This is a genomic window from Vibrio rumoiensis 1S-45 (assembly GCF_000286955.2).
GTDB lineage: Bacteria > Pseudomonadota > Gammaproteobacteria > Enterobacterales > Vibrionaceae > Vibrio > Vibrio rumoiensis_A.
The window spans coordinates 115,343-173,013 of the sequence record NZ_AJYK02000082.1; the positions used below are offsets into that span (position 1 = coordinate 115,343).

Sequence of the window (57,671 nt, forward strand, 5' to 3'; positions counted from 1 at the left end):
CGGTAGGGTAAGAATCAATAAGCACATAGTGCAATTACAAAAGCATAAATCTACACCAATTTAGGTGAAAGGAATAAATGGTTATAAGATATGGACAAAAGGTTATCAGCACAAAAAGAAATGCGCCTTATTTCAAACAAAGCGCACTCAGGTTAGTGGTAAGTTTAATTAATGTTGGCTGTTAATTGAGAGACTTATATCGGTCAACCCACATTGCTGTTGCGCCACAAACCGCCACCGGCATGATAAATAGATTCACCACAGGAATCATCGTACATAGAGCGACCGTACCACCAAAGCTGTAAGCTGTCATTTTATCTGCTTTTAAATCATTTCTCATTTTAGGGAATGTGACTTTGTGGTTGTCAAATGGGTAATCGCAATATTGAATTGCCATCATCCATGCTGAAAAAATAAACCACAGAATCGGCCCTAGAGTTTGTCCTAATGCCGGAATGAGTAATAAGATGAATAAACCAATCGCCTTTGGCAGGTAATACTTTAATTTTATCCATTCACGATGCAAGATCCTTGGTGTGTCTTTTATTAATGAGAATAAAGACATATCATCTGGCCCTTGACCGGTCAGTTGTATTTCTAATTTTTCAGCAAGTAGCCCATTAAAAGGGGCGGCGATCCAATTTGCAACAGTACTAAAAAAGTAACTGAATGTTGCGATGATCGTTAAGCCTAATAAAGGTAGTAAAAGATACGAAAGCCACGAAAACATATCTGGGATGGTACCAAGCCAGCTTTCAAGCCAAGCACTCATGTTGCTGTATAGGTAATAAAGCGAACCACCAAATAGTATGATATTGGTCAATAATGGCAAAATGACAAAACGGCGTATACCTGGCTGAAAGCACAATTGTGCGCCATAGATAAAATAGCCAAAGCCACTTTTTGGCGGCGGCGTGGAAGATGAATAAGCAGGGGATGACATGATCACTCCGTTATTTTAAGGTTAAGCTTGTTAACTATTTTACTGTGATGGGGTCAGAAGAAAAGCGTGCAACCTATCACATCGTGTCAAATTGACGTCAATCAAGCATAAATCTTGGCTAAAAACTGGTTTATGATTGAAAGATATCTTGAATACTGACATTAATTGGTTCAAAAGACATAGAAAGTTTTGGTAAAGTATCTCACTGTCTTATATAACCATGTTTATTACATTATTTTATGTAGACCAAAATTTGGATAGCATTCAGACCCAAGTTATTGTTGGGGGATGGTTTTAAATAATTTCATTAATAGTTGAGAGTGACCAATGCAGGAATTGCGACTAGTACTCATTATTGTAGGCGGATTGGCAGTTGCGGGTTTGCTAGTACATGGAATCTGGACAAGCAAAAAGGATGGAAAAGGTAGGTTTGCTGATAAGCCTTTAAATAAAATGGAGCCAGAATTAAATCCTTTAATGGATGAAAGTGAGGAAACGGTAAGCACTCCAAAGGTAATTAAGACTGAACGAAAAGAACCGGGCTTTAGTATTGATGATCCAGAAGAGGATAATGATCCTTTGTTTGGTAGCTCGGACATCCCATTCTCTAATAAGAATAAGTTTTCAGCAGCAGTTGATCCATTGGAAGACGCGTCTTTTAATACTGAATCGGTAAAGGAAGATGCCCAAACTTCAAGTTCGATAGAATCTGACTTTTCAAGGGCATCGGAAACAGCGCAAGACTCGATGCCTGAGCCACAACCGATGTCGATACAAAAAACAGCGCCAGCACAACATTTCACATCAGAATTCGACAGTACAGATCCTGAACCAATAGAAACGGATACGGTTCTTGAACAAAAAACGGAACCTAAATCAGAAGGTAGTGATGACTTAAGTGTTATCGTTTTCCATGTGCATGCGGCAGGTAATAGTGAATTTATGGGCACTCAGTTATTTCATAGCATGCAGCAAAATGGGCTTGTCTATGGTGCGATGGATATCTTCCATCGTCACACCGATATCTCTGGTACTGGTAAGGTGTTATTCAGTGTTGCGAATATGATGAACCCAGGAACACTTGCGCATGATGATCCTGAAACCTTTTCTACAAAAGGCATTTCATTTTTCATGACCTTACCTTGCTTCGGTGAGCCAGATCAAAACTTCAAACTCATGTTAAGAACGGCGCAACAAATAGCCGATGATTTAGGGGCAAATGTTTTGGATGATAAACGAAATTTAATGACGCCAAATCGTTTGTCTGCTTATCGTCAACAAATAAGAGATTTTGTTGCACGGGAAGCAGTTGAAGAATAATGGAAACATTTTAGTATAGGCTCCTTAATTGGAGCCTTTTTTATTAATTGGCGGCGGCTTTTCGCCAAGAGAGAAGATGATGAGCAACGATATCGAGTTAAAAATTGAGCAATTAAGAGAAGCATTACATCACCACGGTATTCGATATTACGTTGAAGATAACCCAGAAATCACCGATTCAGAATACGATCGCTTAATGCGAGAGCTAATGGCGTTGGAAAGTGAACATCCAGAGTTTGCTTCAGGCTCATCACCTAGTATGAGAGTTGGTGGGAAACCACTTGATGGCTTTACTCAAGTGAACCATGAAATCCCTATGCTGTCCTTAGATAATGCCTTTGACGATGCTGAATTGGAAAATTTCCACAAAAAAATAACAACAAGATTGAATCAAAAAGCGAGTGAAACATATTGCTGCGAGCCTAAATTAGATGGACTTGCCGTTAGCTTGCTTTATGAAAATGGTGTGTTAGTTCAAGCGGCAACTCGTGGTGATGGTTCAACAGGAGAGAACATTACTGCGAATGTCAAAACGATTAAATCTATTCCTTTGAAGTTATGTGGTGAAAATTGGCCACAACGAATTGAAGTTCGTGGTGAAGTATTTATGTTATTGGAAGGGTTTAATGCCTTTAATGAAAAAGCATTCAAAACTGGTACCAAACCTTTTGCTAACCCTCGTAATGCGGCAGCAGGAAGCTTAAGACAACTGGATTCAAAAGTGACCGCGACACGCCCTTTAAGCTTTTATGCCTACAGTGTTGGTGTGGTAGAAGGCGGGGAACTGCCAGAAAGTCATTATCAACGATTCCTTACACTGAAATCGTGGGGGCTACCAATGTGCCCTGAGACAAAAGTGGTGGATGGATTGGAGCAAGTAAAAGCGTACTATCACGATATTTTACAGCGTCGCGATCAACTTGCTTATGAAATCGATGGGGTGGTGATAAAAGTCGATGATATTAAGTTGCAAGAAGAGTTAGGTTTTGTCGCTCGTGCGCCTCGTTGGGCCATTGCTTATAAATTTCCAGCGCAAGAAGAAATGACTCAACTTAATGATGTTGAATTTCAAGTTGGGCGCACAGGTGCGATTACTCCTGTAGCAAAACTGGAGCCTGTTTATGTCGGTGGTGTCACAGTCAGTAATGCAACGTTGCATAATGCCGATGAAATAGAGCGTTTAGGTTTACACATTGGTGATACGGTTATCGTGCGCCGAGCCGGTGATGTGATTCCGAAAATTGTTGGTGTTGTGCCTGAGCGTAGGCAAGGAGGAGCTCAAGTAGTACGCTACCCTAAACAATGTCCGGTATGTCAATCTGATCTTGAACGAGTGGAAGGCGAAGCGATCACTCGCTGTACAGGGGGCTTGATTTGCCAAGCTCAGCGCACTGAAGCGTTAAAGCATTATGTATCACGTAAAGCGATGGATGTTGATGGGCTTGGAGTGAAAGTCATTGAGCAGCTTGTTGAACGAGAAATGGTCCAAACACCAGCCGACCTTTTCAAACTAACGCCTGGAATACTTACCGTACTCGATCGAATGGGACCTAAATCGGCTCAAAATATTGTTAATGCATTAGACGCGTCTAAGAAAACAACCTTACCAAGGTTTCTGTACTCACTTGGAATAAGAGAAGTGGGAGAGGCGACGGCGCAGAATCTCGCATTACACTTTAAAACATTAGAGAAAGTCCGGGTGGCAACGAAAGAGCAACTGATAGAAGTTTCGGATGTTGGTCAGATCGTTGCTGAACATATTGTGCATTTCTTTGCTCAAGAAAATAACTTAAAAGTTATTGAACAGCTTGTTTTACAAGGTATTCATTGGCCTGAGATTGAATCTTTATCGGATGATATACCATTGCCATTAAAGGGTAAAACGGTGGTCATTACCGGTACTTTCAGCCAAGTTAATCGTAATGATGCTAAAGCGGCTTTGCAGAAATTAGGGGCGAAAGTCGCTGGAAGCGTATCTAAAAAAACGGATATTTTATTTGCTGGAGAAGCAGCTGGCTCTAAGTTAACTAAAGCTCAAGAGCTAGGTATCGATATTCAAGATGAAGAACAATTACTTCGATTGCTTAACAATTAATACTTTATTTCACAAAAGAATAAAGCCACGTTAAATTGCAGGATTTAACAAAAGCACCCCTTAAGGGTGCTTTTTTGTATCTGCAATGTATCTTGTTGCTCCTGGTGTTTATTTCTAGAATCATCAGTATTCGTCTCAATTATGATTTTCAATGCATCATTCATCATATTTAGTCGGTATTTATACTTAACTGATTGTTTTTTATTGGTTTATGGTTATTTTGATATATTTGTGATATTAGTCACTAATGCTGGGGAACTTTGCACTCGCTCATATTTTTTTGTTAAAAAATTAACTTAATGTTGATGTTTTGCGCAGCGAAGTTAGTCTTGAACTCGTGGATACACATTGTGTATGCAACGATATAAAAACAAGTTTTTCGTTTAGTTAGTTTACTTAGCGAAATAATTGGAAGAAGGACCTTGTTGCTTTCGGCGGCCACTTAAAGCTTCAAGGTTTCAAAAATACAGCTATGTCCATTTTTAGGAGCTTTTCCATGGAAAAAATTTTTAAACGTACGCTATTAGGCGCTGTAGTTTCTGCAGCAGCATTCACTGGTACCGCTAACGCTGCGATTCCTCTAGCAGGCGATGCCGTTCAATTTTACGGCCAAGCAGCTGGTTACATGATTTTTGCTAACGACCAAGACGACAACAACTTTGGCGTAGATATGGAATCACGTATTGGTTTCCGTGGTACGGTTGAGTTTGAAGACTTCGCACCAAACCTTATCTGGCAAATCGAAGGCGGTAATGCAAACAACGGTGACAAATCTGGCCAGCTAGGTGCTCGTGATACTTACTTAGGTCTAGATTTTGACGGTATTGGTTCAATCAAATATGGTCGTCAGTTAGTTGCAGCTTATAACTACGTTGACTGGCCTCACTCAAATCCTGGTTTAGGTAATGTATTTGATTGGAATAACGATTTAGGTGTTGCTTATCAAGATCGTGCTGACAGCGTAGTACGTTATGATTCAGCTAACTGGGGTGGTTTTACCGTTCAAGCAACAATCAGTGGTATGGAGAATACAACAGACGCATTAGTTGCAAGTGTTGCTGCATCTTACTCAGCTGATATGTTCAATGTGCATGCTGGTTACTACCACCGTGGTGAGTTTGAATCAGCAATGGGTGAAAATCCACAGTACATCGTTGATGACAACACTGGTCAATTAATCTTAAACCCAAATTATGTTCCAGGTGGCATGGTAGTTAACTACGAAAACAGCTATGCAATCGTTGGTGGTAGCTTATTCCTAGGTGATGTTACTCTTACCGGTGCATACAAAATGATGGAATCTGATTCTGCAACTGGCTCTATCGGTCAAGACGCATGGTCAGCAACGGCTCAATACGTACTAAACAGCAAGTGGGTATTTAAAGCAGGTTACGCAGGTACTTCTGATGCAGATGAAACAACTGATACTTCAGATATGGCGTTAACAGCTCGTCTAGGTTACTTACTACCAAGTACTTACCTATACATTGACTCACGTAACTACAAAATGAATGACGCAGACGAGTGGAATAACTACGTCTTAGTTGGTGCTGAATACTATTTCTAATACCCATTGTTAGCACAATAATTTTGTTATAGTAATATCGGGTACCATAACGGTGCCCGTTTTATTAAGATTAAGGATGAAATATGAAATCATTTAAAGTTTTGTTGTTAGCAGGCTTAGTTGGAATCTCTTTCCAAGCTGCTGCAGAAGTCAAGATACACCTTAATCATGAAATTAAACCTATCATCATTAATGGTGAAGAGCTTGGGTTCAGTTTAGGGGATAAAAGTGATTTTGAATTAAAAAATGGACAAAATCAGATTGTTGTTAGAGTTGAGAAATTAGTTGATAACCGTGGAGAGTATGAAAAATTCAACTCAAAACCAATGGTTCTCACATTTACCGCATCAGATACATCACTTACGATTGCTCCTGATGGAAAAATTCTAACCACAGAAAATGCACAAGATTATAATAAAGCGCCAAAAGTTTTGGTAACGGATGCATCGAATAAAAAGGTCACAGTAAAGCAAGATCGCCTTGAAGCGTTAACGGGATTTACTCGTGATTATGAAAAAGAGTTGATGGCTTATAATCGAACGAATAAAATTACCACGGGTAGTGCGGTTACCACCGCTGGTGTTGCAGCCACGCAAACACAAGCCGTTCAAGCAAGTAAGCCACAAGAAATGGTCGAATATTGGTATGCAGAAGCCACACCAGAAGAAAAAACAGCATTCTCTAGCTGGGCATTTCAAAATCGAAAACAAGTTTCTGGTGAATTAAGTGGCAAAGGTAAGCCTTCACAAATGTTAGATTACTGGTATAAGAAAGCAACACCGGAACAACGCAGTGGAATACTGGCTTGGTTATTAAAAATTGAATAATATTTAATTGCGAATATATTTTTCAAAAAGCTGATCGTAGACTACTTCTATGATCGGCTTTTGCTTTTTTATGAGGTGAAGAAATGAATATTAGCCAAGTTGCAAAATTAACCAAGTTGTCAGCCAAGTCAATTCGCTTTTATGAATCAAAAGGTGTGATATCGCCACCATCACGTTCAGATAACGGCTATCGAACTTATGATAATAAACAAATAAACCAGCTTGAAATTGTTGCGCGAGCGAGAGCAGTTGGCTTTAATTTAGAACAATGTAAATCACTGGTTGAATTAGCGAATGATCCTGGTCGTAGCAGCTATGAAGTGAAAGAAACGGCCAAGAAGAAACTGACAGAAGTGAACGCTAAATTAGAAGAGCTGCAAGTAATACGTCAACAATTGGTTGAGTGGATTGATGAGTGTCCGGGAGATGAAGGGCCTAACTGCCCAATCATCAACGACTTGACTGGGCATTAAGTTGGCTTGTCAGTTTATCAATTAATATAATAACGAATAAAGTTGGCGGCGGTATTGTGCCGCGATGGCATTACCTTGCCCGAGTGCCGATAAAATATCCATGCATACTTTTTTTATCTCTCCATCACGCGCATTTAAGTCCTTTTTTAAAACACCCATTAATAGGCTTAATGCGTCTTCGTCTCTGTTGACCTGATGATATTGTAAAGCTAGATCGCAGATGCAAGCTAAATCATCAGGGCTTGTTTCAAGTTGAGATTCTAAAGCTTGTATTTCAGGGCTATCGGCGGCTTGTTCATGCAGCTCAAGCTTTGAAATCAACCCCTTATAATAGTTGTCTTGGTATTCTAGTGGAATGCTTGCAAGTTGCTGTTTTGCTAGCTCAAATTGCTTGCTTTCAAGTAAACAATCCGCAATGGCAAGTTTGATATCACCTCGTGTAGTGATGGATTCTGGTAAGCCTTGCAGTAAGGTTAAGGCTTCTTGATGCGATCCTTGTTCCATGGCATCAATCGCTGATTTTAATGTTAAATCATCTTGGTTTGGTAAGTGCTTGGTTAACATTGCTGTCACAGATTCAATGGTTTGTGGGCCCGCCATACCATCAATGGCTTGACCGTTGGAAAATAATGCCAGAGTCGGTAAAGATTGAACACCAAATTGAGAGGCTATCGTTGGTTCTGCTTCGCAGTTTAAAAAGGCTAAAACAAATGAACCTTGGTATTGACTGGCTAAGGCTTGTAAATCATTAATGATGGGTGTGCTTTCAGCGACAGATGGGGCCCAAAAATGGATCAATACTGGCAACTGTTGAGACTGTTCTATCGTGCTGCGAAAGTTTTGTTCGTTGAGTTCAATAATGAATTCTGGCTGCATCTCAAGATCCTTGAAATATGACGTATTTATGAATAAGGAATACCGGATTTCTCATCAGAAAGTGAGGTTCTGATGATTTTAGATGTTAACATTATAACAATGAGGTTTGTTATCGAGAATTTCAAGGTATGGTTATCAAGATACGTATAGCGGCTATACGTTTAATATTGTGATAGGGAAGCTTATAAGAATAAAAATAAGCTTAATGCGATACCAATACAGAGCCAGTTGAGTTTATTTAGTGTCATATATCTTCAATCAAAAAAAGTTACTGCAAATGTAATGGTAAAATAATGACATACTTTTATTAAGGTTTAATGACATCCCTTGAGAGTGGACTAGAGATATTCACAGAAGCAAAGGTTATTAGCTGAATGCATTTTGTTTGAAAGAAACGGCGGGGCTTATTAGTTTTCATTGTTTAGTACTTGTTTTAGCGCTGGCTCTAGATGTGAAAAGGTAAATATAAAGCCGATTTCTGTTAAATGTTTGGGTTTTGCTCGAACACTATCAAACACGAGTTCGGCTGATTCTCCCATAATGAGATTGAGCAACCAACGTGGTGTACTGAACAGGCAAGGTCGTTTTAAACATTTAGCTAAAGTTTGGCTGAAATCATGATTGGTCACTGGGTGAGGGGCTGATAAGTTGAATACGCCTTCTGCCTTGGAGCTAAATAATAGATAGGCAATTGCTCTTGCTGCATCTTGGATATGTATCCAAGGCATGTATTGATCACCACTGCCTAACTTTCCACCAACCCCAAGTTTAAAGGGCGGGAGCATAGCCTTGAGAGCACCGCCATAAGGCCCTAGAACGATCCCTGTTCTTAACAGGCAAACTTTTGTTTTATCGCTAGCTGCTTGTTTGGCAATTTCCTCCCATTGATTGCAAACTGAATATGGAAATCCTTGTGAAGCTGTTTTACTATTTTCATAGATGTGTTGATACTTTTTATCACCATAGATACCTACCGCGGAACCACTAATAAAGCAATATGGTGGCGTTGCACTTTGTTTGATTAAATCAACCAGCTGTTGAGTTACTACCCAACGACTTGAACAAATCCTTTCTTTTTGAGCTTCTGACCAACGTTTATGTGCGATGGGTTCTCCTGCAAGATTAATCACAGCATCAATATGGTTTAAGTCGGTGAAGGCTGAGAGAGTATCAATATAATCTATGTTAGAAAAATCAGCGTGACGTAACTTTTCTTTAGCATTTTTTGGGGAGCGGGTTAAGACCGTTATTTGATGGCCAGTAAGGTGTTTGATTAACTCACAGCCAATGAATCCAGTTCCTCCCGTGAGTAATATATGCATGATCTCTCCTTGGTCTACTCAATATCAGATGTGGCTTGGGGTATTTTAAATGGGTGATAGGTAATGACAGTTTAGAAGAGATCTGACTTAATTATCGAATTAATTTTTAATCTTTAATGTTCAGATTAACTTGATGAATAAAATAATAAGATAAGGCTAGAAAGGTTGTGATGAAGTGGTGGCTTATTTTGAATCTAAATGTCCCATATTACGTTCAGGTGCAATGATGTCTCTGATGCGTTGCTTAAGTACTTTTGCTTCAGGAAACCCTTGGTCTGCTTTTCTTTCCCATACTCGAGTGTCATTACAAAAAATCTCAAATCGGCCGCCAGTATCAGGATGAAGAGACACAGAATCGATATCTTCACTAAAGGTGTGTAGTAATTCTTGGCTTAACCATGTTGCACGAAGCATCCAATTGCATTGACGGCAATAATAAATGGTTATTTTTGCTTTCATCATATCTTCCTTTATCTCACTATTCATTTACTGAGAAGACAATATGGTTGAACCATGACCTAAGCTTGTGAGTAATAACGTTTTTTCATTTACAACATCCACTCGGCGACTTTGTTGTGAACTTATTTTGAATAATTTTTTCAGTTCATCGACTTGAGCTGGTGAAATCTCGGTCACAGGTTTGGTTGAAATGTCTTTAAATTGATCAGAGGTTACCACGAGATAATGATCACTTAACTCCCAACCACCGGACTCTGAAATATTGATTTCAATTGGAGCGGTTATATTTTTACTTGAAAAAACCAGAGTTGATATTTTTAAGTAAGTGTTATTAGGTAAATATTTAATCGTTGAGGTGATGACTGCTTTATCTAATGTGCTGATTTTTTGATCCCAGAAAGTCATATAAGCAATGGTTGTAGACTGCCATTCACGTGAAGTTAATAGTTGTTTGACTTTTGAATCACCGTTCCAAAATAGCCAGACACCAATGACTGTGATGATAAGGGCAATGATAGAGAGTATTTTTTGCATTTTTAGCCCTTACTGGCAAAGCGAATCGAAATTGGTCTGATCGACAAAAAGTAAAATGGTTCTGTTTTCATTGGAAAGATCTAAGCTATGGATGTAATTGAGTGAAACATGATCTCTTTGCCCACCGGTTGCAATAACTTGGATTAATGTTTCTTTATCTGGCGTTTTTGAAAGGTAAAGCTCGGTACAACGTTTAATTATTGGCACCCAATCATCCAATGGTGATTGATTGTCTGGCACTAATACAGGCACATTCTCTACTTTAGTTAATTGGGTGAATTCCGTCGATTTAGGGACGCTAAGAACCCAGCTTAAAACAGGTAAAAGTAGAATAACCAACCAAATTAGTTTAATGCCTAATGGTGTTTTTACTTTTGTTTTTGTGGGTGATGCTTCTTGCGGAGTCACGGGTATTTCTGGTTTTAGATCTACTGTCAAACTGTTGTCTTGGTTTGATATAGTATCAGGTTGTTTATCAAGCTCGCTTTCATCTTGTAAAGGTTCAGTGGCAGAGAGTGGTGACGCAACTTCAACTTGTGCTATTAATTGGTAACCACGTTTAGGCACAGTTTTGACATATTGCGGCGACTTAGTTGAATCTTGAAGCATTTTTCTGAGAGTCGAGATTGCTTGCGTGAGACTTGAATCATCCACTTGGAAACCTTGATCTCGCCAGACATATTCATGCAATTGATCTCGACTAACAACCGAGGTCGAGTTTTCAATCAAGATTAATAGAATACGGCTTTCATTACTGCCTAAACGTATAACATCGTTATCATTAGTTTGATCAATCAAAGTGTTGCTGTAGGGATCAAAGATAAGCTTTTGGGCAAGAATATATTTAGTGCCGATATTCGTCATTTAGGTATTCTCAGTAGCAAATGGAGGGTAATGCTTTGAATTACTTCAGCTCACCACATCATAAATGCGGCTTCTTTTAGATTTAATTATGTTTTTCAGATACATCATAATAAAAATTAATAAGAAAAACACGGTTTTGATGATTTTTTACCTTGAATTTACTTTTGTCAGCCCAATTTACATAAGAGGTATTAACTAACATAGTGTCAATATTGGAGTATTCATGAACGATACCATGACTAACAATAAAGAAACTCGTGGATTTCAATCAGAAGTAAAGCAGTTACTTCATCTAATGATTCATTCTTTATATTCGAATAAAGAAATTTTCTTACGTGAGTTGATTTCCAATGCCTCAGATGCCGCGGATAAATTACGTTTCAAGGCATTGTCTCAATCGGATTTGTATCAAAGTGATGCGGAGCTTAGCGTAAAGCTATCTTTTAATACAGAGACTAATACATTAACGATTTCTGATAATGGTATTGGTATGTCTCGTGATGATGTTATTGAACATCTTGGCACCATCGCTAAATCAGGCACTGCGGATTTTTTCTCTAAATTATCGGAAGATCAATCGAAAGACTCTCAATTGATTGGTCAATTTGGTGTGGGCTTTTATTCTGCCTTTATTGTGGCCGATGCTGTAACGGTGCGTACTCGTGCTGCTGGATTACCTGCTGATGAAGCGGTGCAATGGCATTCTGCAGGTGAGGGCGATTACACGGTAGAAACCATTACTAAAGAAAGTCGTGGTACAGAAATTATTCTACACATGCGTGAAGACGGCAAAGAATTTTTGTCTGAATATCGCTTGCGTGATGTGATTGGCAAATACTCCGATCATATTGGTATCCCTGTTTCTATCTGGACAGAAAAAGACGTAGAAACGGGTGAAGAAAACGAAGATGGTACTAAGGTTACGAAAAAAGAGGGTGGATGGGAGCAAATTAATAAAGCTCAAGCGCTTTGGACGCGTTCAAAATCTGATGTAACCGATGAAGAGTATGTCGAATTCTATAAGCATGTGTCTCATGACTTTGTTGATCCTTTAACTTGGAGCCATAACAAAGTTGAAGGGAAAAACGATTACACTAGCTTGCTTTATATTCCAGCTAAAGCACCGTGGGACATGATGAATCGTGATCATCAAGCCGGGTTGAAGCTGTATGTTCAACGTGTGTTTATTATGGATGATGCTGAGCAATTTATGCCTTCATATCTACGTTTTGTGAAAGGTTTAATTGACTCAAATGATCTGCCATTAAACGTATCTCGTGAAATCTTGCAAGATAATAAAATTACTCAATCACTGCGCAATGCTTGCACCAAACGTGTATTAAGCATGTTGGAAAAAACCGCATCACGCGATGAAGAAAAATACCAAGCATTTTGGAAAGAATTTGGTTTAGTGCTTAAAGAAGGCCCTGCCGAAGATTTTTCTAACAAAGAGAAAATTGCAGGTTTGATGCGCTTTGCTTCAACACATGTTGACAGTGCTGAACAGGCAGTAGCGCTGGCTTCTTATATTGAGCGCATGAAAGAAGGCCAAGATAAGATTTATTATCTAACGGCTGACAGTTACGCTGCCGCGAAAAACAGCCCGCATTTAGAGCAATTTAAATCGAAAGGGCTTGAAGTGATTTTGATGGTAGACCGTATCGATGAATGGTTAATGAATTACCTGACTGAATTTGATGGTAAGCAATTCCAATCGATCACCAAAGCAGGTCTGGATCTGTCTAAATTTGAAGATGAAGCAGAAAAAGAACAGCAGAAAGAAACCGAAGAAGAGTTCAAGTCGGTGGTTGAGCGTACCAAAGCTTATTTAGGTGATCGTGTGAAAGAAGTTCGCACGACATTTAAGTTAGCAAATACGCCATCCGTTGTTGTCACCGACGATTATGAAATGGGTACGCAAATGGCTAAGTTATTAGCCGCAGCCGGTCAAGAAGTGCCAGAAGTTAAGTACATTTTTGAACTGAACCCAAATCATGATTTAGTCAAACGCATGGCGGATGAAGCCGATGAAGATGCGTTTGGTCGTTGGGTTGAAGTGTTACTGGGACAAGCCATGCTTTCTGAACGAGGTGCAATGGAAGATCCAAGTCACTTTGTCGGTGCAATCAACGCACTTCTCACTAAGTAAAAATGAAAAGAGGCCAAGATTTGTGATAAAATCTTGGCCTCAAATAAAGAATATGGCAGTAATCTTAGTAACAACAAAGATATACTGGCAAACTCCTTATACCGAAACTTACCGTGGTGATAAGCACGACAGTGAGCTTCGGTATAAAATATTAAATAAGAGGAATATACATGCGCATCATTCTTTTAGGTGCTCCGGGTGCTGGTAAAGGCACTCAAGCTCAATTCATTATGGAAAAGTTTGGTATTCCGCAAATTTCAACCGGCGACATGTTGCGAGCAGCAATTAAAGCAGGGACTGAAATGGGCAAACAAGCTAAAGCCGTGATTGATGCGGGTCAATTAGTTTCAGATGATATCATTCTTGGTCTTATCAAAGAGCGCATTGCACAAGAAGATTGTGAAAAAGGATTTTTGTTAGACGGTTTCCCTCGTACGATACCTCAAGCTGATGGCTTGAAGGCATTAGGCGTAAATGTTGATTACGTGATTGAATTTGACGTAGCTGACGCTGTGATCGTTGAGCGTATGGCGGGTCGCCGTGCGCACCTTGCATCTGGCCGTACTTACCATAACATTTACAATCCACCTAAAGTGGAAGGTAAAGATGATATTACTGGTGAAGATCTGGTTATTCGTGATGACGATAAAGAAGAAACGGTTCGCGCGCGCTTAGGTGTATACCATGAGCAAACGTCACCGCTGATTGCTTATTACAACAAAGAAGCACAAGCGGGTAACACAACGTACTTAAAATTTGACGGTACTAAACCTGTATCTGAGGTAAGTGCTGATTTAGAAAAAGCATTAACTAAGTAAAGATACGGTTTAACGTAAGTTAACCTGTTCTGATAAATAGAATTTGTTATATTAAGCGGCTTTTATAGTCGCTTTTTTTGTATCATTTTTTCGGTACTGGGGGTTTTATGGATCATTCATCACAAGATATGCACCACACTCATGGTGTATTGCTCGTTAATTTAGGTACGCCAGATGAAGCCAGTCCGGCGGCAATAAAGCGTTTTTTAAATCAATTTTTAAGCGATAAAAGAGTCGTGAGCATCCCCAGTATTGTGTGGAAGCCTTTGCTTAATGGTGTGATATTGCCGCTTCGTTCACCCAAAGTCGCTAAAGTATACCAACAAGTTTGGATGGAAGAGGGATCGCCTTTAATGGTGTATGCCAAGCGACAAGCGGCAGAATTGAAAAAAAAGCTAAACATACCTGTTGAAATTGGAATGACTTATGGAAATCCAAGCATAGAAGCTGGATTAGAGGCTCTCAAAGCTCAAGGTTGCAATGATATTACTGTTCTTCCGTTGTACCCTCAATATTCTAGCACTACTACGGCAGCTGTCTCTGATGCGCTTAATCGTGTTTTGCAAAAAAGCTTAGTTATTCCTTCGTATCGTTTGATTCGCGAGTATTATCACCACCCTTTATTTATCAAAGCATTGGCGAGTAAAGTGAAACAACATTGGCAAGAGCATGGGCAAGGTGATTATCTATTATGTTCTTACCATGGCATTCCTAAGCGATTGGTAGATCAAGGCGATGTGTACTCAATACATTGTGAGCAAACAACAAAATTACTGCAACAAGAATTAGGGCTGACTCCAGAGCAAATGGGCATGAGTTATCAATCTCGTTTTGGCAAAGAAGAATGGCTACAGCCTTATACCGATAAAACCCTTGAAGGGTTAGCTAAGAAAAAAATGAAATCTTTAGATGTGATTTCACCTGCATTTGCTTGTGATTGCATTGAGACATTAGAAGAGATTGCGATTGAGTGTAAGGATATTTATCAACAAGCGGGCGGGCAAGAGTATCGATATATAGAGTGTCTTAATGATTCACCTGAGCATATTGAATTAATGGAAGCACTTATTAAAGGTGAATGAGCAAGGGTAAAGCGATATATGGAAGAGAAAAACCGCCTTTTTAAAATAGAAGGCGGTTTTTTTATAGGATATTTACTATATTAAAAATTACTTTTTGATGCTCTGATGCTGCCTATCTAAACGACGCATCAAAGGCAATACTGCCAGAGCTATGAAAGTACATAAAACAGCGGCAAGGCCGAGTTTATTGAATAAACTGGTATAGATAGGCAGAGTTTGTAGAGGGTCGGTCATGCCTTGTGGAATGCTCGCAAAGTTTGCCACCACACCGCCTAAATATTGAGAAATACCACAAGCGACATAATAAGCACCCATCATAAACCCACCCATACGCTCTGGAGCATAGCGAGCAATCATCGCAAGGCCTAAACCACTTACCAATAGTTCACCTAGTGAATAGGCGGCATAGCCAGCAATCATCACCCATGATGTCGTTTTACCGTTCACGGCAAAATTACCAGCAAAGCCGTAGATGAAAAAGCCCACCGCAACAACCGCAAAGCCTAAAGCAAACTTACCTGCAATCGAAAGATCTTTATTATTCTTCCCTGCTTTGGTGTAGATAAGTGCCAATATCGGGCTAAGGAGCATAATCCAAATTGGGTTTAATGCTTGGAATTGCCCTGGTGACCATGTCATCAGGTGCATGCCGAATACATTGAAATTCAGATCTACGTTACGCAATGCAAACAGCGCAAGGGATGTAGACATTTGTTGATAGAAAATAAAGAAGAAGACGGTTTGAATGATCAGAACAAGAGCCGCAATTAAACCTGCGCGTTCATGTTTTTCACTGCTGCGGATAAGGTGAATAAAGATACCCAGCACTACGAAACCTGCAACATAAACGAAGATACGCGCTAGTGTTTGGTATTCAAGGATTAAAGCAGAAATACCAACGGCAACAATAGAGCCTAACAGAACAAAGATAAGCTTTTGAACATCAACAGGTTTGTGATCAGGCTCAGATCCGTATTTACTTAACGCTTTACGCATAACAAAAAAGTTTGCCATACCCACTAATAAGCCGACACAACAAACTGCAAACGCCGCATGCCAACCAAAATGGTTACCATACTGTTGGTTGACGTAATCTTTAATCCATGGCGTGAGTAGCATAGAGAAGGTTGAACCGACATTCACTGCCATGTAATAAATGGTAAATGCGCTATCGATCTTAGAATCATCACCTTCATAAATTTTACGAACTAGGTTGCCTGCGTTTGGTTTGAATAAACCATTACCAACCACCACTACGCCTAATGCAGAAAATAGAACCCAAGTATTTTCTGATGGGATGGTCATAAGAGCATAGCCTAAAGCTAAGACCATAGAACCCAGCAGCATAGTCCGTTTTGTACCTAAGACTTTATCGCCAATCCAACCACCAATTGCAGGGGAAACATAAATTAAAGCGGCGCATGCACCCCATACGAGGTTGGCACGGCTATCTTCAAAACCGAGTCGTTCTATCATGAAATAGACGATTAAGGCTTGCATCCCGTAATAGCCAAAGCGTTCCCATAGCTCAATCAGTGACACCGTCATAAATGACTTCGTTTGTGACACTTGTGGTTGTTGTGTTGTCATATGATTTTCCAAATAATGAATGCTCGTTGCCAATGCTGTAAAGCTTGGTGATGGCATAGCGTCTGTATGTATAGGAAGCAGTTTGTCTGAATGCCAATAAGTAAAGAGGACACCTATCGCATAAGTTTTATTAATGCATCACATCACAGAATCTAATATTAGCATTATATATACAGCTCAAAATTTAAAACTACAATGATTTGGATCGTTACTTTTTACATCTCCTTACCGTTTGAGTGTTTAATAAGCTAAAAGTTTGATATACCTGATGAATTGTGTTTTATTTGTTAAATTTGTTGCGCTGGTGGTGGTGCTAATCTCGTTTTTAACTGATTGAAGATGATGGTAGGATGAATAAAATTTTTTAAGGGTAATACATCATGAAGTCTTGGTATCTACTTTATTGTAAGCGTGGCGAGCAACAAAGGGCAAAAATGCATTTAGAAAATCAATCGATTGAGTGTTATTACCCAGAAGTTGAAATAGAAAAAATGGTGAGGGGAAAAAGAAAACGAGTGTCTGAGGCGTTATTTCCGTCTTATATCTTTATTGGTTTAGATACTTCTATTGGCCCAAGCTTTACAACGATTCGCTCTACACGTGGGGTGATGGATTTTGTACGTTTTGGAGGTCAGCCTCATCAAGTGTCAGAGAGTTTAATTACGCAATTAAAAGAGTGCGAATTGGGCGAGCAAGATTGCAGTCAATTACCACAGCCGGGTCAATCTATTCAGATAAAATCAGGGCAATTTTCTGGCTTTGAAGCGATATATCAAGAGCCTGATGGTGAAAAGCGTTCTATTTTATTGATTACCATGATCAATCAACAAGTCACGATCAAGGTAGACAATACTGATGTTGAATGGAAATAGTCTATATCCTTCTTACTTGAAGTTGCAGCTTTGTTGACAGCGTTCATCCGCCTCAATGTAACGTCAATTACTTTGGGTATATAGCGAAGTAGCTTCAAGGTGCAAAACTTCGAATTCTCTGATGTATTTAGACATAAAAATAACCCCCAATGTTGGTGTTCAACTATTGGGGGTCAGTTCAAAAAGTACTAGAAGGCTTTAATATTAATGTATTTGAATCAATTAATAAGCGTCGTTATGGACAGACTTAATTGCGCGACCTGATGGATCGGCGTTGTTCTTGAAAGATTCATCCCACTCAATGGCCGTTGCAGAAGAACAAGCAACTGATGGGCCACCAGGAACACATTGTGCTGCTGATTCTAATGGGAATAGTTCAGCAAAAATTTCACGATACACGTAGCCTTCTTTTGTGGTTGGCGTGTTGTATGGGAATTTAAATGCTGCTGTTTCTAGTTGTTGAGCGGTAACTTTTTGCTCTGCTTGCTCTTTTAGTGAATCAATCCAGTTGTAGCCTACGCCATCAGAGAATTGTTCTTTTTGACGCCATGCGATTGACTCTGGAAGGTAATGTTCAAAACACTCACGTAGGACGTGTTTTTCCATTTTACCGTTGCCACACATTTTATCTGCTGGGTTTAAACGCATTGCAACATCAATGAATTCTTTATCGAGGAAAGGTACACGACCTTCAACGCCCCAAGCGGCTAATGATTTGTTGGCACGAGCGCAATCGAACATGTTAAGAGCCAGAAGTTTACGAACGGTTTCTTCATGGAATTCTTTTGCGTTAGGTGCTTTGTGGAAGTATAAGTAACCACCAAAGATTTCATCTGCACCTTCACCAGATAACACCATTTTAATGCCCATCGCTTTGATCTTACGAGCAAGCAAGAACATAGGGGTAGAAGCTCGAATCGTTGTAACATCATAAGTTTCAATATGGTAGATAACATCACGAATGGCATCTAAGCCTTCTTGAACGGTATACGTCATTTCGTGGTGTACTGTGCCTAATTTATCCGCCACTGAGCGTGCTGCAACTAAATCTGGTGCACCTTCAAGACCGATTGCAAAAGAGTGCAGTTGAGGCCACCATGCTTGGGATTGTTCGTCATCTTCAATTCGCATTGCGGCAAAACGTTTTGCAACCGCAGAGGTAATTGAGGAATCTAAACCACCAGAAAGCAATACGCCGTATGGAACGTCAGTCATTAATTGGCGCTTAACCGCATCTTCAAGTGCTTTGGTCAGATCTTCTTTGCTGGTTAAGTTACCTTGAACGGCCGCGTACTCCATCCAATCACGTTGGTAATAACGAACAGGTTCTGCGTCATCTGAGCCATAGTAGCTACCTGGAGGGAATTCACTGATGGTTTTACAAACAGGCACTAGTGCTTTCATTTCTGAAGCCACGTAGTAGTTACCATGCTCATCATAACCTTGATATAGAGGAATAATACCAATGTGGTCACGGCCAACTAAGTACTTGTCCTTCTCAGCATCATAAAGAACGAATGCAAAAATACCGTTGAGTTCTTCTAATAGCTCTTCACCAAGTTCTTGGTATAGGGCAAGAATCACTTCGCAGTCTGAATCAGTTTGGAAGTTGAATTTGTCTGCGTATTTTGCACGAATTTCTTTATGGTTATAAATTTCGCCATTAACCGCGAGGATGTGTTTTTTATCTTCGCTATACAGAGGTTGTGCACCACTGTTTAAACCAACAATGGATAAACGTTCATGCGCCAGAATTGCGCTATCTGATGCATAAATGCCTGACCAATCAGGACCACGGTGACGAAGTTTTTTCGACATTTCCAGTGCAATAGGGCGCAGTGCCGCTGGATCTGATTTGATGTCTAAAATGCCAAATATTGAACACATACTCTTTCCTTAAAATCCGTTTTGAAATTATTATATTTTCGTTGCTTTCAATTTGCCATCATCAACAAAAAAAGCAACCGATCATTGTGAAAAAAATCATTAAAATGGTTATGATGTAAATTATATTTAATATAATCCGCAATTTGATTGATCGGATCTATTTTTAGTTACTTTTTGTCCATATTTGGGCTTGACGGAATTCCCCTTCAAGTTAAATCATGGCCTTTATCCCAGTTTCCTGATTGCATTGGTTTAAATTGTGGGCTCAGCTTTTCACATACATGACGGGCAAAACCTGCACCGGCTTCATTGTAAATATTGAATGCCGCATCGACACCGTTCTCTGTCATCTCATTGACTTGGTCGGAATACTCCGCAATGGCTGCAATTTTTCCTTGGTAGCGACGAGCTTTGAGTTGTTCGATCGCGGCTTGGTTACCTTTATGATGTGGCATGGCCAACATAACGAGCTTTACATTTGCAATGTCTAAAATACGTTCCCAAAAATCGGAGTCGGTTGCATCACCTTGAATGACATTGCGTCCGCTTTGACGGTGATGGTTAACGGCTTCTTCACGCGTTTCGACACCAAGACTGATTTTTCCGTAGCGTGAACGGATTTCATCATAAGCTCCTGTACCAATCCTACCCATGCCAAGTATCAGCACTTGAGCATTACCAGGGTTAATGCTTTTATCACGCAGGTGGAGCTTCTCATCAGCACGTTCTCTCAACCACGGTGAGGTATAACGGTAAATTTTATGACTCATATTATTAATCGGAGCGGCGATGATAAAAGAAAGCGATACGGCTAAAGCGATCGCTACCATCATCTCGCCTGGAAGCCAACCGAGCTTGTAAGCTAAACCCGATACAATTAAGCCAAACTCACTGTAATTAAGTAAAGTTAATGAGGCGAGTAATGATGTGCGTACTCTAAACTTGAATAAATTAATCACACCAAAGTAAAGAAGCCCTTTTATTGGCAGCAATAAAATCAGCAGCCCAGCTAAGATTAATCCATCAAACGTAGGTGCATCGGATAAACCAATATTCAAGAAGAAGCACACCAAGAAAAGCTCTTTGATATTGAATAGGGCTTTAGAGAGTTCTGATGATTTATAATGACCAGCTAATAGCATTCCGAGAATTAAAGCGCCTAAATCTGCTTTCATTCCCACAGCAGTAAATAGCCCTGCACCCATAACCAGAGCCATGAATATGCCATACAGTACCAACATTTCACCGTGGCCGCATTTGTCTAATACTTTATAAAATAAAGGACGCAGGAAGGGTAAAGCAAACAGGGCAATGGCATACCACTCTGGAATCTTCCCTGTGGAAATGGTAAGGAATAATACGGCAAAGATATCTTGCATAACCAAAATGCCAATGGAAATAGTGGCAAAGGTTGAATTCATGTTGCCTTTTTCTTCTAAGCTTTTAATGGCGAATACGGTACTTGAAAACGAGAGAACAAAAGCAAGCAGTAGTAATTGAAGTGTATCAATATCGGTGAATAATGAAATGCCAATGGTTTTAAGCCCGAGTAAAGCTAAGGTGAAAAAGAGGGTGGAAAACACGTTATGTAATGTTGCGCTGGCCCATATCTCTTTCGCCAAAAGTGTTTTAACATCCAATTTCAGACCAATGGTAAAGAGTAAAAGAGTCACGCCTAAATCGGATAAAGTCGAAATAGTTTCGTTGCTTTGAAAACCAAAATGTTGCAATCCAAATCCGGCTATTAAGAAACCAACGAGTGGAGGAAGGTTGAGTTTTAATGCAATGAAACCTGATACAAAAGCAGCGATGATTAAAAATATATCCATGGTGATGCATTCCGGAAAAAGGGTTGAAATTAAAAAAGCGGATATACCGAAAAGATATATCCGCTTGGGATCATAGAGTTAAATGGCTTAATCTTCTAATAGTTTTTGTAATAACACACCATTTAACATGGCGCGCTTAATCATCGCAAAGGCACCAATAGTGGGTTTTGTGTATAGCTGAGACTCAACAATAGGAAGATTTTTATGAAAAGCCGCCAATGAATGGTTTTGAATATTTCGTTGAATCGCGTGGAAAATAATCTCTTTCGATTTGACAATTTCACCGGCAATGATGATTTTTTGTGGGTTAAATAAGTTCACCGTCATAGCAATAGCTTTGCCTAGATGATTTCCCACACGCGTTAATGATTGAACAGCAAGTTCATCACCTTGATTGGCATGTTCACAAATAGCCGACATGGTGAGCGGCTCCACTTGCGCTAAGCTAGATGGGTAGCCTTGCTCTAAGCGTTGTGCAATATGGGCAATAATAGCAGGGTTAGCTGCGACGGTTTCAAGGCAGCCAAAGTTACCACACTGGCAGCGATCGCCTAGAGGTTCAATTTGTATATGTCCGATCTCACCGACGTTTCGGTTAGAGCCTAAGAATACTTGACCATTAACTATGATACCTGCACCTGCACCACGATAAACACTGACTAAGATCGAATCTTGGCAGTCACGGCTGGCGCCAAAGTAGTGCTCTGCTAAAGCCAAACCACGGATGTCGTTACCAACAAAAGCTTCAACAGAAAAGGTTTCACGCAATAAATTACCGAGAGATAAATTATCAATTTCGGTATGAGGCATATATTCTACGACACCCGTTTCTGGGTTAACCAGACCTGGCAGCGTAACGCCAATGGCGATAAGTTGATCGATTAAGTTCTTATTTTGATTAATAAACGCTTTGGTATGCAAAACAAGCCCATCAAGTAGGTCTTGCTGTTTATCGTATCGAAATGGGGAGTGGTGGTTCGCAAGCTCATGCCCACTGAGATCATATAAACTAAATTGGATGTAATCTCGACCGAGTCTAATTGCGACGGAGTGAAATGGTCCGGTTTCAGTGGTCAAAGAAATAGCACGTCGACCACCGGTTGAGGCTTGTTGTGCTACTTCTTTAATTAATCCTCGCTCTAAAAGTTGGCGAGTAATTTTTGTGACACTGGCGGGAGCAAGTTGGCTTACATCGGCAACTTGGATCCTTGAAATTGGACCTTGTTGATCGATTAAACGATATACAGCTGCGCTATTCAGCTGTTTTACTAAATCTACATTACCAATTTGTCCGCCATTCATTTTATGTCTGCTCGTATTGTCCGTTAACAACCGTCGCTTTTACATTGAAGTCACGATCAAATACGGTTAGGTTTGCCACCATACCTGATTTAATTTCGCCTAGCTGTTTATCAACTCCGATTGCTCGGGCTGGATATAACGTTGCCATACGTAGTGCTTCGTCTAAAGCGATCCCTACATGTTCCACCGTATTTTGTACGGCTTCAATCATGGTTAAAGCTGAACCACCAAGTGTGCCGTTTTCATCGATACACTTACCATCTCGGTAATATACTTTCTTACCAACAAAAATAAAGTGATCCATATCTGCACCTGCTGGCGCTGTGGCATCTGTCACTAACACAAGTTTGTCGCCTTTAACTTTATGGGCGATACGAATGTTTGCGTAATCAACATGGAAACCATCAGCGATGATACCAGCATAAACTTCTGGAGTGTCATATATTGCACCAACAACGCCAGGCTCACGACCTACCATTGGTGTCATCGCATTAAATAGATGCGTTGCAAAGCTAATTCCATCTGCAAAACTTTTACGAGCTTCGGCGTACGTTGCATTAGTATGACCAATGGACACAACAATTCCAGCTTCAGTAAGGCGCTGAATATGCTCAGCTTTGTTTTGTTCAGGCGCTAATGTGACTTTTGCGATGACATCGTGGTTATCACACATGGTCTGAATCATATCATCATCTGATTTTCTAATAAAATCAGGGCGGTGAATACCTTTTTTTAACACATTCAGGTATGGGCCTTCTAGGTGTAAACCTAATGATTGATTTTTGTACTTCTGCTGGTATTCACGACCTGCTTTGATAGCTTGCTGCATATCTTCATTGGAAGACGTGATTAAAGTCGGAGTGAAGCTAGTACAACCCGACTTTAAATTCGCTTTGTGCATGATTTGCATGGTGTCTGCTGTGATTTCATCATTCAGCATCACACCACCACAACCATTGAGCTGCAAGTCAATGAAACCTGGGCTTAATATTGCACCATTCAGATCTTTAGTTTCAACATTCTTAGGTAAGTCTTCAATTTTGATGACAGACTTGATTTTGCCAGCTTCAACCACGACTGCGTGCTCTGTAAGTACGTCATGACCTGTGTAGATTTTAGCATTAATCAGAGCATACATAGATAACACCCTATTTATTTGAAAATTATTAATATTATTTAAAGGTTCTTGATATTTTCAGCTTCTAACTCACGAAAGTACTTAACTGTTTTCACTTTAAGCTCTTGAGTTGATGGCTCATCACATACAATGACAGATTTTGCATGCAGTTGAAGTGCTGAAACGGTCCATAAATGGTTCACTGAGCCTTCAACGGCAGCTTGTAATGCCTGTGCCTTATTGTGGCCAGTGATTAAAATCATCACTTCTTCTGAATCTAGCAGTGTACCCACACCAATCGTTAGTGCGTATTTTGGTACTTGGCTAATATCGCCATTAAAAAAACGTGAGTTAGCGATACGAGTATCTTCTGTTAACGTTTTGATTCGCGTACGGGATGATAAAGATGAAGCAGGTTCATTGAAAGCAATATGGCCATCGTTACCGACACCACCCATGAAAAGGTTGATGCGGCCATAAGACTTAATTTTATCTTCATAACGCTTGCATTCTGCTTCATGATCATCAGTATTACCGTTAAGTAAGTTGATGTTTTTTTCTTGAATATCAACATGTTTGAAGAAGTTTTCATGCATGAACGAACGGTATGATTCAGGATGTTCAGCGTCTAAGCCTACATATTCATCCATATTGAAAGTGACAACGTTCTTAAAACTTACTTCACCAGATTTATGAAGATTGATGAGCTGTTTGTATGTGTTCAATGGAGTGCCACCAGTCGGCAAGCCTAATACAAAAGGGCGATCTTCAGTTGGGTTAAACTTGTTGATTTTATTAACAATATGACGAGCAGACCAAAGGCCAACTTCATTTGCATTATTTAGTGGTATTAATCTCACAGTGCACCTCTACTGAACATAAACTAAAATTATAAGGTTGGTCATTTCATTATTTTGTATAATAAAATAAGTTTGGGAAACTATCTAGTGTAAATAAGATAAATTGTTCACAACTATTGAGCAAACCAATAAATAACTCTTGATTAAGATCACAAATGTCAGGGTTTTAATTTGCGGACTAAAATTAATTAAATAGACTGTCGCTGTACTAAATTTTTCATTAAAAATAAGTAGTGCGATTCATACCAAATCCTATAGGGGGGAATTACGGTGAATATACTTGGATATGCGCAAAGACTAGGTAAAGCATTAATGCTGCCTATTGCAACTCTACCTGTTGCGGCGCTTTTATTACGCTTGGGTCAGCCAGACCTACTCGATATTGCATTTATGGCTTCAGCTGGTAATGCAATTTTTAGCCAATTACCTCTGCTATTTGGTTTAGGTATTGCAATTGGTTTATCTAAAGATGGTGCCGGTGCTGCCGGTCTTGCTGGTGCAGTTGCATACTTTGTACTGACTGCTACTGCAAAAAATATTAATGCTGAAATTAACATGTCATTCTTCGGTGGTATCTTTGCAGGTATCATTGCAGGCCACTGTTACAACGCCTTTTATGCAACTCGCCTACCTGAGTGGCTTGCATTCTTCTCTGGCCGTCGCTTAGTTCCAATTATGGCGGGTTTAGTCGCTTTAGTTGCGGGTGCTATTTTCGGTGTGGTTTGGCCTGCGGTTCAGCATGGTCTTGACACGCTTGCTCATGCGATTTCGACGTCTGGTGCAGTTGGACAATTCATCTACGGTACATTGAACCGTGCTCTAATACCTGTTGGCCTTCACCATGTTCTTAACTCTTACTTCTGGTTTGGTATGGGTTCTTGTCAAGAAATCATGGTAAGTGGTGCTGGCGCATTTGCTAACATTCACCAATTATGTGTTGATCCAACGGTTGCCAAAACATTAGTGGTTGGTCAAGAGCATACGTTTAACTTTGCCAATGCCGTTAATCCACAAATTACTGTTGTGGTTGATAGCGTAAGTGACGTGATTAAAACAGGTGATTTGAACCGTTACTTTGGTGGCGATAAATCGGCGGGCGTATTCATGAATGGTTTCTTCCCAATCATGATGTTTGGTCTTCCTGCTGGTGCATTTGCTATGTATCTTGCTGCGCCTTCAGAGCGTCGTAGCCAAGTTGCTGGCGCATTATTCTCAGTTGCTTTCTGTTCTTTCCTAACGGGTATTACAGAACCACTTGAATTTATGTTCATGTTCCTAGCGCCTGGCTTGTATGCTGTACATGCTGTGTTCACTGGTTTATCTCTAGTGGTTGCTAATATGTTTGGTACATTGCATGGTTTCGGTTTCTCTGCAGGTCTTATTGACTTTGTATTGAACTGGGGCTTGGCAACGAAACCTGTGACGCTACTTATTATTGGCTTATGTTTTGGTGCTCTATACTTCTTCACATTCAGCTTCTTAATCCGTGCTTTCAACATGAAAACTCCGGGTCGTGAAGATGAAGAAGTAGCACCAACAAGTGCAGCTAAAACGGATAAAGAAAGTGGTGATGTTGCACGTCAATACTTGAAAGCACTTGGTGGTCATGACAACGTGACAACGATTGATGCTTGTATTACTCGTCTACGTTTAACATTGAAAGATCGTTCAATCGTAGATGAAGCGGTACTAAAACGTTTAGGTGCGAAAGGTGTTGTTAAGCTAGGTGAAAATAACCTTCAAGTTATCCTTGGCCCACTCGCCGAAATTGTTGCTGGTGAAATGAAAGAAGTTCCAGCTTCAGATGATTTATCTGATGTGACACTTCCTTAGTACTCACCAAGATAAACTTCTTAAAAAGCCTCGATTTTCGAGGCTTTTTTTATGTGAAGACGCTTATTTTTAGTTGTTTGATTGAGTTTTTGTTCAATTGGTAAAGAAAATAGCGGTTATTGTTGTGTATCAGGCTAGAATTGTGGATCATTAGTCCCAATTAATTAAGACTCTTTTATTTTTACTGAGGTACTGTCGATGAGTGAAGCTGAGGCTCGTCCATCTAATTTTATCCGTCAAATTATTGACAAGGATTTAGCTGATGGCAAACATACCGGGATCCATACTCGTTTCCCACCTGAACCAAATGGCTACTTACATATTGGCCATGCTAAATCTATCTGCTTAAACTTTGGTTTAGCTCAAGATTATCAGGGTCAGTGTAACCTTCGTTTTGATGATACCAACCCTGCGAAAGAAGATATTGAATACGTAGAATCAATCAAAGAAGATGTGAATTGGTTAGGCTTTAAATGGGATGGTGATATTTGCTATTCTTCTAATTATTTTGATGCTTTGTATGGTTATGCGGTTGAGCTTATTGAAAAAGGTTTGGCTTATGTTGATGAGCTAACTCCAGATGAAATTCGTGAATATCGTGGTTCGTTAAAAGAGCCTGGAAAAAACAGCCCATATCGTGACCGTTCAGTAGAAGAAAACTTAGCACTATTTGAAAAGATGCGTGCTGGTGGCTTCGAAGAAGGTAAAGCGTGCTTACGTGCCAAGATTGACATGGCGTCGTCATTTATCGTGATGCGTGATCCTGTTATTTATCGTGTGCGTTTTATTGAGCATCATCAAACGGGTAATCAGTGGTGCATCTATCCGATGTACGATTTTACCCATTGTATTTCTGATGCATTGGAAGGTATCACCCATTCATTGTGCACTTTAGAGTTCCAAGATAACCGCCGTCTGTATGATTGGGTTCTTGAGAATATTACGATTGATTGCCAACCACATCAGTATGAATTTAGTCGCTTAAACTTAGAATATACTGTGATGTCTAAGCGTAAGTTGAATCAATTAGTGACAGAGAAGCTAGTCAATGGTTGGGATGATCCTCGTATGCCAACGATTTCTGGTTTGCGTCGTCGTGGTTTTACACCGGGCTCAATTCGCGAGTTTTGCTCTCGTATCGGTGTGACTAAGCAAGAAAATATGATTGAATTTGGCTCACTAGAAGCTTGTATTCGTGAAGATCTGAATGAAAATGCACCTCGTGCAATGGCGGTTCTAGATCCAGTTAAAGTTATTATCGAGAACGTCGAAAATGACGAGACTTTAACGATTGCAAATCATCCAAATAAACCTGAAATGGGTAGCCGTGAAGTGCCATTCACGCGTGAGATTTTTATCGAGGCGGATGATTTCCGTGAAGAAGCCAACAAGAAATACAAACGTTTAGTCTTAGGTAAAGAAGTGCGCTTACGTGGCGCATACGTGATTCAAGCTAATCGCATTGAAAAAGATAGTGATGGTAATATTACCACGATTTTCTGCTCTTATGATCCTGAGACGTTAGGTAAGAACCCAGCCGATGGCCGTAAAGTAAAAGGGGTAATTCACTGGGTATCGGCAACGAAAGGTATCACGGCTGATATTCGTTTATACGACCGTTTATTTACGGTGCCAAATCCAGGTGCAGCAGATGATTTTGCTGCCACCATTAACCCAGATTCGCTTGTGGTGAAGAAAGGTGTTGTTGAACCAAGTCTTGTTGATGCTGAAGCAGGTGCTGGTATTCAATTTGAACGTACTGGCTATTTCTGCATTGATGCAAAGGATTCTTCTAAAGAAAATTTAGTATTTAACCGTACTGTTGGCTTAAGAGATACTTGGGCGAAGATTGACGATCAGTAATCGCTTCATTTAATTGATATAAATAAAAACGCACCTTTCAAATTGAAGGTGCGTTTTTTGTTACATCAAATTTTATCTTTATGAATAAACCGTGATGTTACTTGTTTGTTTTATGGACATTAGAATCTGTTTTACAATTGCCTTCTGCACAGCGTCCGTATAAATACAGGCTGTGGTTAGTGAGTTCGACATTGTAAAGTTTAGCGATTTCTTTTTGGCGATCTTCAATCAGGTCATCTGAAAATTCGATCACTTCCCCACAATCTAAACACACTAGGTGATCATGATGATGCTGAGTGGATAATTCAAAAACCGATTTACCACCTTCAAAATGATGGCGTGTCACAATCCCAGCATCATCGAATTGGTTTAATACGCGGTAAACGGTTGCAAGGCCAATTTCTTCACCAAGGTCAATCAGCTTCTTATATAAATCTTCAGCACTGATATGTTGGCAGTCAGGTTTTTGTAGCACCTCTAAGATCTTTAATCGAGGTAGAGTTACTTTAAGGCCTGCTTCCTTTAGAGCTTGGTTGTTATCTGGCATTATACTTTCCTGTGAGGTTCTGTACTAAACAGAAGACATGAGTACATCAAGTTGGTATGAACTATAAGAACAACGCTATTGTGTATTTCATTTCATTATATGTTGTTAAAATGTATCTAAAATGACTATAGCATTAGAGTGATGATAAAAAAACACCTCATATAGGAGGTGTTTACTCCATGAGTGCTCTATGACTAGTCAGCAAGCTCAGCTAGACACATTTCATCATAAATTTGTTTTGACCACGTTTTCACTCGAGTATCGGTTAATTCTGGTTGGCGATCTTCATCCACACACAAACCGATGAAGTTATCATCGTCAACAAGCGCTTTAGAGGCTTCAAACTCATAACCTTCTGTTGGCCAGTAACCGATAATCGTGCCGCCTTTTGCTTCAACGATATCGCGTACTGTACCCATCGCATCGCAGAAATATTCAGCGTAATCTTCTTGATCGCCACAGCCAAAAATCGCAACTAATTTTGTTGAAAAGTCGATAGCTTCAAGTTCTGGGAAAAAGTCATCCCAATCGCATTGAGATTCACCATAGTACCAAGTCGGGATACCGAGTAATAATAGATCGAAATTATCAATGTCTTCTTTGCTGCTTTTAGCAATGTCTTGAACATGGACAAGTTGTTTGCCAAGTTCTTTTTGAATCATTTTAGCAACTGCTTCAGTATTACCTGTGTCACTACCAAAGAAGAGTCCTACACTTGCCATAGAAATATTACCTATTTATCTATTACCGGGCCTATGCCGATATCAATCAATTAAATGTGAATTTTATAAAGGGATGCAATCTACACATCCATTTGCAATGGAATGTTAACCGAAACCAGAGCCTTCCCAACTAAGTTGAATAAGCCCTTTAGCAACAAAACCAGCACAACCTAAAAATAATACAAGCCATACAATGCGACGGCCAAAAACAGGGACATTCCCTTGTTTTAACACATCTTTAATGGCTAACCCTATTAAGAGAAATAGGGATGCAAAAAAGAGATCCAAGCCAAGTGACTCAATGGTATTGATGTGTTCGTAAAGCATGCTGATTGTCACCATCGTTTTTTATGTTTCGACTATAGCATTATTCCGGTTGAAAGTTAATGAGTTGCCGTTCATCAAAAGTATTAAATGTGAATTATTTCGTTAAAAACCGGCGAATTGATCTCAATACTTCGGCAGGTTTTTCGGCATGGAGCCAATGCCCTGTATTTGCAATTATGTGCGCTTTACTATTGGGGAATTGGGCAATGATTTGTGTTTGATAATCAGCGATTAAATAATCCGAATTCTCCCCTTTTAGAAATAGAGTTGGTTTAGTAAATGCTGGAATATTTTTCCAATCTTGAATGTGGTGGTAATTATCTTGTATGTCGGTGACATTAAATCGCCATTGCATAGAACCATCTTTAGAATGTAATGATTTGGATAAAAATTGACGCACACCTTCTATTTCTACATGTTGGGCTAAACAAGCCAATGCGGCTTTACGGTCGGTAGGCTTTTCTAGTATGACAGCATTTAGTCCTGCAAAAACATTATCATGACGGCTTTGTTGGTAAGCGACAGGCGCCATGTCTAAAACAATTAATTTAGATACTTTTTCTGGAGCCATGTCAGCAAGTGCCATGGCAGCCTTCCCACCCATAGAGTGCCCAATAACGATAGTGGATTCTATTTTTAGGATCTGTAATAAATGATCAAGATCAGAGGCCATGGTCTGATAATTCATCTCATTATGATGAAATGATTTTCCATGGTTTCGTAAATCGACGCTTATCACTGAAAAGTCGTTTATTAAATCACGAGCCAGTAACCCTAAATTGTCTAAGCTACCAAATAACCCATGGATTAATAAAAGGTAAGGGCCATCACCTTGGATTTTGTAGTTCAATAGAGGTGGGGGATTAACTGTCATAATAACCTTAGTGAGAAAGATGTAAGGATGATGTCCGCATATTAATACAATCTATTATTAAATGTCATGTGGTGTCTCTAAAGAATGATTTAGAGACTTGCACTGAAAAATTGCACAAATTTATGCCAATAATTCGCTTTTATTGTAAGGATAATATTAAAGAATATGCTTATAATATTATTAATTTACAAATGAATAATAGAATAATAGGAAGTAGCATGCGAAAACGACTGATAATGGGAGCGCTCATTTTGTTTCCAATGATTAGCGTGGCAGAAAGCTTACCCCAACAAAAAGAAGGGATAGTGGAGTTTTGCTCAACATGTCATGGAGTGAATGGCGTTTCGACATTAGATCACATACCCAATTTATGGGGACAATCTGATGAATATTTACGTGAACAAATAGAAAATTTTCGTAGTACAAAACGCCACACCACTTTTATGGATGCGTTCATTTATCAAATATCAGATGAGCAAGTAGATGAAATTGTAAAACATTATTCAAGCGTGCCTAATGCTTTAAACTTCAAGTTGCAATGGCGTGGTGATAAATGGCCGGGTGATATGGAACCGGGTGAAAAACTTGCGTATGTTGGAAAAATGGAAGCAAATGTTCCTTCTTGTGTGAGTTGTCATGGACCAAATGGGGTTGGCGTTAAACCAGGTATTCCAAGACTTGGTGGACAAAATGCTGCTTATCTAGTCAATCAAATGAAGTCTTGGAAAAATGACACTCGACCTGCCGGAGCAATGGCTATCATGGGGCCAATAGCAAAAGGGTTAACCGATGAAGAAATTGCAGAGGTAGCACAATACTTTGCAAAACAAGGCACAGCTAGTGCTGACAAAAAAGCAGAGGTGAAAAAATGAAATACCTTTTATTAATGCTTTCCATCGTCAGTACCGTGTCTTGGGCAGAAGGATATAAAGATCTAGGCTCTGTCGAGCCAGGAAAAGCTTTACCACAAGGTGAAGAATACCATCAAGCACCAGATTGGAATGCTTTACCAGAAGCGCATTTTGCGGAAGCAGTAAAGCGCGGTTATTCGATTTTTATGAACAGCCAACAAGAGAAAGAATCCGGTGCGGTTGGTAATGGATTAAATTGTACGAACTGTCATTTGTATGGTGGGCAGGTTGCGAACTCCGCTCCGCTTTGGGCTGCTTATGTTTCTTATCCTGCTTATCGAGGTAAAAACAAGAAAGTAAACAGCTACGAAGATAGGCTACAAGGGTGTTTTAATTATTCAATGAACGGCACTCCTCCAGAAGCGATTAGCCAAACAATTCGTGATTTAACTGCTTATTCTTATTGGCTAGCAACGGATGTGAAAGTAAATTCTAAGCTTCCGGGGCGCGGTTTTCCAAAGCTAAAAGAACCGACATTACCAGCTGACTTTGCTCGTGGTGAAGAAGTGTATCAATCACAGTGTGCTTTTTGTCATGGTGATAATGGTGAAGGTCGCAAAGTTGAAAACCGTTATGTATTCCCTCCTTTATGGGGTAAAGACAGTTATAACTGGGGTGCAGGTATGCATAAAATTGATGGCGCAGCGAATTTCATCAAAGCCAATATGCCATTAAGTAAAGGCAACAGCTTAACTGATCAAGAAGCGTGGGATGTGTCTATGTTTATTAATAGTCATGAGCGCCCTCAAGATCCGAGGATGACAAAATCAGTGGCTGAGACAACGAAAGCCTACCATGGCGGTACATCTCAATATGGTAAACCATCACCAGTAGATAAGCATATTTTAGGTACAAAAGCCTATTAAACAAAGTTGAATAAGCAAAATGAAAGAGGCCTGATGTTATTCAGGCCTCTTTTTTATCTCTTTTTCGTGGTATGTAAGTTTAATTGGCATAGAGTATCGAGCCAGTTAAGGGTATAATCGTGCCAGAGTTAAATTGATTGAGATTGTGAAAAGCCAATGAAAACCATTGAAGTAGATGAAGAACTTTATCGTTATATCGCGAGTCAAACCCAACATATTGGTGAGAGTGCCTCCGATATTTTACGTCGACTTTTAATCGGTGATCAGCAAGGATCAAAAGTGTCCACTAATGTTGCATCGGCCGTTGCCACTGAAGCCGTTTCAGTGCCAGTGAAAGAAGAGAAGCAAGATGGTGTAAAAATGATGCGTTCTTTGCTTATTTCTAATGATTTTGCAGAAAAAGAAAAAGCAATCGATCGTTTTATGAGTGTTTTATCTGCTTTATACCATGTAGAGCCAAACCGCTTTGCTGATGCCGCAAAAGTGAAAGGGCGTACTCGTGTGTACTTCGCCGATAATGAAGAAACCTTGCTAGCCAGTGGGAAAACGACGAAACCACGCTCTATTCCAGAGACGCCTTTTTGGGTTATCACCAATAACAATACCAACCGTAAGCGTCAAATGGTGCAGCAACTTATGACTCAAATGGGGTTTCAGGCTGATTTGATTGAAAAAGTCTGTAACGCTATCTAATCTTATTAGAGCACAAATTTTAGTTTAGATAGGATGGAATGTCTTATCTACTAAGCTGTAGCCTCAGTCAAAAGGTATAAAATTTATAGAACCTCATAATATTGCTCGTGACGTATTATGGGGTTTTTTCGTTTTTAAATTGCAGTTTTTAAAAGGATCGTTTTCATGGCAATTCACCCAAGAGCAGGTACTAAAACACTACCGGAAGATTTGATTAATATTCCAGCTTTAGTCAGTGATTATTATACAAAGGAGCCAGAAGCTGGAAACCGCGCCCATAGTGTTCAGTTTGGTACTTCTGGTCATCGTGGTTCGTCATCAAAATCAACTTTTAATCAGAGCCATATTCTTGCGATCACTCAGGCTGTTGTTGATGAACGAAATAGCGTGGGTTTAACTGGCCCTATATTTGTAGGTAAAGACACCCATGCGTTATCTGAGCCAGCTTGTCGTACTGTGTTAGAGGTTTTAGCCGGGAATGGTGTTCAAGTTATTACTCAAGCTGACAATGGTTATACGCCAACACCAGGTATATCGCATGCAATTTTAACTCATAATCTTACTCATGCTGATAAAGCAGATGGTATTGTGATCACGCCATCTCATAACCCACCTCAAGATGGTGGTATCAAATACAACCCAAGCCATGGTGGGCCAGCTGAAGGTGAAATTACTCAGCGTATCGAAGACAATGCCAATCGATATATTGCCAATGGTCTGCAAGGGGTTAAACGTTCAGAATTAACCGATTCTCTAAACGCGAAAGATCTCGTTCAACCTTATGTCGATGACTTGGATAATGTGATTGATATGAATGCGATCCAGCAGTCGGGTCTAAAGATTGGTATCGACCCATTGGGTGGCGCGGGGATTGAATATTGGCGTCGAATCGCTAGTACTTATCAGCTCGATATGACTTTAGTCAATGAAACCGTTGATCCTTCTTTTCAATTTATGACATTGGATAAAGATGGTGTGATCCGAATGGATTGTTCGTCTCCCTATGCCATGGCCAGCTTATTATCATTAAAAGACGATTATGATCTTGCCTTTGGTAATGACCCAGATTACGACCGCCATGGTATTGTGACCCCTGAAGGCTTGATGGACCCTAATCATTACTTAGCTGTTTGTATTGATTACTTGTTCCGTCATCGTGATGGTTGGGGAAAAGAAGTGCAAGTAGGTAAAACATTAGTATCTAGTGCGATTATTGACCGTGTGGTCGCCGAGCTTGGCCGTGAATTGTGCGAAGTTCCAGTTGGCTTTAAATGGTTTGTTGATGGTTTATATGAAGGCCGCTTTGGCTTTGGTGGTGAAGAAAGCGCTGGAGCGTCATTCTTACGTAAAGATGGCACGCCGTGGTCAACAGATAAAGATGGTATTATTCTTTGCTTACTCGCGGCAGAAATTACTGCAGTGACAGGGATGAACCCGCAACAGTACTACAATAAACTTGCAGCCAAGCATGGTGCTTCTGCTTATAACCGTATTCAAGCTGTTGCTAATACTGAGCAGAAAAATGTGCTGAAAAGTATGTCTGCTGAGATGGTTAGCGCAGATGAATTAGCAGGTGAAAAAATCACGGCTCGACTGACTCATGCCCAAGGTAATGGCGGAGCAATTGGCGGATTAAAAGTCACTACTGAAAATGGTTGGTTTGCTGCACGCCCGTCGGGTACGGAAGATATTTATAAAATTTATTGCGAAAGCTTTAAAGGTTCAGAGCACTTGAAACTAATTGAGCAAGAAGCTCAAGAGATAGTGAATCAAGTGTTTGCTAACGCGGGCCTATAAGGCTTAAGCGCAACGAAAATAATCGCGAGGGCTTAGGCTCTCGCGTTTTTATTTTGAGTCACTAGATTATGCGATTAATTATTCGGCCACCTGTCCGGTAAGATAAACCAAAAATCACCAGATTCAGATTGGCAGTGTACAAAGTCAACCATCGCTTCAGTTAACTGTGGGTTGTGCTCATTTCTTCCTGTTAACCATTGTCCTTTTTTCAAAAGGTATAATGCTTCATCTATTTTTTGAAATTCATGCCAAAAACACCAGTAGCCATTGATTTGGCTTGTCTCTATTTCATGGTTTAAACAGTGGCTTGGGATTCTTTGTTTCTGGAATGGATTCGTGTAAAGCCTGCCTTGCATTAAAAGTTTAGGCTGAATATTGTTGAGGTCTGGGTACTGCTGTACAAAATAGTCGTGGCGTGACATTTCAAGTTGATGTTCTAGCATATGCGAGAGTTTTAAATCTAAGCGATCTTTACTGTTGGGTCCATACCATAAACCTTCAAATAATAAGTAAAACTTGATGGCAACTTCCCAATGTTCAGTTGTTTGATCTAGTTGATTTTCAACGATAAAATCGATAGCACCGAGGGTTCGACCGTTGTGATTCAGTTGTATTTCTTCGGCAAGTAATTGGTAATCTGGGTGGGATTGAAAGTGCTGCATACATAAATGTTGATACCAAAAACCAAGCCGTGAATTACCGTTATATGAAACAGGGGAAACGCGATAGTCGTTGTGAAAAGGCGTAGCTATTAATTTTTGACCATCAGGCTTTAATAATGGAGGAGTTGAGGCTATCCATGTTGAAATTTGTTCAAAGAGGTGAGTTTGCTCTTCAGGGGAAATTGTATACTTCTTCTCCGACACGGTAATCACTTTCCTTTATTTAAGATTCAGTTTGGATAGGAATCGAGTAAATGGCGTTCATTATCCTAATTTTGAGTTACTTAGACTTTTAAACAATTTGTTGTTATAAAACCATGTGTTTCTATAAAGCCATTAGTTGTTATAAATCCATAAACGCTAAAAGTACAATGATGTAAAGCTACTCGATAATATTACTAACAAGGCAGTCGTATAATGAATAATTTACAGTTAGAACAACTTTTAAATCAAACTCTATCACCCCAGTTAGTAAAAGACTATTGTCCGAATGGTTTACAAGTTGAAGGTTGTACAGAGATTAAAAAAGTTGTGACCGGTGTGACCGCATCGAAAGCATTAATTGATGCGGCAGTTGAAGCCAATGCCGATGCTCTCCTGGTACATCATGGCTATTTTTGGAAAGGAGAAGCTGAGCCGATTATCGGGATGAAAGGAGCTAGAATTCGCTCTTTAATTCAGAATAATATGAATTTATATGCATACCACTTACCTTTAGATATTCACCCTCAATTAGGAAATAACGCACAATTAGCCAATTTATTGGGTATTAAAGTTGAAGGTGGATTGGAAGGGCATGCTCAATCAGTTGCTATGCATGGTTCGTTTGAAAGTGAATTAACTGGCCCAGAACTGCAAAATAGAATTGAAACCGTATTAAAGCGTAAGCCTTTACATATTGCAGCCGATGATGAAGGTAAAAAGATCAAAACGATTGGTTGGTGTACTGGTGGTGGGCAAGATTATTTGGAATTAGCCGCTAAATTTGGCTTAGACGCCTTTATATCTGGGGAGATATCAGAGCGGACAACCTATATTGCCAGAGAGTTAGGCATTCATTATTTTGCTGCTGGTCACCATGCGACAGAACGTTATGGTGTTAAGGCTTTAGGAGGGTGGCTAGCAAAAGAGCATGGCCTTGATGTTGAGTTTATTGATATTGATAATCCAGTTTAAAGGCATAATATTCTACCTTTAAATATTCAAAGTTATGAAGCTTTCAATAAAAAGCGCCACTTACATCGTAAGTGGCGCTTTTGCCTTCATCTAGCTAATTGAAGCCATTACTCTCTTTCTTGAAGAGGGGTAAAGTCACGGCTAGATTGACCTGTATATAACTGACGTGGACGACCAATACGGTTGTCTGGGTCTGCGTGCATTTCGTTCCAATGTGCAATCCAACCGATTGTACGAGAAAGGGCGAAAATTACGGTAAACATTGATACTGGAATACCGATGGCTTTCAGGATGATGCCTGAGTAGAAATCAACGTTCGGGTAAAGTTTCTTCTCAATGAAGTATGGGTCAGAAAGTGCGATACGTTCTAATTCCATTGCAACATCAAGTAGAGGATCGTCAATGTTTAGTTCAGACAATACATCATGACAAGCTTGACGCATTACTGTTGCACGAGGGTCGTGGTTTTTATAAACACGGTGACCAAAGCCCATCAAACGGAATGGGTCTTTTTTATCTTTAGCTTTTGCTACGTATTCTTCAATGTTGTCGACGCTGCCAATTTCTTCAAGCATACGTAAACATGCTTCGTTTGCTCCGCCATGAGCAGGCCCCCAAAGTGATGCGATACCCGCTGCAATACATGCAAATGGGTTTGCACCAGAAGAACCTGCAAGACGTACCGTTGACGTAGAAGCGTTTTGTTCATGATCTGCGTGTAATGTGAATATCTTATCCATTGCGCGAGCAACTACAGGATTCACATTGTATTCTTCACATGGGTTAGCAAACATCATATGCAAGAAATTACTTGCGTAATCTAAGTCATTACGTGGGTAGATGAATGGTTGGCCAATTGAATATTTGTAACACATAGACGCTAATGTTGGCATTTTCGACAATAGGCGGAAAGCGGTAATTTCACGGTGTGTTTCGTTATTGATATCTAGAGAGTCGTGGTAGAAAGCAGCTAATGCACCTACAACACCACACATGACCGCCATTGGGTGAGCATCACGACGGAAACCATGGAAGAAGCTAGCAATTTGCTCATGAACCATAGTGTGTTTTGAGACGATTTGTTTGAATTTTTCGTATTCAGTGCGAGTCGGTGCTTCTCCATAAAGTAGGATGTAGCATACCTCTAAATAATCAGCATTGTTTGCAAGTTGATCGATAGGATAGCCGCGGTGTAGAAGGATACCTTTACCGCCATCGATGTACGTGATTTGGGATTCGCAAGATGCAGTAGCAAGAAAACCAGGGTCAAAGGTAAAGTAACCACTAGCACCTAGTTTGCGAACATCCACAACGTCTGGACCATTTGTTCCACTTAAAATTGGGAGCTCAATAGGTGCTTGCCCTTCTATATGAAGGGTCGCTTTCTTATCCGCCATGACATTCTCCTTTGTATATGATTAATCCGTCCAGGATATTTTGTGTGGGCTTTTTGTACTCAGATTAGAGCTTAAAGTCAATTAATCTACACGGTTATGTGTGCTGGTTTTGATTTTTCACATGGAAAAAGTTAAAAATATGTTCTATGTAGCATATTTTGTTACATGAATTGAATTTATATGCTAGCAGCGTATAGTGCGAATTGGAGATATTGGTTAACGCCTTATTTTATCAAGAGTTTGGAAGTTCAGCTATTGATAAGATAGAAATTTAATTAACAAAAAATTCATAAATAAACTGGGTGTTATGGACTGAACTTGTTAATTAAATCGTAACAAGGTGTTGATTATTCTATGTCTATAACTATAAATAAATGCTCTAGATGGAGCTGAGTGAGCACACCCGTGAAAAAAAGAAAATCCAGACCGGTTAATTTAGATTTACAAACGATACATTTCCCGATTTCCGCAATAGCATCCATCGTGCACCGTGTTTCTGGTGTCATTATGTTTGTTTCTGTTGGTATCTTATTATGGCTACTCGCCACTTCATTATCTTCTCCTGTAGGTTTTGCCAAAGCTTCAAATCTTGTTGATGGCTTTGTGGTGAAATTTATTCTTTGGGGCATCCTTACAGCATTGGCATACCATATATGTGGTGGTATTCGTCATTTGTTGATGGACCTAAAATATTTTGAAGAATTAGAAAGTGGTGCATTGACTGCAAAAGTAGTATTCGGTGCAACAGCTGTATTATCGGTATTGGCAGGAGTTCTTGTATGGTAAAGCACATCTCTTCATTCGGACGTAATGGAGTTCATGATTACCTCTTAATTCGCGCAACCGGCATTATCATGGCACTTTATACAGTGTATATGATGTGCTTTTTCGCATTTGGGCCAGATATTAATTATCTTACATGGCATTCGTTTTTTGGCGGAACTGTCACTAAAGTCTTCACCATGATTGCCTTGTTGTGTGTGCTTGTTCATGCATGGATTGGTTTATGGCAAGTTTTAACCGACTACGTTAAACCAGCATTAATACGTTCTTTATTACAATTAGCCGTGATCGTGACATTAGTTGCGTATTTCTTCTCTGGTCTATTTATTCTGTGGGGTGTGTAAGTGAGTATTCCCGTTCGTGAATTCGATGCCGTAGTTATCGGCGCAGGTGGTGCTGGTATGCGCGCTGCCTTACAAATTTCTGAGCAAGGCCTATCGTGTGCGTTGTTATCAAAAGTATTTCCAACTCGTTCTCATACTGTTTCAGCGCAAGGTGGTATTACGGTTGCGCTCGGTAATTCACATAAAGATGATTGGCAATGGCACATGTACGATACCGTAAAAGGTTCAGATTACATTGGTGACCAAAACGCTATTGAATATATGTGTAAAAATGGTCCTGAATCTGTTATTGAATTAGAAAAAATGGGTCTTCCTTTTTCTCGTTTTGAAGATGGTTCTATTTATCAGCGTCCATTTGGTGGTCAATCAAAAGATTTTGGTGGTGAGCAAGCTGCACGTACTGCTGCTGCTGCTGACCGTACTGGTCACGCATTGCTTCATACTTTGTACCAACAAAACATTAAGCATAAAACGACGATTTTTTCTGAGTGGTATGCGCTGGATTTAGTGAAAAATGAAGATGGTGCTGTGCTAGGTACCACTGCACTTTGCATGGAAACGGGCGAAATTTGCTACTTTAAAGCCAAGGCAACTATCTTAGCTACCGGTGGCGCAGGTCGTATTTACCAATCAACAACTAATGCTCACATTAATACTGGTGATGGTGTTGGAATGGCGCTGCGTGCTGGCGTTCCAATGCAAGATATTGAAATGTGGCAATTCCACCCAACCGGTATTGCTGGTGCTGGTGTGTTAGTAACCGAAGGCTGTCGTGGAGAAGGTGGTTACCTTCTTAATAATGATGGTGAGCGTTTCATGGAGCGTTATGCGCCGAATGCGAAAGATCTTGCGGGTCGTGACGTGGTCGCTCGTTCAATGATGATTGAAATCCGTGAAGGTCGTGGTTGTGAAGGTCCTTGGGGTCCACATATCAAACTAAAGCTGGATCATTTAGGTAAAGATGTTCTGGATGCTCGTCTTCCAGGTATTCTTGAATTATCTCGTACTTTTGCTCACGTAGATCCTGTGAAAGAACCAATTCCAGTTATCCCTACTTGTCACTACATGATGGGTGGTGTGCCAACTCAGGTTTCTGGCCAAGCGATCAAACAAGATGAAAATGGTAACGATGTTGAAGTTCAAGGTTTGTTTGCCTGTGGCGAAATTGCATCAGTATCAGTACACGGTGCAAATCGCTTAGGTGGTAACTCACTGCTTGACCTTGTGGTATTTGGTCGTGCAACGGGTTTACACCTTGGTGAAACATTACAAGCACAAGCAGAGGCTCGCCCTGCAACCGAAGCGGATATTCAAGCATCACTTGCTCGTTATAACCGCTGGGAAAATAGTACTGGTGGTGAAGATCCTGTTCAAATTCGTAAAGATCTTCAAAGTTGCATGCAAAACAACTTCTCGGTTTTCCGTGAAGGTGATGCAATGGCACAAGGTCTGGAAGAGCTTAAAGCAATTCGTGAACGTCTTAAAAATGCTTACCTATCAGATAAGTCGACAGAATTTAACACCCAACGTATTGAGTGTTTAGAGCTGGATAACTTGATGGAAACTGCGTTTGCAACCGCTGTTGCGGCTAACTACCGTACAGAAAGCCGTGGTGCGCATGCTCGTTTTGATTTCCCAGATCGTGATGATGCGAACTGGTTATGCCATTCTATCTACAATCCGGTAACGGAAGCGATGTCTAAGCGTGATGTTAATATGCAACCAGTATTACGTGAAGCCTTCCCACCTAAAGCTCGTGTCTACTAAGGGAGATAAAGTAAATGAACGTGAATTTCTCTTTGTACCGATATAATCCGGATACAGATAAAAAGCCTTACATGAAGGATTACTCGCTTGAAGTAAAAGAAGGCTCTGACATGATGGTGTTGGACGCATTGATTTTATTAAAAGAACAAGATCCAAGCATCTCTTTCCGCCGTTCATGTCGTGAAGGTGTGTGTGGTTCGGATGGCTTAAACATGAATGGTAAAAATGGCCTTGCGTGTATCACTCCGTTATCAGCATTGCTTGGTAAAGGTAAAGTGATCATTCGCCCACTACCTGGTTTACCAGTAGTTCGTGACTTGATTGTTGATATGGCTCAGTTCTACGATAACTATGCAAAAGTGAAGCCGTATTTGATCAATGATGGTGAGTTACCACCATCACGTGAGCACTTACAATCTCCTGAAGATCGTGCGCACCTTGATGGTTTATACGATTGTATTATGTGTGCATGTTGTACAACATCATGCCCATCATTCTGGTGGAACCCTGATAAATTTATTGGACCTGCAGGTTTACTTGCTGCTTACCGTTGGTTAATTGATAGCCGAGATACTGCAACAGATGAACGCTTATCAAATCTTGACGATGCATTTAGCGTTTTCCGTTGCCATGAGATCATGAATTGTGTAAGTGTGTGTCCTAAAGGATTAAATCCAACCAAAGCGATTGGTCACATTAAAACTATGTTGATTAATCGTTCGGTGTAAAAATTTAAAAATTGCTCTTTATGAGCAACGAACAGTCGGCTTCTAATGAGCCGACTATCATTCGACACTTATTACTCGGATAATTGGTAGTTTGAATAATAATGGTCGAGGCATAATTGAAACCTAACAGGTTAAGGGAAAATATGCACAACGGCGTGATGAAGGCATGGCTCGAGTCTTCACACTTGGCTGGCGCCAATGCAACTTACGTAGAAGAACTCTACGAACTGTATCTTAGTGACCCCGATCTAGTCGGTGACGAATGGAAACAAGTGTTTGATAGCCTTCCAGTAGAAGCCCCTACTAATGGTGAACAACCACATTCTCGTGTTCGTGACTACTTTAGACGATTAGCGAAAGAGACAAAGCATTACAATGTCCAAGTTAGTGATCCTGATGTCGATGTTAAACAAGTAAAAGTTCTGCAGTTAATCAATGCTTATCGTTTCCGTGGGCATCAAGCTGCAAATCTAGACCCTCTTAATATTTGGAAGCGTGAACCCGTTGCTGAACTGGATCCTGAATTCCATAATCTCTCTCCAGAAGACTTTGAAGAGTCATTTAATGTTGGTTCATTTGCCGTTGGGCAAGAAACCATGCCTCTCAAAGACATCTACCAAGCGTTAAATAAAATCTACTGTGGTTCTATCGGTGCAGAATATATGCACATTACGAATACAGAAGAAAAACGTTGGATCCAAGATCGCTTAGAATCTGTGGTTGGCGAAGGTTCTTTTTCGAAAGAAGAAAAACTCACTTTCCTTGATGAATTAACCGCAGCAGAAGGCTTAGAACGTTATCTTGGTGCGAAATTCCCTGGTGCAAAACGCTTCTCTCTAGAAGGTGGTGATGCTCTTATTCCAATGATGAAAGAACTTATCCGTCATGCTGGCTCAAATGGTATGCGCGAAGTTGTTATTGGTATGGCGCACCGTGGTCGCTTAAACATGTTAGTTAATGTGTTAGGTAAAAAACCACAAGATTTGTTTGATGAGTTTGCGGGTAAACATGGCGATTCATGGGGTACGGGTGATGTGAAATACCATCAAGGTTTCTCAGCCGATTTCGCGACTCCAGGTGGTGATGTTCACTTAGCACTTGCTTTTAACCCATCGCATCTGGAAATTGTAAACCCAGTTGTTATTGGTTCAGTGCGCGCTCGTCAAGACCGTTTAAATGATAAAGATGGTAGTAAAGTCCTTCCTATTACTATCCACGGTGATTCAGCGATTGCCGGTCAAGGTGTGGTGGCTGAGACGTTTAACATGTCTCAAGCTCGTGGTTACCAAGTTGGTGGTACGGTTCGTATCGTAGTGAACAACCAAGTTGGTTTTACTACGTCTAACCCTCGCGACATGCGTTCAACCATGTACTGTACTGATATCGCCAAAATGGTACAGGCACCAATTTTCCATGTGAATGCAGATGACCCAGAAGCGGTTGCTTTCATTACACGTATCGCATTGGATTACCGTAATACCTTTAAGCGTGATGTTGTGATTGATTTAGTATGTTATCGCCGCCATGGCCATAACGAAGCTGATGAACCAAGTGCAACTCAACCATTGATGTATCAAAAGATCAAAAAACATCCAACACCACGTAAGTTGTACGCGGATGTTTTAGTGGATCGTAAAGATATTGAGCTTGAAGTTTCGACTCAAATGGTCAATGAATATCGTGATGCATTAGATCGCGGTGAAGTAGTGGTTAAAGAGTGGAGGCCAATGGCTCTGCATTCTGTTGATTGGACACCATACTTGGGCCATGAATGGAATGAAGAATGGGACAGCGAAATCGATCAAACTCGTTTGATTGAACTGGGTCATAAACTCTGCCAATTCCCAGAAAGCCATAAGTTACAAAGCCGAGTAGCGAAGCTTTACGATGATCGCTTATCTATGGCAAACGGTGAAAAGTCAATCGATTGGGGTATGGCAGAAACACTGGCTTACGCCACTCTAGTGGATATGGGTAAACGAATCCGTATTACCGGGCAAGATTCTGGCCGTGGTACTTTCTTCCATCGTCATGCGGTATTGCATGATCAAAATACAGCAAGCACGTATATGCCTTTGGCGCATTTGCATGATAAACAAGGTCCTTTCCAAGTGTTCGATTCTGTATTATCAGAAGCGGCGGTACTGGCTTTTGAATATGGATATGCAACAGCTGAACCTGGTGGTTTAACCATTTGGGAAGCACAATTTGGTGATTTTGCCAATGGTGCACAAGTAGTGATCGACCAATTTATTTCTTCAGGTGAGCAAAAATGGGGTCGCTTATGTGGCTTAACTATGCTGCTTCCTCATGGCTATGAAGGTCAAGGTCCAGAGCACTCATCGGCACGTCTAGAGCGTTATTTACAGCTTTGTGCAGAACAAAACATTCAAGTTGTTGTTCCTTCAACACCAGCTCAGGTTTATCACATGATCCGTCGTCAAGTGGTGCGTCCAATGCGCCGCCCATTGGTTGTGATGTCGCCTAAGTCACTACTTCGTCATCCGTTATGTACCTCAACGCTTGAAGAATTAGCGAGTGGGACGTTCCAAGCGGCTATCGCTGAAATTGATGAACTTGAAGCCAGCAAAGTGAAACGTGTTGTTATGTGCTCAGGTAAAGTGTATTACGATTTGCTTGAACAACGTCGTAAAAATGAGCAAGACGATGTGGCGATTATTCGTGTGGAACAGATTTACCCATTCCCATACGAAGATGTTAGTAAAGCCATTGAGCAATATACTAACGTTGAAGATTTTGTATGGTGTCAAGAAGAGCCTCAAAACCAAGGCGCATGGTATAGCAGCCAGCACAATATGCGCTTTGCATTGCCAGATGGTGCAACATTGAAATACGCAGGTCGACCAGCTTCTGCATCACCAGCTGTTGGTTATATGTCAGTACACTTAAAACAACAAAAAGCCTTGGTTGACGATGCTTTAAGTTTGGATTTTTAAGTTAATTGGATTTTGTAAAGTGAATCGCTTTTTATAAAGTGAATTGGCTTATTACGCTAGTGAAATGAACTAGATAAAAGGATTAAACAGTTATGACAATTGAAATTCTTGTACCAGATCTACCTGAATCAGTTGCAGACGCAACGGTAGCAACGTGGCACAAGCAACCTGGTGACGCGGTTTCTCGTGACGATATCTTAGTTGAAATCGAAACCGATAAAGTAATTTTAGAAGTACCTGCTCCTGAAGATGGCGTTTTAGAAGCTATCATCGAAGAAGAAGGTGCGACAGTACTTTCAAAGCAATTACTGGCTAAATTAAAGCCTGGCGCAGTTGCTGGTGAGCCAACTCAAGACACGACAGCTTCAACAGAAGCTTCTCCAGATAAACGCCACACAGCTGCGTTATCGGAAGAAACGAATGATGCGCTTAGCCCAGCGGTTCGCCGTTTATTGGCTGAGCATAATCTTGATGCTTCAGAAGTGAAAGGTTCTGGTGTTGGCGGTCGTATTACTCGTGAAGATATTGATGCACATATTGCTAAAAAATCTTCAGCGCCAGCGTCTACTGCAAAAGCAGAAGCTATTGAAGCACCTGCAGCAGCTCGTACCGAGAAACGTGTTCCAATGACACGTCTTCGTAAAACAGTGGCGAATCGCCTACTGGAAGCGAAAAATTCAACAGCAATGCTTACTACGTTTAACGAAGTAAATATGAAACCAATCATGGACCTACGTGCTCAATATAAAGATCAATTTGAGAAGCGCCATGATACACGTTTAGGTTTCATGTCTTTCTATGTGAAGGCAGTAACAGAAGCGCTAAAACGTTACCCTGAAGTGAATGCATCGATTGATGGTACCGATATCGTGTATCACAATTACTTTGATATCAGCATGGCAGTATCAACGCCACGTGGTCTTGTTACTCCAGTTCTAAAAGACTGTGATTTACTAGGCTTTGCTGATATTGAAAAAGGCATTAAAGAGCTCGCGATCAAAGGTCGTGATGGCAAGCTTCAAGTTGAAGATTTAATGGGCGGAAACTTCACTATCACTAACGGTGGTGTGTTTGGCTCATTAATGTCGACGCCTATCATCAATCCACCACAAGCGGCAATTTTGGGTATGCATAAAATCCAAGATCGACCAATGGCAGTGAATGGTAAAGTTGAAATTTTACCTATGATGTATCTTGCATTATCTTACGATCACCGTTTAATCGATGGTCGTGAGTCAGTTGGTTTCTTAGTAACGATTAAAGAGTTACTAGAAGATCCAGCTCGCCTATTACTTGATGTGTAAATTTAAAATACATCAGTAATTAAGTTCAAGTAGGTATCTATTTATACCTACTTGGCTTAAATAACCAGTACAACTATATGACACAATGGCGTTTTAGCTTAAATGCCAATGGAAACTATTAATCCCTACGGATAAAGAAACGGAAGTAGCACAATGAATTTGCATGAATATCAAGCCAAGCAGCTATTTGCTGAATTCGGATTGCCAGTACCAGAAGGTTACGCTTGCAATACCCCACTTGAAGCTTATGAAGCAGCAGGTCGTATCTCAACGGCTAAGAAAGTTGTTAAGTGTCAAGTACACGCCGGTGGGCGCGGTAAAGCTGGTGGCGTAGAGCTACATGACACTAAAGACGGTGTAAAAGAGTTTGCTCAAAAGTGGCTAGGTAAAAACCTTGTGACTTACCAAACAGATGCAAAAGGTCAGCCTGTTACTAAGATCTTAGTTGAAGAAGCGTCAGATATCGCCAATGAATTGTACCTAGGTGCAGTTGTTGACCGTGGCACACGTCGTATCGTGTTCATGGCGTCTACCGAAGGCGGCGTTGAAATTGAAAAAGTTGCGGAAGAAACGCCGGAGCTTATCCATAAAGCTGCGATCGATCCATTGGTTGGCCCTCAGGCATACCAAGGTCGTGAGCTTGCATTCAAATTGGGCCTTAAAGGCAACCAAATCAAGCAGTTTACTCAGATCTTTATGGGTCTAGCAAACATGTTTGCTCAGTACGATCTTGCATTACTTGAAATTAACCCACTTGTGGTTACCGGTGCTGGTGATTTAGTTTGTCTTGATGGAAAAATCAACATCGACTCAAATGCAATGTACCGTCAACCTAAACTACGTGAAATGCACGATGCTTCTCAAGAAGATGAGCGCGAAGCACACGCAGCACAATATGAATTAAACTACGTAGCACTTGATGGCAATGTCGGTTGTATGGTTAATGGTGCCGGTCTTGCAATGGGTACGATGGATATCGTTAACTTGCATGGTGGCAAACCAGCTAACTTCCTTGATGTTGGCGGTGGCGCAACCAAAGAACGCGTTGCAGAAGCATTCAAAATCATCTTGTCTGATGAGAATGTAAAAGCGGTTCTTGTGAATATCTTTGGTGGTATCGTTCGTTGTGACATGATTGCTGAAGGCATCATTGGCGCAGTGAAAGAAGTGGGCGTTGAAGTCCCAGTTGTGGTTCGTCTTGAAGGTACGAATGCTGAACTTGGTCGTGACGTATTGGCGAAATCAGGTCTAGATATCATTGCAGCAACTTCACTTAAAGATGCAGCGGTTCAAGTAGTTAAAGCGGCGGAGGGCAAATAATGTCTGTTCTAATTAATAAAGATACTAAAGTTATTTGCCAAGGTTTCACTGGCGGTCAAGGTACATTCCACTCAGAGCAAGCGATCGATTACGGTACGCAAATGGTCGGTGGTGTTTCTCCTGGTAAAGGCGGAACTGAGCACTTAGGTCTTCCAGTATTTAATACCGTGCGTGAAGCGGTAGAAGCGACTGGCGCAACGGCAACCGTTATCTACGTACCGGCTGCATTTTGTAAAGATGCAATTTTAGAAGCGATTGATGCAGGCATCGAGCTTATCGTGACTATCACGGAAGGCATTCCAACATTGGATATGCTTGATGTAAAAGTGAAGCTTGAAGAAACTGGCGTTCGTATGATCGGTCCAAACTGTCCAGGTGTGATCACTCCTGGTGAATGTAAGATTGGTATCATGCCTGGTCATATCCATAAACCTGGCCGTGTTGGTATTGTTTCTCGCTCTGGTACGTTAACGTATGAAGCAGTAAAACAAACAACTGATGCTGGTTTTGGTCAATCAACGTGTGTTGGTATTGGTGGTGACCCTATTCCGGGTACTAACTTTATCGACGTATTGGAAATGTTCCAAAACGATCCCGCGACAGAAGCCATCGTAATGATTGGTGAGATCGGTGGTACAGCAGAAGAAGAAGCGGCAGCTTACATTAAAGCAAATGTAACTAAGCCAGTTGTTTCTTACATTGCTGGTGTAACTGCGCCTCCTGGTAAGCGCATGGGTCACGCTGGTGCAATCATCTCAGGTGGTAAAGGTACTGCGGAAGATAAATTTGCAGCACTTGAAGCGGCTGGTGTTAAAACCACCAAATCACTTGCTGAAATTGGAACTGCACTGAAAGAAGTGACTGGTTGGTAATCTGCCATTTTTAAATAATGCAGTGATCCCCCAAGGCATCGGATATAAATAGATAAGGTCATCTTCGGATGGCCTTTTTATTTGCTTTGAATTGGATACTGGGTAAAGTAGAACACTACATACAAATATCAAAGGATTCAGTTATGTTCAGTCACATTATGCTTGGTGCCAATGATCTTGATGCGTCAAAAAAATTTTATGATGCGATTTTAGGTGTACTGGGATATGACGCAGGGGTCATGCTTGGTGAGCGTTGCATTTATAAAACGCCAACCGGTATATTTATTTTAACCAAGCCGATTAATGGTGAAGTCGCCACCCATGGTAATGGTTCAACCTTTGGTTTTTCTATTGCCACTCCAGAATTGGTTCATGCGTGGCACGAAGCTGGCATAGCAAATGGCGGGATCACTTGTGAAGATCCTCCTGGTGAGCGTAATGGGCTTGCTGGTCGTTTATATTTAGCTTATTTGCGCGATCCTGCTGGAAATAAGTTATGTGGAACTCACCGAATGGCGTAGAGGTTTACACCGGTAAAGCTACAAATTATTGTATCAAGTAAACCCCATGAATTTAATTCTATGGGGTTTACTTATTATGGTACTAATGCTGATGAAATTAATGCTTATTGTTACGATGATGGACACATTGATACCATCACTTTATCCGGCAATCCAGATTCAGTAAATTGCAGGCTCCACACGTACTTTCCTGATTCAGGTAATAGAGCCGCGGTATCTTTGCCATAGCCTCCGTATTTCAAATCAGATACTTTGCCAGAAATTATTTCTAAAGCGGAAGCGGTAAACTGAGGCTTCCAGTTTTTAGTTGCGTATTGCATACGGTAGCTACCTGCTTGCTCATCGACCACAACTTGATAAACATTTCCCCCTTTATATTTAAACTGACGATTAGCAACATGCGTCCAACCTGAATCAGTAAAATCACCCACGACATACAAAGGTCTATCGATAGGGCCACTTTCATTGATTGTTGGATTATCACATTGCGCTAAAAACCCTTCTCCACTGAGGGATACTTGCGGCTTGGTTGTGATTAATTGAGCGGGCTTTTCAATGCCGAGAAAACGGGCTTCGAATGGTGCCAAAGAAATATGATATTGCTCATTATTAGGAACAAAGCTTTCTTCATTAAACCAATCGGTTAATTGTCCTGATGAGCCTAATTGTTGCGATGTTAACGATAGTGTTTGAGGCTTATCTGAAGTGCTTACCATGAAAATCATGGATTCATCATTATAAGATTTGTGATCGATATACACCTGCTTATTTGCCAGTACAGAAATACGCTGACCTTGAGACAGTACCGGGTGATCGCGGCGCAGTGTCATCAGTTTACTGACTTGCTGTTTTAGCTGCGATTGAGCTTTAGAGAGCGTGGCGGTAATACCCTCGATTTTTGCACCAGAACGCGCCACATGATCGTCACACAAGCCTTGAGCAGCACAAATATCGTTAGGGACTTTATCGTAGAAGTCTTTTACTTCATCGCCAATTTCATCACCATAATACAAGGTAATTGGGCCTGAATAAGCAGTAATAAAAGAGAGGGCGGCGAGGTGGCGTTGCCAATAACTGCCATCTTTGGGCTGTGCAATAAAGCCTCGTTGCAATAAATCACCAAACCGAACCAGATCATGATTGCCTAACATTAAGTTTGGCCTTGCATGTTTTGGGTACAGATCATGAAGATCCATTCCTTGTGCCAACCAATCTCCACCTTTACCCCCATTGCCGTTCTCATTGACCGCAAAGGTTTCAACTAAACGATAGCGCATAGGAAAATCAAAAGCTGAACATAAAGCAGGGTTCGCATCACTGCCATATCCATGCTCAGTGATATAGTTTTGGTTATTCCAAATTTCAGCCACCATGTAACCGAGCGGGTGCACCATTTCACCTTGATCATTGGCATATTGAACTTGTTGAGAGGTGTGCTCAACGGCTTGACGAAGCTTAGACCAATACTCGGTAGGAACTTGATACGCTTGATCTAATCGCCATCCATCAATCTTTAAGGTTTCTATCCAATAGGTTGCTACTTCTTGATAGAAGGGCAAGCTGTCTGGGTAACGGACAGGGTTATCTTTTCCTGTAGGAAGGAGGCCAGTAGGTGAGGGCTTGATATTGGATTTATGGTGGCCAAACACCCCGTCAAAAAAGACATAAAGCCCACGTTTATGGGCTTCATTTACTAATGTTTTGGCTTGTTCTAAGGTGCCAAATTTGGGATCGATTTTAAAATAATCACTGGCAAAATAGCCGGTGGCATCCAGTTTGTCATCCCAATGAGATTGTCCTTTGATAGGCGTTGATTCAAAAATAGGGGTTAACCAAATCGCATTTACGCCAAGAGACTGAATATAGTCGAGTGAGTTGATGATGCCTTGCAAATCTCCATTATGGTGACTTGTCCCATAGCCGGTATCGTAATTGGCATTTTTATCACTATCGACAAAGCTTTCCACCATGATTTGATACATACGTAAATTGTTTGTCTCTACTTGAGAAGGTGAAGCACATTCTATTACTGTGGAAGGTGCAGAATGGACGGCACTTGAAAATAAGCTCGAAGCAACTGTAGACGTAATAATGATCGCAGAAGTGGTAATAATCTTAGAAGTAGCAAAAGGGATGCGTCGTTTCATGCTCTTTATCTCTTATTAGAATAATGGGTTAATAGCCATTATTCATGAGTGCAAAGGTGCTGAAACCATCCTTAACTGAGATAGTAGAGGCGTAGATAAAAAGGGTGAGAGATGGGCATCACAAACCGTGTAATGCCCAGTGTAAAGCAATCAGATGAAAGGCGGCTCAGAGTAGATACCTACCTTTCATTATTAGGCGTTCGATTTTTTAAATTGGCTGAGCATAAACAACGCCGCAGCGCATATCACGACAGAAGGACCTGCTGGTGTATCGTAAATCCAAGATAAGGATAATCCGCATAAAACAGAAACTATTCCGAGGCAAGATGCACCTACCGCCATCTGTTCTGGCGTTCGTGCAAAGCGTCTGGCGGTAGCCGCAGGAATGATAAGTAGAGAGGTAATAATTAACGCCCCAACAAATTTCATGCCGACGGCAATCACTAAGCCTACCAACAACATTAATACAATACGCATCAATGGAACATTCACGCCTTCAACACTGGCTAACTCTTCACTGATGGAGGTTGATAGTAGTGGTCGCCAAAAATAAATTAGCAGCGCCATAATCACGAGACCACCTAAATAAATAAATAATAAATCGGAAGGAGAAACGGCAAGTAAGTCACCAAAAAGGTAACTCATGAGATCAACTCGAACATTATCCAAAAAACTGATCGCCACCAAACCAAGTGATAATGAGCTGTGTGCCAGAATACCGAGAAGCGTATCGGTTGCGACCACCTTTTGTTCTTGTAAGGTCGCAAGTAAAACAGCAATGCCTAAGCAGCATACGACTAAGGCAAGATATAAATTTACATCCAGTAAAAAACCTAAAGCTAATCCTAATAATGAAGCGTGAGCTAGAGTGTCACCAAAGTACGCCATTTTGCGCCATACCACTAACGAACCTAAAGGACCGGCAATAATTGCGATGCCTAAACCAGCCAGTACCGACGGAAAGAGAATATCAAACATAGATTAATGACCACGTTTTTTTTGAGTTGTGGAAGGATGTGCACAGCTATTGTGAGAGCAGGCTTCCGGCTCACCTTCAACCGCTTCACCTGCGAGATCATGATGGTGGTGATGTTCATGATGATAAAAAGCCAGTGTATCTTTTGCGGTTTGACCAAACATCGCAATGTAAGAAGGATGCTTGGTGATAGCTTCTGGTGCGCCAGAACAGCAAATATGGTGCTGCAAGCATATTACTTCATCGGTTTGCGCCATGACTAAATGCAGATCGTGTGACACCATGAAAACGGCACAGCCAAAACGTTGACGTATAGTGTTTATCAAAGTGTAAAGATCAATTTGCCCTTGTACATCGACACCTTGAGCGGGTTCATCAAGCACTAATAAATCAGGGCGTTGCAATAAAGCACGCGCTAATAATACCCGTTGGTTCTCACCTCCAGATAATTTATGCATATCATTTTTATAGAGACTTTCAGCGCCTACTAGGCGTAAAGATTCCATGCGCTCTTGAGTGCTGTAACGCCCGGCTAATTTAAGAAATCGATCAACCGTTAATGGTAAACTATCATTAAGGCGTAATTTTTGAGGAACATAGCCAATTCTCAAGCTTTTACTTTTGGTCACCGTTCCAGAATAATTCTTGACTAAACCTAACATGACTTTAACTAATGTGGATTTGCCTGCGCCATTAGGACCGATTAAAGTCGTAATTTCACCTTTCTTAATCGAGACATTAATATTATTAAGTACCGCTTTGTCATTGTATTGAACAGATATGTTGTCGAGTAGAATTAATTCACTCATGGTTAAACCAACTTGATGATGTGTAATGTTATATAGTAACATTATCGAAAATGATTACCAATATAGAAATAGGGGCAAACTGACCCTATTTATTTGTTCATATTACGGAGAATAGAGATGCGTCGAATTTTATCACACGCTGGGCTGGCAATGGCAACATTGATTGGAATGCTTGTTACCCCTGCAGCATGGGCGGAGACTGAGCAGCCTATCACCGTAATGACATCAATCAAGCCATTACAATTGATCACATCAGAACTCACACATGGCGTAACAGAGACCCAAGTGTTGTTATCAACCAATACTTCTCCGCATGATTATGCTTTAAAGCCTTCTGATGTAAAAAAATTGAAAACCGTTGATTTGTTTGTTTGGGTTGGACCGGGTTTAGAGTCTTTCTTAGAGGGGGTTATGCAAAATAGTCAAAATGCATTGCAACTTGATCAACAAGCATCGATCGACAAAATTGAATACGACGAACATGAAGGGCACGATCACGATGATGGCCACGATCACCATGGTAATTACAATCCTCATTTATGGTTAGGGCCAATACAAGCTGCACAAATGGCGAAAGTGATTTCAGATAAATTGATCAAAATTGACCCAGAGCACAGCAAAGAATACCAAGCGAATTTCCAATCTTTCATTCTAAATTTGGATACAACAGTCGATAGCATCAAACATCAATTAGAGCCAGTTAAGCAGCATGGTTATTATGTTTTCCATGATGCTTATGATTACTATGAAGAGTATTTTGGTTTAAATAACCTCGGTCACTTTACGGTATCACCGGAACGCCGTCCGGGCGCAAAGACATTGATCGACATTCGCACAGCATTGCAGTCAGATAAGGTATATTGTGTGTTCTCTGAACCCCAGTTTACTCCAGCAGTCATTAACTCTGTGATGCGTGGTACTGATGTGAAACATGGTGTACTCGATCCTTTAGCGACAAAATATAGAGCAGAGCCCGGTGCTTATTTTAAATTTATTCAAGATCTGGCTACGAGCTATAGTGATTGTTTAACTCGTTAAGGTTTGCCTTTGTATCATCCCATGCAATATAAAAAATGGAAACGCCAACGTCTGCAGCGAAAGTTGTATATAGGATTGTTGGTTCTTTTGCTTGGGATGATTGCTATTGGGCTATTTTATTACCGACCATGGTTGTCTTCGTTCTATTTTTCTGGGGGAGCATTTGAACAAAATAGTGAGCCATTTAGTGCGATACTCGATAGGAATGATCCAGCATTTGAAGTTCCAAAAGATAGTATAGAGCAATACCAAGATAAGCTGATTAGCACGCATAAAGTAAAGGCTAACGAAAACTTAAAAGACATATTTAATCTTTATGGTTTAGATCCGAATGACTTATTAGCCTTGATAAAAGCCAATCGACAAGCCACTAATTTATCTGCAGGGCAAATCATTGAATGGCAACAAGATAAGAGTGGTCAGTTACTCAATGTGACGATTTACCGAACGGCACGCTTAAGTAGCCAATATCACCGGATAGGGGAGCACTTCGAATTTACCCCAAAACGAATCCAAGGTTACAATAAAACGGAAATCAAAGTCGCGGAAGTTAGGCAAAATTTTTATCAAGCGGCTCGCTCTATAGGATTGACGCTGGAGCAAATACAAACCATTGCTAAATCTCTTTATTGGCAAATTGATGTTACTAAGCAAGCAAGCCTTGGTGACAAAATAGCTGTGCAACTTTTACAACATTATGTTGGGCAAGAAAAAATAGATACAGGTAAAGTGAGTGCAATTTGGTATCGACATAATAATCAAGATTACCAAGTGGGTCGTGCTGATAATGGTGAGTTTTATCAGTTAGATGGAGCGAGCGTCGATAAGCAAATGGATCGTTTTCCTGTTAAGTCCTTTTTTCCTATTAGTTCTGCTTTTAATCCCCATCGACTTAATCCTGTAACACATCGTTATGCGCCTCATTATGGAACAGATATTGCCACTCCAATAGGTACACCGGTTTATGCCACAGGAGATGGCGACGTGGTTAAAGTGGGAGTACATCCTTTAGCAGGACACTATCTTGTGATTAAAAATGGTCGAACTTACAGCACGAGGTTTTTACATTTAAGCAAAGTGCTTGTTAAGGTTGGCCAAGTTGTTAAGCGTGGGCAAAGGGTTGCATTATCGGGAAATAGTGGCCGTTCAACGGGGCCACATTTACACTATGAATTAAGACAAAATGACCAACCGATTGACCCTATGTCCGCGCCATTGCCTAATTCGCGTGCCATCCCAATAGATCAGAAATCCGAGTTCTTATCAGCGGCCAATACCACAATGTTGCGAATTCGTGATCACTTCTAAAGTTATTGCTATCCATTTTTGACTTTTCTTTCATGTGGCGAATGTCTGGTATATCTTTGTTTGTAAAGATATTAATTATCGCAAAATATCTATTATAATAAAGACATCTCATGCCATAATTCTGGCAATAATGACTACTGAAATTTAAGGCTTGCTTGTGATCTCGCGTATAGTGCGATGTTTAATCTTGGTGATGGTTTCAATTTCTGCTTATGCAGTAGAAACCGATTCCATTTATTACTCTTTGCCTAGTCAAAACCAAGGTCACTTTCTCACAGCCAAAAAACTGTTTGCCAACCCTAATGGTGGTGTCTGGGTTCAAGATATTTATAACCATATTCATTTCTACGATGGGCAGCATCTGTTACCCAAATCCAGCAGTATATTAGATATCAACCCGGAGCAAGTGACTTATTTAGAGGGGGATTTCTGGTACTTCCAAAATAACCATTTATATCGAAAAGCCCCATCAGGAAAGAAGCGCTTGGTATTTAGCTTACCGAGTAACAGTAAATTTAAAAAAATGGGTCAATCGAATGGGTTATTGTGGCTTTATTCTGCACACTTTTTCCATAGTGTTGATCCTAAAACCGGTAAGACGATTTCTTATCCCATTCAACGTATTACCCAAGGTTCCATTGATGAAAATACTGTTATTCAAGGTGCGGTTTTTTATGATTCTCGTTGGTTAATTTCGACAAAAACGTCACTTTATTATTTAAGCCGTAATGGCGTTAAACGTGCAACGCCAGACTCGTTTTCCAATATCAGTCAGCTTGTTCTTGATAAAAAGCACCGTCAGTTATTAGTGGGTACCGATCAGCACCTATTTCGTCTTGATTTGAATAAGCATCCACTGCAACGTCAAACACTGGCGAAAGGTCAAGTGCAAGCCGTATTGGTTACCGATGATGGTTATTGGATAGGGACTAGGAAAGGGTTATATATGTATTCTTTTGAAACCCAAACACTGTCCAGTATTCAGGCTAATTATCAAGATGATTACGCCTTATCGAATAATACAATTTTAGCCTTAGCGTCGGACAACAAAAGCGGAATATGGATAGCCACCACTAAAGGCGTTAACTATTACTCGACAGTGAGTACGGTGTTTAATCGTATACGATTTGGTGATGGTGCTACAACACTATTGCCGTACAGCCACATTAATCAACTGCAAATAGTTAATGACGGAACCATTTGGATAGCGACTAATCTGGGGCTATTTAGCGCCATGCCTAAAGAAAAGAATGGGCGCAATAAAATTAAAAAAGTGGTCGATGGCAATACGGTGAATCTAAGAGTAAACGAGGGGTTGGTTTGGTTTACTCAAGGTGATCGATTATTCAAGTTAGATGCTGCTACAAATCAAATTGAAGAGATGAATCAAGATGCTAAATGGTATGGCAATAAGATCACTCATCTTGCAATCACAGAACATGGCACGATATGGCTTTCTACTGGAAAAGGGCTGTACCGCTATTTTCCCAATCAACGGAAAGGCCAAGATTTTGGTAAAAGTTGGATGGTCGATAAGTATGGCCCGTCCGATATTACTGAGCTCTACACAGGAAAAAATGGTGCGATATGGGTCGGAACCGAACATGGTGTCTATGAATATAAAAATAGGGAAGTTATTTTTGATGCCAATAGTGTTGGGTATGGAACGACAACAAGTATTAGCGAATTTAATGGCGAAACTTTATGGACAGCAAACAGTTATGGTGTACGGGCGTTAAATTTAAAGAATAGAGTTTCAATCGAAGTACCTTTACGAAATCGTACTAGCGTGCCTTTATGTGTCGCCGCTTCTCAATACGGCACTTGGATGACTACCTCTAAAGGGTTGAGTTTTTATAATGATGATACGCGACTGACCAAACATTATTCTGCGCCACTTGGCGTGGTGACCAATGAGTTCTTGCCTGATTTGTGTGCATTGTCTCCTAATGGAGAGCACTTAGCATTAGGCAGTAAGTTAGGCGTGGTTTCAGCATCCACTCAACGTTTGCATGCGCAAGATATTCCAGCCAATACTGTGTTGATAGGTGAGGTTCAGGCAAACCGTTCTGTGATTGCTGTGGCACCATTATCAGATCAATCTCTTTCCATTGATTATGGCCAATCGCTTACTCTTTCATTTGGTATTTTACCTGACTTTGATACTCCTCATTTACAGTATCGGCTAGTCGGGGGACAGGATGAATCGTGGATCGCTTATAAAGGATCGCAGCTTACTTTTGATCACTTAGATCCAGGTAAATATACCCTTGAACTGAAAACATCATCTCAGATCGGTAGTAATCAAAAAGGAACACAACTGTTTTTTGTGGTGAACAAACC

The 57,671-nt window shown here is 40.5% G+C and carries 49 protein-coding genes (1 of these 49 cut by a window edge); 28 read left to right on the forward strand and 21 right to left on the reverse strand.

The genetic code is table 11. The features are described 5' to 3' along the window. Nucleotides 1-181: 181 nt before the first annotated feature. Nucleotides 182-943, reverse strand: coding sequence for a sulfate transporter CysZ (gene cysZ / locus A1QC_RS11370; protein ID WP_017025940.1), 762 nt, complete (start codon nucleotides 941-943; stop codon nucleotides 182-184). A gap of 327 nt (nucleotides 944-1,270) precedes the next feature. On the opposite strand from cysZ, the gene zipA reads away from it, so the two are divergent. The 5 genes from zipA to cueR all read left to right on the forward strand — a co-directional run bounded on the left by zipA (nucleotide 1,271) and on the right by cueR (nucleotide 7,225). Beyond that, entirely contained in the window at nucleotides 1,271-2,263 is a 993-nt protein-coding gene (zipA, locus tag A1QC_RS11375; protein ID WP_017025941.1) for a cell division protein ZipA, read from the forward strand. Between the two features lie 79 nt (nucleotides 2,264-2,342). After that, entirely contained in the window at nucleotides 2,343-4,358 is a 2,016-nt protein-coding gene (gene ligA / locus A1QC_RS11380) for an NAD-dependent DNA ligase LigA (RefSeq protein ID WP_026025926.1), read from the forward strand. 496 nt (nucleotides 4,359-4,854) lie between these two features. Further along, on the forward strand, nucleotides 4,855-5,925 hold the full coding sequence (locus A1QC_RS11385) for a porin (RefSeq protein WP_017025943.1): 1,071 nt from the start codon (nucleotides 4,855-4,857) through the stop codon (nucleotides 5,923-5,925). A gap of 83 nt (nucleotides 5,926-6,008) precedes the next feature. Then, nucleotides 6,009-6,752, forward strand: coding sequence for a YccT family protein (locus A1QC_RS11390; RefSeq protein WP_017025944.1), 744 nt, complete (start codon nucleotides 6,009-6,011; stop codon nucleotides 6,750-6,752). 83 nt (nucleotides 6,753-6,835) lie between these two features. Then, nucleotides 6,836-7,225, forward strand: a complete 390-nt coding sequence (gene cueR, locus A1QC_RS11395) for a Cu(I)-responsive transcriptional regulator (RefSeq protein WP_017025945.1) — start codon at nucleotides 6,836-6,838, stop codon at nucleotides 7,223-7,225. Between the two features lie 21 nt (nucleotides 7,226-7,246). Here the strand turns inward: cueR and A1QC_RS11400 are convergent, their stop codons facing one another. The 5 genes from A1QC_RS11400 to A1QC_RS11420 all read right to left on the reverse strand — a co-directional run bounded on the left by A1QC_RS11400 (nucleotide 7,247) and on the right by A1QC_RS11420 (nucleotide 11,280). Continuing rightward, nucleotides 7,247-8,101: a co-chaperone YbbN gene (locus tag A1QC_RS11400; protein WP_017025946.1), complete on the reverse strand. Its 855-nt coding sequence runs from the start codon at nucleotides 8,099-8,101 to the stop codon at nucleotides 7,247-7,249. 407 nt (nucleotides 8,102-8,508) lie between these two features. Beyond that, nucleotides 8,509-9,423, reverse strand: a complete 915-nt coding sequence (locus A1QC_RS11405; RefSeq protein ID WP_017025947.1) for a TIGR01777 family oxidoreductase — start codon at nucleotides 9,421-9,423, stop codon at nucleotides 8,509-8,511. Nucleotides 9,424-9,606: 183 nt separating this feature from the next. Then, nucleotides 9,607-9,885, reverse strand: a complete 279-nt coding sequence (locus A1QC_RS11410) for a SelT/SelW/SelH family protein (RefSeq protein WP_026025927.1) — start codon at nucleotides 9,883-9,885, stop codon at nucleotides 9,607-9,609. 24 nt (nucleotides 9,886-9,909) lie between these two features. Beyond that, the gene (locus A1QC_RS11415; protein ID WP_017025949.1) at nucleotides 9,910-10,416 is read right to left on the reverse strand and encodes a regulatory protein ToxS; all 507 of its coding nucleotides are present in this window, start codon (nucleotides 10,414-10,416) and stop codon (nucleotides 9,910-9,912) included. A gap of 9 nt (nucleotides 10,417-10,425) precedes the next feature. Further along, entirely contained in the window at nucleotides 10,426-11,280 is an 855-nt protein-coding gene (locus A1QC_RS11420; protein WP_017025950.1) for a transcriptional regulator, read from the reverse strand. A gap of 223 nt (nucleotides 11,281-11,503) precedes the next feature. Between A1QC_RS11420 and htpG the strand changes: the two genes are divergently transcribed. The 3 genes from htpG (at nucleotide 11,504) to hemH (ending at nucleotide 15,329) form a co-directional block, all read left to right on the forward strand. Beyond that, nucleotides 11,504-13,429, forward strand: a complete 1,926-nt coding sequence (htpG, locus tag A1QC_RS11425; RefSeq protein ID WP_017025951.1) for a molecular chaperone HtpG — start codon at nucleotides 11,504-11,506, stop codon at nucleotides 13,427-13,429. Between the two features lie 170 nt (nucleotides 13,430-13,599). Beyond that, nucleotides 13,600-14,247, forward strand: coding sequence for an adenylate kinase (gene adk, locus A1QC_RS11430; RefSeq protein ID WP_017025952.1), 648 nt, complete (start codon nucleotides 13,600-13,602; stop codon nucleotides 14,245-14,247). A gap of 107 nt (nucleotides 14,248-14,354) precedes the next feature. Further along, nucleotides 14,355-15,329 (forward strand): ferrochelatase, encoded by a 975-nt coding sequence (gene hemH / locus A1QC_RS11435; RefSeq protein WP_017025953.1) that lies wholly within the window; start codon nucleotides 14,355-14,357, stop codon nucleotides 15,327-15,329. Nucleotides 15,330-15,416: 87 nt separating this feature from the next. On the opposite strand, the gene A1QC_RS11440 is transcribed toward hemH, so the two are convergent. Beyond that, nucleotides 15,417-16,919 carry a peptide MFS transporter gene (locus tag A1QC_RS11440; RefSeq protein WP_017025954.1) on the reverse strand — a complete coding sequence of 501 codons (1,503 nt, stop codon included), beginning with the start codon at nucleotides 16,917-16,919 and terminating at the stop codon, nucleotides 15,417-15,419. A 380-nt stretch (nucleotides 16,920-17,299) separates the two neighbouring features. Here A1QC_RS11440 and rfaH point away from each other — a divergent pair, with 380 nt between their 5' ends. Continuing rightward, nucleotides 17,300-17,791 carry a transcription/translation regulatory transformer protein RfaH gene (gene rfaH / locus A1QC_RS11445; RefSeq protein ID WP_017025955.1) on the forward strand — a complete coding sequence of 164 codons (492 nt, stop codon included), beginning with the start codon at nucleotides 17,300-17,302 and terminating at the stop codon, nucleotides 17,789-17,791. Nucleotides 17,792-18,013: 222 nt separating this feature from the next. On the opposite strand, the gene asnB is transcribed toward rfaH, so the two are convergent. The 5 genes from asnB to nagB form a co-directional block, all read right to left on the reverse strand. After that, entirely contained in the window at nucleotides 18,014-19,678 is a 1,665-nt protein-coding gene (gene asnB / locus A1QC_RS11450; protein ID WP_017025956.1) for an asparagine synthase B, read from the reverse strand. Nucleotides 19,679-19,884: 206 nt separating this feature from the next. Further along, on the reverse strand, nucleotides 19,885-21,507 hold the full coding sequence (locus A1QC_RS11455) for a cation:proton antiporter family protein (protein WP_017025957.1): 1,623 nt from the start codon (nucleotides 21,505-21,507) through the stop codon (nucleotides 19,885-19,887). An 87-nt stretch (nucleotides 21,508-21,594) separates the two neighbouring features. Continuing rightward, nucleotides 21,595-22,809 carry a DNA-binding transcriptional regulator NagC gene (nagC, locus tag A1QC_RS11460; protein ID WP_017025958.1) on the reverse strand — a complete coding sequence of 405 codons (1,215 nt, stop codon included), beginning with the start codon at nucleotides 22,807-22,809 and terminating at the stop codon, nucleotides 21,595-21,597. Between the two features lies 1 nt (nucleotide 22,810). Then, nucleotides 22,811-23,947 (reverse strand): N-acetylglucosamine-6-phosphate deacetylase, encoded by a 1,137-nt coding sequence (gene nagA, locus A1QC_RS11465; protein WP_017025959.1) that lies wholly within the window; start codon nucleotides 23,945-23,947, stop codon nucleotides 22,811-22,813. A gap of 38 nt (nucleotides 23,948-23,985) precedes the next feature. Further along, on the reverse strand, nucleotides 23,986-24,786 hold the full coding sequence (nagB, locus tag A1QC_RS11470; RefSeq protein WP_017025960.1) for a glucosamine-6-phosphate deaminase: 801 nt from the start codon (nucleotides 24,784-24,786) through the stop codon (nucleotides 23,986-23,988). A 270-nt stretch (nucleotides 24,787-25,056) separates the two neighbouring features. Here nagB and nagE point away from each other — a divergent pair, with 270 nt between their 5' ends. After that, complete coding sequence (nagE, locus tag A1QC_RS11475; protein ID WP_039836641.1) at nucleotides 25,057-26,619, forward strand: N-acetylglucosamine-specific PTS transporter subunit IIBC; 1,563 nt, start codon at nucleotides 25,057-25,059, stop codon at nucleotides 26,617-26,619. A 198-nt stretch (nucleotides 26,620-26,817) separates the two neighbouring features. Next, entirely contained in the window at nucleotides 26,818-28,482 is a 1,665-nt protein-coding gene (glnS, locus tag A1QC_RS11480) for a glutamine--tRNA ligase (protein ID WP_017025962.1), read from the forward strand. A 97-nt stretch (nucleotides 28,483-28,579) separates the two neighbouring features. Here glnS and fur read toward each other — a convergent pair whose 3' ends face one another. The 4 genes from fur to A1QC_RS11500 all read right to left on the reverse strand — a co-directional run bounded on the left by fur (nucleotide 28,580) and on the right by A1QC_RS11500 (nucleotide 30,952). Beyond that, a complete protein-coding gene (fur, locus tag A1QC_RS11485) occupies nucleotides 28,580-29,029 on the reverse strand; it encodes a ferric iron uptake transcriptional regulator (protein WP_017025963.1) in 450 nt (149 codons plus the stop codon). A 194-nt stretch (nucleotides 29,030-29,223) separates the two neighbouring features. Continuing rightward, the gene (gene fldA / locus A1QC_RS11490; RefSeq protein ID WP_017025964.1) at nucleotides 29,224-29,751 is read right to left on the reverse strand and encodes a flavodoxin FldA; all 528 of its coding nucleotides are present in this window, start codon (nucleotides 29,749-29,751) and stop codon (nucleotides 29,224-29,226) included. 105 nt (nucleotides 29,752-29,856) lie between these two features. Further along, nucleotides 29,857-30,078 carry a DUF2788 domain-containing protein gene (locus A1QC_RS11495; RefSeq protein WP_017025965.1) on the reverse strand — a complete coding sequence of 74 codons (222 nt, stop codon included), beginning with the start codon at nucleotides 30,076-30,078 and terminating at the stop codon, nucleotides 29,857-29,859. Nucleotides 30,079-30,172: 94 nt separating this feature from the next. Beyond that, a complete protein-coding gene (locus A1QC_RS11500) occupies nucleotides 30,173-30,952 on the reverse strand; it encodes an alpha/beta fold hydrolase (protein WP_017025966.1) in 780 nt (259 codons plus the stop codon). 218 nt (nucleotides 30,953-31,170) lie between these two features. On the opposite strand from A1QC_RS11500, the gene A1QC_RS11505 reads away from it, so the two are divergent. The 4 genes from A1QC_RS11505 to pgm all read left to right on the forward strand — a co-directional run bounded on the left by A1QC_RS11505 (nucleotide 31,171) and on the right by pgm (nucleotide 35,219). Continuing rightward, complete coding sequence (locus A1QC_RS11505; protein WP_017025967.1) at nucleotides 31,171-31,824, forward strand: c-type cytochrome; 654 nt, start codon at nucleotides 31,171-31,173, stop codon at nucleotides 31,822-31,824. Next, the gene (locus A1QC_RS11510) at nucleotides 31,821-32,729 is read left to right on the forward strand and encodes a c-type cytochrome (RefSeq protein ID WP_017025968.1); all 909 of its coding nucleotides are present in this window, start codon (nucleotides 31,821-31,823) and stop codon (nucleotides 32,727-32,729) included. The genes A1QC_RS11505 and A1QC_RS11510 overlap by 4 nt, the downstream gene beginning before the upstream one ends. A 156-nt stretch (nucleotides 32,730-32,885) precedes the next feature. Continuing rightward, a complete protein-coding gene (gene seqA / locus A1QC_RS11515; RefSeq protein ID WP_017025969.1) occupies nucleotides 32,886-33,422 on the forward strand; it encodes a replication initiation negative regulator SeqA in 537 nt (178 codons plus the stop codon). Between the two features lie 165 nt (nucleotides 33,423-33,587). Continuing rightward, entirely contained in the window at nucleotides 33,588-35,219 is a 1,632-nt protein-coding gene (gene pgm, locus A1QC_RS11520; protein WP_017025970.1) for a phosphoglucomutase (alpha-D-glucose-1,6-bisphosphate-dependent), read from the forward strand. A gap of 74 nt (nucleotides 35,220-35,293) precedes the next feature. On the opposite strand, the gene A1QC_RS11525 is transcribed toward pgm, so the two are convergent. Beyond that, nucleotides 35,294-36,085, reverse strand: a complete 792-nt coding sequence (locus A1QC_RS11525; RefSeq protein WP_017025971.1) for a DUF1853 family protein — start codon at nucleotides 36,083-36,085, stop codon at nucleotides 35,294-35,296. Nucleotides 36,086-36,298: 213 nt separating this feature from the next. Here A1QC_RS11525 and A1QC_RS11530 point away from each other — a divergent pair, with 213 nt between their 5' ends. Further along, a complete protein-coding gene (locus A1QC_RS11530) occupies nucleotides 36,299-37,057 on the forward strand; it encodes a Nif3-like dinuclear metal center hexameric protein (RefSeq protein WP_017025972.1) in 759 nt (252 codons plus the stop codon). A 107-nt stretch (nucleotides 37,058-37,164) separates the two neighbouring features. On the opposite strand, the gene A1QC_RS11535 is transcribed toward A1QC_RS11530, so the two are convergent. Next, complete coding sequence (locus tag A1QC_RS11535; protein WP_017025973.1) at nucleotides 37,165-38,454, reverse strand: citrate synthase; 1,290 nt, start codon at nucleotides 38,452-38,454, stop codon at nucleotides 37,165-37,167. Between the two features lie 393 nt (nucleotides 38,455-38,847). On the opposite strand from A1QC_RS11535, the gene sdhC reads away from it, so the two are divergent. From sdhC to A1QC_RS11580, 9 genes are all read left to right on the forward strand, one after another. Further along, nucleotides 38,848-39,240, forward strand: a complete 393-nt coding sequence (sdhC, locus tag A1QC_RS11540; protein WP_026025929.1) for a succinate dehydrogenase cytochrome b556 subunit — start codon at nucleotides 38,848-38,850, stop codon at nucleotides 39,238-39,240. Further along, nucleotides 39,234-39,581 (forward strand): succinate dehydrogenase, hydrophobic membrane anchor protein, encoded by a 348-nt coding sequence (gene sdhD, locus A1QC_RS11545; protein WP_017025976.1) that lies wholly within the window; start codon nucleotides 39,234-39,236, stop codon nucleotides 39,579-39,581. Before sdhC ends, sdhD begins: the two co-directional genes overlap by 7 nt. Continuing rightward, on the forward strand, nucleotides 39,582-41,348 hold the full coding sequence (gene sdhA, locus A1QC_RS11550; protein ID WP_017025977.1) for a succinate dehydrogenase flavoprotein subunit: 1,767 nt from the start codon (nucleotides 39,582-39,584) through the stop codon (nucleotides 41,346-41,348). A gap of 14 nt (nucleotides 41,349-41,362) precedes the next feature. Continuing rightward, nucleotides 41,363-42,076 carry a succinate dehydrogenase iron-sulfur subunit gene (locus A1QC_RS11555; RefSeq protein ID WP_017025978.1) on the forward strand — a complete coding sequence of 238 codons (714 nt, stop codon included), beginning with the start codon at nucleotides 41,363-41,365 and terminating at the stop codon, nucleotides 42,074-42,076. A gap of 143 nt (nucleotides 42,077-42,219) precedes the next feature. After that, complete coding sequence (sucA, locus tag A1QC_RS11560) at nucleotides 42,220-45,033, forward strand: 2-oxoglutarate dehydrogenase E1 component (RefSeq protein ID WP_017025979.1); 2,814 nt, start codon at nucleotides 42,220-42,222, stop codon at nucleotides 45,031-45,033. Nucleotides 45,034-45,125: 92 nt separating this feature from the next. Continuing rightward, on the forward strand, nucleotides 45,126-46,337 hold the full coding sequence (odhB, locus tag A1QC_RS11565; RefSeq protein WP_017025980.1) for a 2-oxoglutarate dehydrogenase complex dihydrolipoyllysine-residue succinyltransferase: 1,212 nt from the start codon (nucleotides 45,126-45,128) through the stop codon (nucleotides 46,335-46,337). A 153-nt stretch (nucleotides 46,338-46,490) separates the two neighbouring features. Beyond that, nucleotides 46,491-47,657 (forward strand): ADP-forming succinate--CoA ligase subunit beta, encoded by a 1,167-nt coding sequence (sucC, locus tag A1QC_RS11570; RefSeq protein ID WP_017025981.1) that lies wholly within the window; start codon nucleotides 46,491-46,493, stop codon nucleotides 47,655-47,657. Continuing rightward, nucleotides 47,657-48,529, forward strand: a complete 873-nt coding sequence (sucD, locus tag A1QC_RS11575) for a succinate--CoA ligase subunit alpha (RefSeq protein WP_017025982.1) — start codon at nucleotides 47,657-47,659, stop codon at nucleotides 48,527-48,529. Before sucC ends, sucD begins: the two co-directional genes overlap by 1 nt. A gap of 143 nt (nucleotides 48,530-48,672) precedes the next feature. After that, nucleotides 48,673-49,050 carry a VOC family protein gene (locus A1QC_RS11580; RefSeq protein WP_017025983.1) on the forward strand — a complete coding sequence of 126 codons (378 nt, stop codon included), beginning with the start codon at nucleotides 48,673-48,675 and terminating at the stop codon, nucleotides 49,048-49,050. Between the two features lie 110 nt (nucleotides 49,051-49,160). Here the strand turns inward: A1QC_RS11580 and A1QC_RS11585 are convergent, their stop codons facing one another. The 3 genes from A1QC_RS11585 to znuC form a co-directional block, all read right to left on the reverse strand. Further along, nucleotides 49,161-51,197 (reverse strand): alpha-amylase family glycosyl hydrolase, encoded by a 2,037-nt coding sequence (locus tag A1QC_RS11585; RefSeq protein ID WP_017025985.1) that lies wholly within the window; start codon nucleotides 51,195-51,197, stop codon nucleotides 49,161-49,163. A gap of 192 nt (nucleotides 51,198-51,389) precedes the next feature. Continuing rightward, on the reverse strand, nucleotides 51,390-52,175 hold the full coding sequence (znuB, locus tag A1QC_RS11590) for a zinc ABC transporter permease subunit ZnuB (RefSeq protein WP_017025987.1): 786 nt from the start codon (nucleotides 52,173-52,175) through the stop codon (nucleotides 51,390-51,392). Between the two features lie 3 nt (nucleotides 52,176-52,178). Continuing rightward, entirely contained in the window at nucleotides 52,179-52,982 is an 804-nt protein-coding gene (znuC, locus tag A1QC_RS11595) for a zinc ABC transporter ATP-binding protein ZnuC (protein WP_039836660.1), read from the reverse strand. A gap of 117 nt (nucleotides 52,983-53,099) precedes the next feature. Between znuC and znuA the strand changes: the two genes are divergently transcribed. From znuA to A1QC_RS11610, 3 genes are all read left to right on the forward strand, one after another. Continuing rightward, nucleotides 53,100-54,020, forward strand: a complete 921-nt coding sequence (gene znuA, locus A1QC_RS11600; protein WP_017025989.1) for a zinc ABC transporter substrate-binding protein ZnuA — start codon at nucleotides 53,100-53,102, stop codon at nucleotides 54,018-54,020. A 21-nt stretch (nucleotides 54,021-54,041) separates the two neighbouring features. Next, entirely contained in the window at nucleotides 54,042-55,328 is a 1,287-nt protein-coding gene (locus A1QC_RS11605) for a peptidoglycan DD-metalloendopeptidase family protein (protein ID WP_084021883.1), read from the forward strand. A 157-nt stretch (nucleotides 55,329-55,485) separates the two neighbouring features. Next, nucleotides 55,486-57,671 carry the 5' portion of a helix-turn-helix domain-containing protein gene (locus A1QC_RS11610; protein WP_017025991.1) on the forward strand. The gene runs 1,324 nt beyond the window's last position, so 2,186 of the gene's 3,510 nt are visible here — the first part of the coding sequence; its start codon is at nucleotides 55,486-55,488; the stop codon falls past the right edge of the window.

Excerpts from the sequence above, each read along its gene's own strand:
- cysZ (WP_017025940.1), bottom strand. The coding sequence starts at position 943 with ATGTCATCCCCTGCTTATTCATCTTCCACGCCGCCGCCAAAAAGTGGC.
- zipA (WP_017025941.1), top strand. The coding sequence starts at position 1,271 with ATGCAGGAATTGCGACTAGTACTCATTATTGTAGGCGGATTGGCAGTT.
- ligA (WP_026025926.1), top strand. The coding sequence starts at position 2,343 with ATGAGCAACGATATCGAGTTAAAAATTGAGCAATTAAGAGAAGCATTA.
- A1QC_RS11385 (WP_017025943.1), top strand. The coding sequence starts at position 4,855 with ATGGAAAAAATTTTTAAACGTACGCTATTAGGCGCTGTAGTTTCTGCA.
- A1QC_RS11390 (WP_017025944.1), top strand. The coding sequence starts at position 6,009 with ATGAAATCATTTAAAGTTTTGTTGTTAGCAGGCTTAGTTGGAATCTCT.
- cueR (WP_017025945.1), top strand. The coding sequence starts at position 6,836 with ATGAATATTAGCCAAGTTGCAAAATTAACCAAGTTGTCAGCCAAGTCA.
- A1QC_RS11400 (WP_017025946.1), bottom strand. The coding sequence starts at position 8,101 with ATGCAGCCAGAATTCATTATTGAACTCAACGAACAAAACTTTCGCAGC.
- A1QC_RS11405 (WP_017025947.1), bottom strand. The coding sequence starts at position 9,423 with ATGCATATATTACTCACGGGAGGAACTGGATTCATTGGCTGTGAGTTA.
- A1QC_RS11410 (WP_026025927.1), bottom strand. The coding sequence starts at position 9,885 with ATGATGAAAGCAAAAATAACCATTTATTATTGCCGTCAATGCAATTGG.
- A1QC_RS11415 (WP_017025949.1), bottom strand. The coding sequence starts at position 10,416 with ATGCAAAAAATACTCTCTATCATTGCCCTTATCATCACAGTCATTGGT.
- A1QC_RS11420 (WP_017025950.1), bottom strand. The coding sequence starts at position 11,280 with ATGACGAATATCGGCACTAAATATATTCTTGCCCAAAAGCTTATCTTT.
- htpG (WP_017025951.1), top strand. The coding sequence starts at position 11,504 with ATGAACGATACCATGACTAACAATAAAGAAACTCGTGGATTTCAATCA.
- adk (WP_017025952.1), top strand. The coding sequence starts at position 13,600 with ATGCGCATCATTCTTTTAGGTGCTCCGGGTGCTGGTAAAGGCACTCAA.
- hemH (WP_017025953.1), top strand. The coding sequence starts at position 14,355 with ATGGATCATTCATCACAAGATATGCACCACACTCATGGTGTATTGCTC.
- A1QC_RS11440 (WP_017025954.1), bottom strand. The coding sequence starts at position 16,919 with ATGACAACACAACAACCACAAGTGTCACAAACGAAGTCATTTATGACG.
- rfaH (WP_017025955.1), top strand. The coding sequence starts at position 17,300 with ATGAAGTCTTGGTATCTACTTTATTGTAAGCGTGGCGAGCAACAAAGG.
- asnB (WP_017025956.1), bottom strand. The coding sequence starts at position 19,678 with ATGTGTTCAATATTTGGCATTTTAGACATCAAATCAGATCCAGCGGCA.
- A1QC_RS11455 (WP_017025957.1), bottom strand. The coding sequence starts at position 21,507 with ATGGATATATTTTTAATCATCGCTGCTTTTGTATCAGGTTTCATTGCA.
- nagC (WP_017025958.1), bottom strand. The coding sequence starts at position 22,809 with ATGAATGGCGGACAAATTGGTAATGTAGATTTAGTAAAACAGCTGAAT.
- nagA (WP_017025959.1), bottom strand. The coding sequence starts at position 23,947 with ATGTATGCTCTGATTAATGCTAAAATCTACACAGGTCATGACGTACTT.
- glnS (WP_017025962.1), top strand. The coding sequence starts at position 26,818 with ATGAGTGAAGCTGAGGCTCGTCCATCTAATTTTATCCGTCAAATTATT.
- fur (WP_017025963.1), bottom strand. The coding sequence starts at position 29,029 with ATGCCAGATAACAACCAAGCTCTAAAGGAAGCAGGCCTTAAAGTAACT.
- fldA (WP_017025964.1), bottom strand. The coding sequence starts at position 29,751 with ATGGCAAGTGTAGGACTCTTCTTTGGTAGTGACACAGGTAATACTGAA.
- A1QC_RS11495 (WP_017025965.1), bottom strand. The coding sequence starts at position 30,078 with ATGCTTTACGAACACATCAATACCATTGAGTCACTTGGCTTGGATCTC.
- A1QC_RS11500 (WP_017025966.1), bottom strand. The coding sequence starts at position 30,952 with ATGACAGTTAATCCCCCACCTCTATTGAACTACAAAATCCAAGGTGAT.
- A1QC_RS11505 (WP_017025967.1), top strand. The coding sequence starts at position 31,171 with ATGCGAAAACGACTGATAATGGGAGCGCTCATTTTGTTTCCAATGATT.
- A1QC_RS11510 (WP_017025968.1), top strand. The coding sequence starts at position 31,821 with ATGAAATACCTTTTATTAATGCTTTCCATCGTCAGTACCGTGTCTTGG.
- seqA (WP_017025969.1), top strand. The coding sequence starts at position 32,886 with ATGAAAACCATTGAAGTAGATGAAGAACTTTATCGTTATATCGCGAGT.
- pgm (WP_017025970.1), top strand. The coding sequence starts at position 33,588 with ATGGCAATTCACCCAAGAGCAGGTACTAAAACACTACCGGAAGATTTG.
- A1QC_RS11530 (WP_017025972.1), top strand. The coding sequence starts at position 36,299 with ATGAATAATTTACAGTTAGAACAACTTTTAAATCAAACTCTATCACCC.
- A1QC_RS11535 (WP_017025973.1), bottom strand. The coding sequence starts at position 38,454 with ATGGCGGATAAGAAAGCGACCCTTCATATAGAAGGGCAAGCACCTATT.
- sdhD (WP_017025976.1), top strand. The coding sequence starts at position 39,234 with ATGGTAAAGCACATCTCTTCATTCGGACGTAATGGAGTTCATGATTAC.
- A1QC_RS11555 (WP_017025978.1), top strand. The coding sequence starts at position 41,363 with ATGAACGTGAATTTCTCTTTGTACCGATATAATCCGGATACAGATAAA.
- sucA (WP_017025979.1), top strand. The coding sequence starts at position 42,220 with ATGCACAACGGCGTGATGAAGGCATGGCTCGAGTCTTCACACTTGGCT.
- odhB (WP_017025980.1), top strand. The coding sequence starts at position 45,126 with ATGACAATTGAAATTCTTGTACCAGATCTACCTGAATCAGTTGCAGAC.
- sucC (WP_017025981.1), top strand. The coding sequence starts at position 46,491 with ATGAATTTGCATGAATATCAAGCCAAGCAGCTATTTGCTGAATTCGGA.
- sucD (WP_017025982.1), top strand. The coding sequence starts at position 47,657 with ATGTCTGTTCTAATTAATAAAGATACTAAAGTTATTTGCCAAGGTTTC.
- A1QC_RS11580 (WP_017025983.1), top strand. The coding sequence starts at position 48,673 with ATGTTCAGTCACATTATGCTTGGTGCCAATGATCTTGATGCGTCAAAA.
- A1QC_RS11585 (WP_017025985.1), bottom strand. The coding sequence starts at position 51,197 with ATGAAACGACGCATCCCTTTTGCTACTTCTAAGATTATTACCACTTCT.
- znuB (WP_017025987.1), bottom strand. The coding sequence starts at position 52,175 with ATGTTTGATATTCTCTTTCCGTCGGTACTGGCTGGTTTAGGCATCGCA.
- znuC (WP_039836660.1), bottom strand. The coding sequence starts at position 52,982 with ATGAGTGAATTAATTCTACTCGACAACATATCTGTTCAATACAATGAC.
- znuA (WP_017025989.1), top strand. The coding sequence starts at position 53,100 with ATGCGTCGAATTTTATCACACGCTGGGCTGGCAATGGCAACATTGATT.
- A1QC_RS11605 (WP_084021883.1), top strand. The coding sequence starts at position 54,042 with ATGCAATATAAAAAATGGAAACGCCAACGTCTGCAGCGAAAGTTGTAT.